We start from the raw sequence: 55,549 nt of genomic DNA, 5'->3' as shown, positions 1-55,549 counted from the left end.
CCAGGAAGCCACCATCGCCCGCGCCCCCATCGCGCGCGTCACCCTGTATGCGGGCGTGGCCTCGGTGGAGCGCACGGCGCGCATCACGGCCGCCACGCGCCAGCTGGTGTTCGAGTGCCTGCCCGGCTCCATCGACCCGCAGAGCCTGCAGGTCAGCGCCGATGCCGGCGTGCGCCTGGGCGACTACAAGCTGCAGTCGCAGCCGCGCGAACTGGCCTCCAAGGCCTGCGCCAGCCCGCTGGAGCAGCAGATCCGCACGCTGGAAGACCAGCTGGCCGCGCTGGAGGCCGACGAGTCCGCCGCCAAGCTCGTGGGCGACTACCTGCAAGGCCTGGCCAAGCCCGGCGATGACGCCAAAGCCCCCGCCCTGCCCGCCGCCAGCCAGCTGGGTGCCGCCACCGAGGCGCTGCGCAGCACCAGCCGTGGCAACACGCTGCGCGCCCACCAGATCCTGCGGCAAAAGCAGGCGCTGCAGGAGCAGCTCAGGCCGCTGCAGCTCGAACGCGACCGCACGGGCGCAGGCAACGCCCAGGTGATGAAGGTCACCGTGCAACTGGCCAGCCCGGCCGATGCCAATGTGCAGCTCACCTACCAGGTGCGCGGCCCGAGCTGGCAGCCCACCTACCGCGCCCAGCTGGACCCGGCCAAGGGCACGGTGGCCATCGAACGCCTGGCCCTGGTGGCCCAGAACAGCGGCGAGGACTGGAGCCAGGTGCAGCTGCTGCTGTCCACGGGCCAGCCTTCGCGCAGCACGCAGGCGCGCCTGCCCAATCCCTGGACGCTGGATGTGGAACGGCCCCGCCCCGTGGCCGCCATGGCCCCTCCGCCAGCGCCGGCCCCGGCGGCCCCTGCGATGATGCTGGAGCGCGCCCGCAAGCCCGGGGCGGCCGGCGAGGCCGCCGAACTGCCGGTGCTCGATGTCGCCAGCCTCAACACCGCCTACGCCACGCAGTTCTCCGTGCCCTACCGCATCAGCGTGCCCTCCAGCAGCGAGCGCGTGACCCTGGCCCTGGGCTCGCAGAACCTGCCGGCCACCTTGCTCACGCGCACGGCGCCCGCCGTGGAAGAGGCCGCCTACCTGGTGGCCCAGCTGGCCGTGCCGGCCGGCGTGTGGCCCGCAGGCCCCGTGGCCCTGTTCCGCGACGGCGCCTTCGCCGGCCAGGGCCGGCTGGACTTCGGCAACGCCACCGCGCTGGCCCAGGGCCTGTCCTTCGGCCGTGACGACAAGGTGGTCGTGCGCAACCTGCCCGTGGACTCGGCCACGGGCAGCGGCGGCCTGCTCAGCAGCAGCACCGAACGCCAGGTCACGCGGCGCTTCCAGGTGGACAACCGCCATGACCGCGCCATCGAGCTGCAGGTGGTGGACGCCGCACCCGTCTCGCGCAACGAGCAGATCCGCGTGCAGTCCCAATACAACCCGCAGCCGGCCACCACGCGCTGGAACGACCGCAACGGCATGATCGCCTGGCAGCAGCCGCTGGCCGCTGGCGCCAGCGCCAGCTTCGAGGCCCGCCACCAGATCCGCCATCCGCAGGATCTGGCGGTGGAAGAGCGTCAGTGAAGCACCAGGGCCGCGCTTATGATCTGGCCCCATGAGTGACGCGCCGCTGCGGCCGGAGGTTTCCGGCGATCCTGCTACCCCCACCTTTGCCTCTGCGGCGCGCCCACCGGAAGGCCCGCCGCAGGGCGGCATGGCTCGCCCCACGCTGGAATTCATGACGTCCCACCCGGCCCACTTCATCGCCATGGGGCTGGGCTCGGGGCTGGGGCGCATCGCGCCCGGCACCGTGGGCACGCTGTGGGCCTGGCTGTCCTTCCTGCTGCTGCAGCACTGGTTCACGCCCCAGCAGATCGGCCTGCTGATCGCGGGCAGCATTCCCCTGGGCTGGTGGGCCTGCACGGTCACGGCGCGCCACATGCGCGTGGCCGACCCGGGCAACCTGGTCTGGGACGAGATCGTCGCCTTCTGGCTGGTGCTGTGGCTGGTCATGCCCACGGGCTTCTGGGGCCAGCTCATCGCCTTTGGGCTGTTCCGCTTCTTCGATGCCGCCAAGCCCCAGCCCGTCAAATGGGCCGACCGATGCTTCAAGGGCTTCGGCTGGCGCGGCGGCTGGGGGATCATGTTCGATGACCTGGTGGCCGCCTTCTGCACGCTGCTGGTCATCGCCCTGTGGCGCCATTTCATCGGCTGAAGGAACGGGCATGAACGCATCCAACGAACTCGTCGAAACCCTGGCAGGCCTGCTGCTGCAGCGCGGCTGGATGCTGGCCACGGCCGAGAGCTGCACGGGCGGCATGATCGCTGCGGCCTGCACGGACCGCGCCGGCTCCAGCGAATGGTTCGAGCGCGGCCTTGTCAGCTACTCCAACGCGGCCAAGCACGACCTGCTGGGCGTGCCCGAGGCGCTGATCGCCGAGCACGGCGCCGTGAGCGAGCCCGTGGCGCGCGCCATGGCCGAAGGCGCCATCGCCCACTCACGCGCGCAGTGCAGCGTGGCCGTGACAGGCGTGGCCGGGCCCGGCGGCGGCAGCGCCGCCAAGCCCGTGGGCACGGTCTGGTTCGGCTGGAGCGTGTACGGCACCACGCACAGCGAATGCCTGCGCTTTGACGGCGACCGCGCCGCCGTGCGCCAGGCCACCGTGGCACACGCCTTGCAGCGCCTCAATGCGCTGATCAGCGCAAGGCTTTTATGAGCCGGTGCGCGATCTCCTGCAGCGGTGCAGGCAGGGCGCGGTAGCTTTCCAGCAGGCGCTGCTCGTCCACGGGCAGCGGCGCGTTGTCGTCTTCCAGGCCGGCCGTCAGCTCCAGCGCCGTGGTCTGCAGCGCCAGGGCCACGCGGGCCAGGGTGTCGTTCTTGAGGGTGCGGATGGCCCCCGATTCGATCTGCGACACGGCCGAGGCCGTGATGCCCGCCGCCTCGGCCAGCCGGCCCTGGGTCATGCCCAGTTCGGCGCGGCGGGCGCGTATGCGTTCACCGATATGTCTCATGGCCCGTGCATCCAAAGCCTGTGGCGCGGGCGCTCAGGCGCCGTGGCACTTCTTGAACTTCTTGCCGCTGCCGCAGGGGCAGGGGTCGTTGCGGCCCGGCTGCTCGCCCTTGACGATGGTTTCCTGGCGCGGGCCCATGCTCTTCCAGATCTGGCGCAGGTCGTACAGCGCCCAGATGGCCTCGCCGAACTGCTCCACGCGCTCCTGGCTGGTGCTGGCGGGGCCGTCCTCGTCGTACATGCAGACTTCGGGCTTGCCGGTGTCGTCCTCGGTCAGGGCCACGACGGCGTTGAGCGCCTCGTTGAGCCAGCCGGCGGCTTCCTTGTCGCGCGGGGCGGCCCATTCCTCGGCCCAGTTCTCGACCACGAACATGAAGCCCAGCGCCCAGATCTGGCCGAACGAGGGAATCTCGCCGTCATCGGGACGCTCTTCCTCGGGCAGCGACAGGATGGCGCCGCGCATGTCCATGGCCTCGGGCTGGAAGGTGCGGTCGTCTTCCAGCGTCTTCACATCGGCGTCCAGCTGGGTGCGGATCTCGTCCATGCGCAGGCCCACCAGCTCCAGAAAGCGCGCCTGCTGCGCCGCGTCCTTGAACACTTCCATCAGTGGCAGCGGCTGGCCCTCGGCCACCTCCAGCGTGCCGCCGTCGCCCAGCAGCATGGGCAGCCACTCGGCGGCCGGCACCTCGCGGCGCGTGCAGATCAGCGCCGTCAGGAAACCGTCGCAGAACTCCCACTGCGGAATCTCCTCGCCGCGCGTGCGCAGCTCGTCGAGCAGATCGTCGAGTTCCTCCAGCGCCTCGGGCGTCAGGGCAGGCTCGTCGGGCAGGGCGGTGGCTTCGTGGGCGTCGTTGGACATGGCGGAAATCTCTAGGGAAAACAGGGGGAAGGAGCCGGCCACGGCCAGCCCCTCGAATGAATGGCCCGCAGTGTAGCCGCGCCGCCATGTCCGTGGCGCCCGGTCGGAACTGGCGCCCAGGGGGCCCTATCTCCCACATGGCCCACCCGCTACCCGGCTCCCTGCCAGACCGGAAGCATGGAAAGCCCCACCCATTCCCCGACCCGGCTCATCGTCAAATTCTGCAAAGCGCCGCTGGCGCCGCCAAAGACTGCCACCAGTGCCCATGTCTGCTCGTCGAAGCCGCGGGTCGTGCAGCAGGCCATCTGGGGCAGGCACAGCGCCTCGGACTGGTCCTGGGCCAGCAGACTGACGAATTCCTGCGCGGTCACGGTCTCCGGATCCAGGCCCATGGGCCAGGACCCCTTCCAGCGCTGCGCATCCAGGGTCACGCTGTGCACGCCCCATGTCGGAGCGCCTGGCATGTCGCCCCAGGCCAGGCGTTGAAGGACCAGGCCCAGCCCCCTCTCCGCCCATGTCACCGGGTAAGGTGGGGCGTGGTCGATCTTCAGCAGCTGCGCATCGCTCAATCCCGCCTGGTGCAGAGCCAGGCGCAGGTAGTCCTGCCGGCTATGCCGTCCCAGCGTGCGCAACACGGCATCCATCAACGGGGCGATGGGCTGTGGCTTCATGGTGCTTTCCATTCAGAATTCATCAAAACGACGCATATAGGCATCGCATGCCAATTGCCACGCGTCTTCGTCGTCGGATCCGGAAGGCGGCGGTCCGATGAAGTTGTTGAGCCGGGATTTGGCACGAATCGGCTTGAGCAGGCGCGCTGCCTCGCAAAAGGCTGGCAGTGTCAGTCCCTTATCCATGTCCCCCAACCCCGGAAGATCTCCTGCCCGAATCCCCAGGCAGTTGCCCACATCCCCGGCGGAAAGGTATTGGCTGGCCTCCACCTGCTTTCGCACGGCCTCCCGCCCACCCAGTTTCTCCAGCAATGCATCGCTGACAAAACTGAGCCAATTGATGCTGTACATGGCGTTGTTGAAATCATGATCGAACAATGCAAGACTTCCTATGGCATTCAATCCTGGGAACCGCTTCAGATAGGGATATAGCACCTGCTGGCCCTTGCCAACAGGTCCGATATTGCGTTCTTCCACTGCAGGAATGACACCCCATCCGGCAATAGCCCAGAAGGGTTGCATCAACTCCACCACCTGGGTAGTGATCCGGCCCACGTTGTGCTCAGGTGGCTGGTCAAGAATCCACCATGCTGGAAATGCCATGCGAATGAAAGACATGGCAGGACCTATGCCAGGCGAGATATGGCGGTCATGTAGCCAAATACCTTCATCGTTGTTTATACGGCAGTGAAGTCGAAAGTCTTGAGCATTTTCAACCCAGTCATCTGGTGGCTTTGGATTTCCCGAAGCTAGATCAAAAATCATCGCAAACCCTTCGGGATTGTTAAGCGTACTCGGCTTGTGTTTGGCAATTCTCGCTTGTGCTTGCTTGCTGGTCAGTGACATAGGCGCCAGACCCCACCATATTGCAAGCTTGTCTGCGCCAACAACCTCACAAAACAGATCAATCACTTTCCATGCACGCTCACGCACGGCCAATGAATCCCCGTCATGGAACACCATCTCGATGGTCCAGCCTGCTCTTGCACAAATGCGCCCAAATTGGTTCTGCAATACCAGCGCCTTGAGAATATCCATCGTCGCCACGGTGGCAACATTCGCTTTATCATTGCCGCAAGGCCAGTTGAAATCATGTTCCGCAGCCATCGCTATCTTCTCCATTACTTCAAAACACCAGAAATCAGAACAAATCAAACCGGCTCATATAGGCATCGCATGCCAGCAGCCATGCATGTTCATCGTTAGAGCCGGAAGGCGGTGGGGCAACAAAACTGTTGAGCCGAAATTTGGCACGAGCCGGCTTGAGCAGGCGAGCCGCCTCGCCAAAGGCGGGCAGCGTCAGCCCCTGGTCCATATCCCCAAGCCCCGGAAAGTCTCCTGCACGAATCCCCAGGCAGTTGCCCACATCCCCGGCGGAAAGGTATTGGCTGGCCTGCACCTTCTTTCGTACGGCCTCCCGCCCACCCAGTTTCTCCAGCAATGCATCGCTGACAAAACTCAGCCAGTTGATGCTGTACATAGCGTTGTTGAAGTCATGACTCTGCAAGGCGTGGCTACCTAAAGCATTCAAGCCTGGAAATCGCTGAAGATAAGGATAGAGTATTTGCTGACCTTTTCCGTCGGGATCGATATTGCGCTCTTCCACAGCAGACATGATGCCCCAACCCGCCGTAGCCCAGAAAGGCTGCATCAATTCCACCACTTGAGAGGTGATCCAACCGACATTGCGCTCGGACGGTTGATTCAAAACCCACCATGCAGGAAATGCCATGCGGATGAAAGACATGGCAGGCCCTATTCCAGGTGATTGATAGCGATCCTTCATCCAAAGCCCTTCGTCGTTGTTGATACAACAGTAAAGGCGAAAGTCTTGTGCATTGTTTTCCCACAGTTCAGGCGGCTTTGGCTTTCCGGAAGCCATATGAAAAATCAGTGCATAACCTTTAGGATTGTCTAGGCTCTTCTGCTTCTTCGCGGTCAACTTCTTTTGTGCCATTGCGCTGGTCAGCATGGCAGGCATTCCGTCATACCAATAAACCAATTTCTCCTTCCCTACGGCCTCACAAAAAAGATCAACCACTTTCCATGCACGTTCACGCACAGCCAAGGAATCTCCCTCATGGAACACCATTTCAATGGTCCAGCCGGCTCTTGCACAGACATCACCGAACTGATTGCACAGTACCAGCGCCTTGAGAATATCCATCGTCGCCACGGTGGCTTTTTGCAGCTCTCTGGTGCTCAAAGGTTTTTTGAAATCTTTTGCCATATTCATCCTCCATATCTCACCGTACCGAAGCCATCGTTTCAGAATGACAACCCAAGGACTCTTGCCAGTGCAGTCCCTACCGCGCCTACACCTCGAAGTACCCGCCCCAGTGCGGACGCACCGGCCGCAGCCCCCACCGCAGCCGACGTATCCGCATTCACCCGCTCTGCCAAAGAGATGGCCTTTTCCCTGTTGGCCTGCCATCGCACTGCCTGGTTCAACACACTTTCGTTCGACTTTTCTCCATCGCTGTCGCAAGCGCAGCTTCCGGCGTCCAAGGCCTTCTGGAGAAACTTGTCTTCGAAAATTTCTCGGTACGCATGAAACTGACTCTTGCCGTCTGGCCCTTCAGCATTGGAAAAGCCATCCCCCGGAAACTTCATCTCATAGACCCGCTGCACGTTGTCCAGCACAGGCGGAAGGCGCGGGTTCTTCACCACGACCACATCCGGGATGCGCGAGCCCGCAGGCCGGCTGCGCGTGGGTCGTACGGGCTCCCTGCGCGACATGACGGGGGCCTTGTTCAGGTACGGCACTTCCTGCTTGTAGTAGCCCCGGTAGCCTTCAAACCCGTCGGCCTGCATGACCACGCCGGCCACGCAGCGCTGGCCCAGGCCGCCGGTCATGCAGCAGCAAAACAGCTCGCACAGCGCCCTGCGGTCCAGTTCGTTGTCGAAGTCCCGGGTACCGCATACCTTGTTGAAGCCCACAAGCACGACGGCCTTGCACAGCTCCCTGGACCGCTTCAGGCGATTGAGGGCAATGAAGGCGGGGACCAGTTGCTCGCAGCTCATGCACCCGGGCCTCCCAGGGGCGAGGAGGACTCGCCTGCCGGCGTACGCCGCCGCACCACGTCCCAGATGCCCATCGGCAGTTCAAGCATCATCAACTGGATGCGTCCGTCAGGCGGCAGGTCGGTGCGCGAGAGAAACTTGCGCACGGCGGGAAACTCGTCGAAGCGCTCGCCAAACTGGTGGCGCAAGGCCAGGAAGCCGATGACATCGTCCGGCGTCGACAGGCCCCAGCCCACCGCACGGTCAAGGCCTCGCCGGGTATGGGCCAGCAGCCTGTCATGCGGCCAATCCTGCTCACTGAGATGGCAGGTCTGCCGCACGATGGCGGCAATCCCTCCCTCGCTGGGCACCAGGTTGCGGCGCAGCGTGCGCTGCATTTCCAGGGTTGAAATTTCCATCATGGCGAAGACACCTCCCATTGCCTGTTGTCCAGGCGCGCCAGGCCTGTGACATGGTCCAGAAACTTGCGCTGCGCCATGCCGACCCAGATCCCCTCGGGATGCGGTGCCAGGCAGGCGAGGATGCTGTGGCCGCGGAACCAGTCCCCCAGATGCGCCGGGTCGAACTGCGCCAGAAGGCGAGGCAGCACGCGCGGGTCGTAAAAGCGCAGCCACAGCCGCTGGCCGCCGTCTCCACTGGCCTGCAGAAACCGCTTGAGATGGCGCTTGAGCGCAGGGGCCGGCAGCCGGCTGATCAGGAAAATGCCCCAGTGCGCCTGCCAGCCTTCATGCGGCCAGCGCTGGAACAGCGGACTGCCTGCATGCACCCGCATGAGATAGGGCGCGTAGCGCGCATAGCGGGCGGCGGGCATGCCGTCATACAGGCAGTTGATGCACGACTGCGGCGGCTCGGCCAGGAGGGCGTCATGCAGGTGCTCATCCGCCGCCGCATCCACGATGGCGTAGAGCAGGCCGTCATAGGTCGCCGCCACCTTTTCGAGCACGGCCTGGCGCGCCATCTGGAGATCGTCCGGCGTGCCGGGGCCTGGGGGGATCAAGGTGGACATGGCGATTCAGTCCTCCATGGCCGACACGAAGGCGGCCCCCGATTGCGCGGCTTCGGCCAGGCACCGGCCCGCATTCGCACCGATCCAGACGGTGGTGCAGCCCGAGACGACCACGCCGCCGTGCACGGTCCTGTCCCCCATGCGGGCCGCGGGCCTGCCACCGATCAGAACCGTGGCTTCGCCTTCGGCCAGGGCATCGGGCGGTGAACGGGGGCACAGCGCCTGGTCCGTGACCCTGGCCGCCGGCATGCCGCCGATGAGCACATTGGCCTGGCCGGAGAGAATGGCGCCGCCCCCGTGGGCGGGGCAGGCATGCATGTCTCCCACTCTTGCTGCAGGTTGTCCCATGCGAGTGTCCCGGGTTCAGCAGTTGATCTTCACCAGCGGCGACTTGATCTCGACCATGGCCGGAGAGATCTCGATGGAGCTCGCCCCCGATTGCAGCCGGATGCTTCGGGTGCCGGTGACGATGACCTGTTGCCCATCGACCGTCAGCGTGGTGCCCGCCGCCAGGGCCAGCTGTCCGCCCGCATCGACCAGGCTGTTGGCGCCCACCCGCAGCGCGTGGTCGTTGCCGACGTTAACCGCCTGGTCCTGCCCTACCTCGGTGCTGTCGTTGTTCTGGATGGTGCTGCTGCGGTTGTTGCCCACGATGAGGCCTTCATCGCTTCCAACCTGCGCGCTGCGGTTGCGCCCCACGGCCCGGCTCCAGTCCATCCCCACGCTGTCGCTTCGCAGGACACCCACGTTGCTCATCAGCACCGCGCCTACGTTGAGGTTGTAGGCACACCCCACGGTGACCATCTTGAACAGGCCCGTGCCCTGCGTGTAGCCAATGCCCACGGTTTCGGATTTCATGCGCCCCGTGGCCAAGGTCCAGTTGCGGCCGATGCTGTCGCGCCCATTGGCATCCACGGTTTTCGTGCGGTTCTTGCAGATGCGGATGCTTTCATCCAGGTCCACCGTGCGCGTGCGGTTCTGGTGGACGATGAGGGTCTCGTCCAGGTCCACCACCTCCGTGCGCCAGCCATGCACGTCGATCTTCTCGTTGCGGTCCACGGTCTCCGTGCGGTCCCGGTGGATCACGCTGGTCTCGTCCCGGTCGATGGTCTTGCGCCGGTCGTTGCCCACCCATTTGTCCTCGTCGTTCTCGACTTCGGTGAGCTGGTCCTTTTGCGCGTGCAGCCACAGCTGTTCTTGCCCGGCCTTGTCCTCGAAGCGGATGGCGTTGGCGTCACCCGGGCCGTTCTTCATGCCGGCACCCGGTGCGCCGCCCTTGCTCGACCGCGTCTTGATGCCCGATTGCGTGGCGTTGGCCGGCAGCGCCCAGGGCGGCATGTTGGCCGCGTTGTAGACGCAGCCCGTGACGATGGGGTAGTCGGGGTCGCCATTGAGGAAGTCCACGATGACTTCCATGCCGATGCGCGGGATGGAGATAACGCCAAAGCCTGTGCCCGCCCATTGGGTGGCAACACGTATCCAGCAGCCGGAGTTCTGGTCCTTCTTGCCCAGGCGGTCCCAGTGGAACTGCACCTTGATGCGGCCGTATTCGTCGGTCCATATCTCCTGCCCAGCAGGGCCCACGACGACGGCGGTCTGCGGGCCGGTGGTACGCGGCTTGGGCGTGGTGCGTGCAGGGGTGTAGGCAAGACTCGTGGGCTGGGCCTGCAACTCGTAGCGCTGGAAGGAGCCGTCTTCCTTGCCGCCGTCCCGGGCACTCGGTGCGGATGGGACGCCACGTACGCTGGTGATCGCGCTGACGCGAGGGTTTTCTTTCAGGTGGTAGCTCAGGCCGGTGATCAGGTACTGCTGGTTCTGGTCGCCGCGCGGGTAGTTGCAGAGGCTGAAGGTGTAGCCCGTGGCCAGCGCCCGGTGGCAGGACTGGCCCCGCACCCGGCTTTGGCCCGTGAGGCTTTCCTTCAGGCGCACGCGGATGTAGGCCTCTCCATCGCCGTACTCCGTGTAGCCGCCCGGCCATTCGTAGGTTTCATGGCCGTCGTGCGCATGGCCTGGTGGGTCGCGCCGCAGGTGGGTGAGGTCGGCCCGAGGTTTCTTGAAGTCGTAGTCGTCGCTGTAATGGCGGCCCGATTTGATTTCCTGCTCCAGCTGCCAGGCGTGGATGTTTTCCTGGTCGCCTGCAGCGGCTTTTTCGGGGGGATAGAAGGGAATGGATTCGCCGCCTGGCAATGCGCTGTGAGAGGCAATGATGTCGTCGCACAGCACCAGGGTGTGCTGGCCCGAGGCATGCTCGAAGAAGTAGTAAATGCCTTCGTGCTCCATCAATCGCGAGACAAAGTCGCAATCGCTTTCGTTGTATTGAACGCAGTAGTCCCAGCTGCGATAGGCGCGCGTGAGTTTCTTTTGCAGGGGATGGCCATAGACGCCCAATACCTGCTCGATGATGTCGGGCACGGTCTGGTTCTGGAAGATGCGAAAGTCGCTCTTGCGCGTGGCCAGCCACAGCCAGGGGCTCAGGCACGCCTTGTAGGCATAGTGGCGGTGGTCCTGGCCCTGCATGCCGAAGCGGGTGACGATGCCGTCGATGAAGCGCCTGCCACCGCCCTGGGTTTCTATTTCGATGGTGGCATTGCGGCCCAGCAGGGCCTTGGGATCGATGCTTTCGCTTTCGCTGAGCATTTCCACATCGAGGCTGAAGAGCTGGCTGATGTTTTCCTGGCCGCGCAATTCACGGAAATGCAATTCATCGCCCAATGGCGTATGGATGGTGACTCGGCGTGTCATTGGTGCTCACGCCCTGTCGGGGCGCCCTCCCGGTCTTTCGATACGGAAAGATCATGGAAGAATGAGCCGCCCCATGGAAATTCCAGTTTCTGCCGAAAAATAGGATTGCCAAAGGGAAGTTGCCGACTCTCCCACCCGGAACGGGCTTGGGAAAAGCCTAGGACAAGCGGCCGGAGCAAGGGCCTTCATGATGTGCTGCCGCCACACATCGCCCCGGCTGGCCGCCCCCGGATCAGGGCGCCGCACGCCCGCGCAGCCGCTCAGGGATTCACAGTGTCCTTGCAATGATCTCCTTCATGATCTCGTCGCTCCCCCCGTAGATGCGCCCTATGCGCGCATCGGTCCAGGCGCGGCCGATCTGGTATTCGGTCATGTAGCCGTAGCCGCCGTGCAGTTGCAGGAATTCGTCGAGCAGGCGGTTTTGCAGCGCCGTGGCATTGAGCTTGACCATGGCGGCGCGGTCGGGGGCGAGCGCGCGGCGCAGGTGCAGGGCGATGCAGTCGTCCACGAAGACGCGCAGCATGGTGGCCTGGGCCTTGGCCTCGGCCAGCTTGAAGCGCGTGTTCTGGAAGTCGAACACCGGCTGGCCGAAGGCCTTGCGCTCGCGCGTGTAGGCAATGGTCTTGTGCAAAAAGGCCTCGATGGAGGCGGCCGCGCGCACGGCCACCACCAGGCGTTCCTGGGCCAGTTCGTGCATGAGGTACCTGAAGCCCGCGTTCTCCTCGCCCAGCAGGTGGTCGGCCGGCACGCGCACGCTGTCGAAGAACAGCTCCGAGGTGTCCTGCGCCATGAGGCCGATCTTCTCGAGCTTGCGGCCCTTGGAGAAGCCGGGCATGCCGTCCTCGACCACGATCAGGGACACGCCCTTGGCGCCCATCTCGGGCGCGGTCTTGGCGACGACGATGACCAGTTCTGAATTGATGCCGTTGGTGATGAAGGTCTTCTGGCCGTTGAGCACGTAGTGGTCGCCCTCGCGCCGCGCCGTGGTGCGCACGGACTTGAGGTCGCTGCCCGCGCCGGGCTCGGTCATGGCGATGGCGCCGATCAGCTCGCCTGCGGCCATGCGCGGCAGCCAGCGGTCCTTCTGGGCCTTGCTGCCATAGGCATGGATGTAGGGCGCGACGATGTCCGAATGCAGCGGAAAGCCCAGCCCGCTGGCGCCCGTGCGCGCGATCTCCTCCAGCAGCACGGCCGCATGGCCGAAGTCGCCGCCGCCGCCGTAGGGCTCGGGCAGCATGGGGTTGAGCAGGCCTTCGCGCCCGGCCTTGCGCCAGACCTCCTTGGGCACGATGCCCTGGCGCTCCCATTCGGCATGGTGGGGGACGATCTCGCGCTCGAAGAAGCGGCGGGCCTGCTCGCGGAACTGTTCATGGTCTTCGCGGTAGACGGAGCGCTCGGTCAGGTCTTGCATGGGTCGGTATCCGGTGGTTGTCGGTGAGGAAAGACGGTGAAGGGCCGTTCAGGCGCTGCGCAGCTTGAAGCCCGCGTGTGGCTGCTCGCGCAGCCTGTCCTTGAGCACGCGGCGCAGCAGCTTGCCCGTGGGCAGGCGCGGCAGCTCGTCCACGAACTGCAGGCGCTGCGGGCGCTTGAGGCGCGACAGCGTGGCGCCGGCCTCGGCGACGATGGCGCGCGCCATCTCGGCGCTGGCCGCATGGCCCTGGCGCAGCACGACCACGGCCATGGGCTGCTCGCCGAAGTCGGGCTCGGGCACGCCGACCACGGCCACCTCCTGCACGGCCGGGTGCGTGGCCAGCGCGTTCTCTATCTCCTGCGGATAGAGGTTGACGCCGCCCGACAGGATGAGGTCGGCCCGCCGGTCGCTGAGAAAGAGGTAGCCCTCTTCATCCACATGGCCCAGGTCGCCGTAGGTGGCCCAGCCGCGCTCGTCGATGGCCTCGCGGGTCTTGGCGGGGTCGTTGAGGTAGGCGAAGGGCGCCACGTCCGAGAAGAACACGCGGCCGATCTGGCCCGCAGGCAGCTCCTGCCCGTCGTCGCCCACGATGCGCAGCCGCCCGTAGCTGGCGCGGCCCACGGAGCCTGGACGCCGGCGCCATTCGGCGGAGTTGATCAGGGTGATGCCGCAGCCTTCGGAGCCTGCGTAGTACTCCAGCAGGATGTCGCCCCACCAGTCCAGCAGCGCCTGCTTGACGGCCACCGGGCAGGGCGCGGCCGCATGGATGGCGCAGCGGTGGCTGGACAGGTCATAGCCGTGCCGTACCTCCTCGGGCAGTTGCAGCAGGCGGCCCAGCATGGTCGGCACCCATTGGCTGTGGGTGATGCGGTAGCGCTCGATCATGGCCAGCGCCTGCTGAGCGTCGAAGCGCGCCGTGATCACCACCGCGCCGCCGCCGTCCAGCGTGCGCAGGCAGTAGCGCAGCGGCGCTGCGTGGTACAGCGGCGCGGGCGAGAGGTAGACCGCGTCGGCATCAAAGCCCATGTTGCGCTGCCAGGCCAGGAATTCGGGGTCGGCCTGCGTGCGGTAGAGCGCCGCCGGCAGCGCCTTCTTGATGCCCTTGGGCCGGCCCGTGGTGCCAGAGGAATACAGCAGGTCGCGCCCCAGCGGACGGCTGGACAGGTCGATGGGCGCGGGCGCCTGCGCACGCCAGGCGGCCAGGGCATCGGCCAGCGACGGCAGGCCCGTGGATGCGCAGTGCCCGTCCACCGAATGCACGGTGGCGGCCAGCGCAGCCGGCAGCTGCGCCGCCGTGGCGGCCGAGGCAAAGACATGGCGCGCCCCGCTGTCGCCCAGGATGTAGGCCACCTCGGGCGCCGTCAGGTGGGTGCTGATGACCACCGCGTACAGGCCCGCCAGGCGCGCGGCCAGCACCAGCTCCAGGATCTCCACGCGGTTTTCCATCAGCACGGCCACCGTGTCGCCGGCCGCAAGGCCCTGCCCGGCCATCCACTGCGCCACCTCGCGCGAGCGCTGCGCCAGCGCGCCCGCCGTGTGCTGCTGGCCGCTGTCGCCCATGGTCAGCGCAACGCGGTCGGGCCGGGCATCGGCCCAGCTGTGAAAGTCATGCACGCCTGTCTCCTTTGCTTTTTTGAATCCGTCGTCTCGAATTCATCGGGTTTTCAGCAAGTATTTTTGTTTGTGCGCGGTTTTTCATCCGGGAAAACGCTTTGCTCAATGCAAATTTCGAGACTTATCATTCATTTCATGAACCTCCAGTCTCATTAAATCCGCATGAACACTCCTGTCATCGTCGATGCCATCCGCAGTCCCATGGCCCGGGCCAAGCCCGATGGCGCCCTGGCCCAGCTCCACCCCGTCGATCTGCTCAGCCAGGTGCTGGAGCAGCTCGTGCAGCGCAACCGCATCGACCCCGGCGCGGTGGACGATGTGATCACCGGCTGCGTGAGCCAGGCCGGCGAGCAGGCCGGCACGCCGGGCCGCCTGGCCTGGCTGGCCGCAGGCCTGCCGGCCCATGTGCCGTCCACCACCATCGACCGCAAGTGCGGCTCCAGCCAGCAGGCGGTGCACTTTGCCGTGCAGGCCATCATGTCGGGCACGCAGGACATGGTGATCGCCTGCGGCGTGGAGTCCATGAGCCGCGTGCCCATGGGCAGCTCGCGCATGGGGCAGAACACCACGGGCGCGCGCTTCGATGCGCGCTTTGCGCCGGGGCTGGTGGGCCAGGGCGTGTCGGCCGACCTCGTGGCCGCGCGCTGGGGCCTGGGCCGCGAGGAACTGGATGCCTATGCCGCGCGATCGCACCAGCGCGCCCATGCGGCCCAGTCGGCCGGGCACTTCGAGCGCGAGATCGTGGGCATCACCACGCCTGCCGGCCTCGTCAAGGCCGACGAGACCATCCGCCCGGGCACCACGGCGCAGAAGCTGGGCGCGCTCAAGGCCGTGTTCCAGAACGACGAGCTGTCGGCGCGCTTTCCGCAGATCCGCTGGCACACCACGGCGGGCAATGCCTCGCAGATGACCGACGGCGCCAGCGCCATGCTGCTGATGAGCGAGAAGCGCGCCCAGCAACTGGGCCTGCGCCCGCGTGCGCGCTTCGTGGCGCTGGACGTGGTGGGCGACGATCCGCTGTACATGCTCACGGCCCCCATTCCCGCCACGCGGCGCGTGCTGGCCAAGGCCGGCATGCGGCTGGAGCAGATGGACCACTGCGAGATCAACGAGGCCTTTGCCTCCGTGCCCCTGGCCTGGCTGAAAGAGCTGAAAGAACTGGGCGCCGACCCCGAGCGGCTGAACCCGCGCGGCGGCGCCATCGCCCTGGGGCATCCGCTGGGCGCCTCGGGCATCCGCCTGATGACCACCATGCTGCACGCGCTGGAGGACAGCGGCGCGCGCTACGGCCTGCAATCCATGTGCGAGGCCGGCGGCATGGCCAACGCCACCATCATCGAACGCCTGTGAGCCAGGCACCGGAGACACATCCATGCAACTGCAAGAGAACATGACGGCCCTGGTGACGGGCGGCGTATCGGGCCTGGGCGAGGCATCGGCCCAGGCGCTGCTGGAACGCGGCCTGAACGTGGTGGTGGTGGACCTGAACGAGGACCGCGGCGCGGCCATGGTGGACGCCGCCCGCCAGCGCCACGGCAGCCGGCTGCGCTTCGTGAAGGCCGACGTGGCCGACGCCGACCAGATGGCCGCCGCCATTGCGGCCGCCGAGGACTTTGGCGAGTTCCGCGCCCTGGTGCACTGCGCGGGTGTGGGCGGGCCGCTGCGGCTGGTGGAGAAGGACGGCAGCCCCGGCTCGCTCGACAAGTACACAGGCATCGTGCGCGTGAACCTGATCGGCACCTTCAACACGCTGCGCCTGGCCGCCGCCAGCATGGCGCGCAACGAGCCCGTGCAAGGCGAGCGCGGCGCCTGCGTGCTCACGGCCTCGGTGGCGGGCTACGAGGGGCAGATCGGCCAGATTCCCTATGCGTCGGCCAAGGCCGGCATCATCGGCATGACCATCGTCGCCGCGCGCGACCTGGCCACGCGCATGATCCGCGTGTGCACCATTGCGCCGGGCCTGTTCGACACGCCCATCCTGGCCAAGCTGCCCGACAACATCCGCCAGTCGCTGGCCGCCTCCGTGCCCAACCCCGCACGCCTGGGCCATCCGTCCGAGTACGCGCTGACCGCGCTGCACATTCTTGAAAATCCCATGCTCAATGGCGAGACGATTCGCCTGGACGGTGCCATTCGGATGAGTCCTCGCTGAGAAGCGCCCTGGCCCAGCACACGCGCGGAGAAGAAACACCATGTTCAAACGTCTCACGCTGGCGGCTGCCGCCTGGCTGTGCGCCACGGCCGCCATTGCAGCCGACGCCTGGCCCACCCGGCCCATCACCCTGGTCGTGCCGGGCGCGGCCGGGGGCTCCACCGACATTCCCGCGCGGCTGCTGGCGCTCAAGCTGGGCGAGCGGCTGGGCCAGCCCGTCATCGTGGACAACAGGCCCGGCGCGGGCGGCTCCATCGGTGCCAGCCAGGTGGCACGCGCGCAGCCGGACGGCTATACGGTGCTGGTGGGCAACACGGGCTCCAACGCCATCAACTACACGGCCTACAAGAAGCTGCCCTACAGGCCCGAGGACTTCGTGGCGCTGACGGACATGATCTCGTTCTCCAACGTGCTGGTCGTGCCGCAGGCATCGCCGGTGCGCTCGCTGGACGATCTGCTCAAGGCCGCGCGGCAGGCGCCGGGCAAGCTGTCGTTCTCCTCGGCCGGCGTGGGCCAGACCACGCACCTCATGGGCGAGCTGCTGCGCGAGCGCACGGGCGTGGACGTGGTGCATGTGCCCTACCGCGGCTCTGCACCGGCCACGGCGGCCATCGTGTCGGGAGAGACGCAGTTCATGTTCGACAACCTCACGGCATCGCTGGTGCATATCAAGGCCGGCAAGCTGCATCCCATCGCCGTGACGGGCGCGCAGCGCGAGCCCGAGCTGCCCGAGGTGCCCACCACCACCGAGCTGGGCCTGCAGGACTTCGACAAGGTCGGCTGGATGGGTTTCTTCCTGCCCGCGCAGACGCCGCCCGCCGTGGTGCGCAAGCTCACCGACGGCCTTGTCGCCGTGCTCCGGGACCCCGAGGTGGCGCGCCGCTACCGCGAGCTCGGCGGCCGCCCCGGCGGCATGCCGCAGGCGCAGTTCACCCAGCTGGTGGACAACGACCGCAAGAGCTGGGGCGCGCTGATCACCAGCCGCCAGCTGCAACTCGACTGACCCGATTTCGACGGAGACGCCATGAAGGTGCTGGACAGCGTGCGCGTGCTGGAGATTGGCGGCATCGGCCCGGGGCCGTTCTGCGCCATGCATCTGGCGGACCTGGGGGCCGATGTGGTGTCCATCGTGCGGCCCGAGGCCGGACCTGCTGCGGGCGCCTCCGCGCTGTCGCGCGGCAAGCGCTCGGTGTTCGCCGATCTCAAGTCACCCGAAGGGCGTGACCTGGTGCTCGCCCTGGTGCGCGATGCCGATGCGCTGATCGAAGGCATGCGGCCCGGCACCATGGAGCGCCTGGGCCTGGGGCCAGAGGCCTGCCAGGCCCTCAACCCGCGCCTGGTCTATGGCCGCATGACGGGCTGGGGCCAGGACGGCCCGCTGGCCCAGGCAGCTGGCCACGACAACAACTATGCCGCCGTCTCGGGCGCGCTGTGGGGATGCGCGCCGGCCGATGCCCGGCCGGTCTCGCCCTTTGCCACGCTGGGCGACATCGGCGGCGGCGCCATGTACCTGATGACGGGGCTGCTGGCAGGCATCGTGCAGGCACGCGCCACGGGACGCGGCACGGTGGTGGATGCAGCCATCGTCGATGGTGCGGCGCACATGCTCAACCTCATGCTGCACGCGCGCCAGCGCGGGCTGGTGGCCGACGAGCGCGGCAACAGCATCCACGACAGTGCGCCGTTCTACGAAACCTATGCCTGTGCCGATGGCGGCTTCATCACCGTGGGCGCCATCGAGCCGCAGTTCCACGCCCTGCTGCTGGACAGGCTGGGCCTGGCCGGTGCCGCTGCGTTCCAGGGCCCGCAGTGGGACCGCGCCGCCTGGCCGGCGCGGCGCGCGCAGCTGCAGACGCTGTTCGCCTCCCGGCCCCGCGCGCACTGGCAGCAATTGCTGGAAGGCAGCGATGCCTGCTTCGGCGCCGTGCTCAGTCCCGTGGAAGCAGCCCGCCACCCGCACCTGCAGGCGCGCGGCGTCTACCTGCAGCCCGAAGGTGGCGCCCTGCAGGCCAGCCCCGCGCCGCGCTTTGACGGCCAGGCCTATGCGCCGGGTCCTGCGAATGCCGCAGGCTCCGACACCGCCAGCGTGCTGGAGAAGGTGGGCGCAGGCCGCGCGCAGGAAGTCTGGCGCAGCGCCCGCTGATTCACGAGAGGCTGGAGGCGCCCAGCATGCCCTCGACCAGGCGCACCAGCGTGATCAGGCGCGGCCCGGCATCGCTTTCCAGCGCGCGGCTTTGCGGGCTGTAGATGGGCAGGGAGACCGAGAACACCCAGTACTCGCCGTCCTTGGCCGTGGACATGGGCACGGCAATGGACTGGATCTCGCGGTGCAGGTCGCCGTGGCTGCGGCAAAAGCCGTGCTCGGCCAGGTCGCGCCGCGCATCGTCGAGCCGCTCGCGCAGTTGCTGGGCGCGTGCGGGATCGTCGGCCTGCAGTTCCGCGATGAAGGCCTCGCGCTCGGCCTCGGGAAGGCTCAGCAGGTAGGCGCGGCCCGTGGCGGTGCGCGACAGCGAGATGTGCACCCCGATCTCGGGCAGGAAGACCTTGTTGGTCAGGCCGTTGGCCAGCTCCACCAGGCACAGCTGGCGGCCGTGGCCCACGGCCAGCTGGATCTGGCCTTCCAGATGGTTGGCCAGCTCCTGCATGTGCGGCCGCGCGAACTGGCGCATGTGCATGCGCGCCAGCACGGGCGAGGACAGGTTCAGCAGCCCCACGCCCGGCACGTACTTGGACAGGCGCTCGGAGTAGCGCATCAGGTTCAGTTCGCACAGGGTGTCGATCAGGCGGAACAGCGTGGGCTTGGGCAGGCCCGTCATGTCCATCAGTTCACGGGCGCTGAGTTCCTGGTGCTTGTTGGAAAAGCACTGGAGCACGGAGATGCCGCGCACCAGGGCGGCCACCAGCTTGCCACTGTCTTCTGTGTTCATGAATGGTTTTCGGCACTGCTAAAGATGAAACGATTGTCTCAATTTTCCGGCTGCCAAGCGGCAAATCCACCGGCCTTGCCGCAGTGCAAACCCTGGCGCCCCTGCCGGCCGGCGCAAGCGGCCAGTCCTGGCACGGCACAATTGCCGCATCCGGCTGGCGTTGCGCGCCAGCCACTCACTTTCCAGAGCCTGCCGTGTCCGAACCGTCCTCCGCCGTCCCGCCTCCCGAGCCGCCAGACTACGACGCCTTTTTGCGCGCCCATGTGCTGAGCCAGCCTCTCAGCATCCAGCGCTATGACCGGGAAGACGAAACCATCTGGGTCAAGCGCGCGGGCGCCAGCAACCCGGCATGGCGCTATCGCGCGCTGGCCCTGCTCGCCTTGTGCCTGCGCCTGCCCGTGCTGCGGCCCGTGCCCAATCCCGGCGGCCACGAAGCCATCCGCACCGAGGTACGCCGCCTGCGCCAGCTCGCGCAGCGCGGCCTGCGCGTGCCTGCCGTGCTGGCCGAGTGCGAGGACGGCTTTGCCATGCGCCACCTGGGCAGCCCCGGCGTGGAGGCGCCCTCGCTGGGCAATGCCATGGAAGCCGCCCTGCCCCGGGGCGATGGCCGCACGCTGGCGCTGTGGCTGCAGGGCCTGCAGACCCTGCAGCAAGTGCATGGCAGCGGCGACTGCCTGAGCCAGGCCTTTGCGCGCAACATGGTCTGCTGTGCCGACGGCGTGATCGGCTTCATCGACTTCGAGGACGACCCTGCCGCCCACCTGCCCCTGGCGCTGTGCCGCGTGCGCGATGCCCTGTGCTACGCCCACTCCACGGCCTGGATACTGGAGCAGGCCGGCGCCATGCCGGCCGCGCGCACGGCCTGGCGGGATTTCGTGCAGTCCATGGAGCCCGAAACCCGCGCCCTGATGGCGCGCACCGTGAAACAGCTGGCCTGGGTGCGCCGCCTGCCCGAAAGCCGCCGCCTGGGCCGCGACATGCAGCGCGTGCGCATGGCCTACACGCTGGTGACGCCGTAGCGGCAGCGGGCTGCAGGCCTCAACCGGGCCTCAGCCGGGCCTCAGCCGGGCAGATGGCCCAGCGAGGCGCTGACGCGCGCCGCTTCGGCGCGCAGGGCCCGGGCCACCGCGCCCTGCGGATCCGGGTCGAAGCCGCCGCTGGCGCCCAGCGCGCACAGCACGCCCACCACATGGCCCGTGTAGTCGTGCAGCGGCGCCGCCACGGCGCTGATGCCCGGCAGGTTGACGTCGCGCACCGAGGCGCAGCCCGCAGCGCGGATCTCGCGGCGCAGCGTGCCCAGCGGGTCCGCGCCATCGAGCAGCGCGCGCCGCGCGGCCGGCGCCTCGGCCAGCTCCCGGGCCAGCAGCGCATCCACGCGGGCATCGTCGTCCATGAAGGCGAAGAAGGCGCGCCCCGTGGCCGACCACAGCAGCGACATCACCGAGCCCACGCGCACATTGACGGTGACCGGCAGGCCCGGCTCCTCGAAGCGCACGATGGTCGGCCCCAGGTTGCCCATCACGGCCACGAAGCTGGTGACCTGCAAGGCCTCGCGCAGGTGCAATAGGGCCGGCTCGGCCAGGCGGATGGGGTCGGACTGCCGCATGGCGGCCAGGCCCACGCGCATGGCCTCGGCCGCCAGCGCGTACTGCGTGCCGCCACGGTCCTGCTCCACCAGCCCCTCGGCCATCAGGCTGGCCAGGTAGCGGTGGACCTTGGCCGGGCTTTCCTCCACCGCGCCCGCGATGGCCGTGAGGCTGGCGCGTCCGCCCAGCGTGGCCAGGGCCTTGAGCACGGCCAGGCAGGTCTCGGCGGCCTGCACGCGCTGGCGCCTTTCGCGCGGCGGCGCGGACTCGTCGATCTCGGAGGCAACAGTGGAAGTCATGGCGTCAGGGCGGGTCTGGAAAGGCCTGTTTTAAGGGCTGGCGGGGCATTGTGCCGCAGCTTGCGGGTAATCCCGGGCGGTGTTTTTACGCAATGCGTAGAAAAATTACGCAAAACAAGATTCCATGGATTCCACCCAGGCCTCACCGGAGACAAGCCCCATGCACAAGCGCCTTTTCCTCACCACACTGGCCGCAGGCCTGCTATCGGCCACCGCCCTGCCCGGCGCGCTGGCCCAGGACGGATTCCCCAGCAGGAACGTGCGCTGGATCGTTCCCTACGCGGCCGGCGGCGGCTCGGACTTCCTGGCCCGCACCATAGGCCAGGCCTGGGGCGGCCAGGTGCACCAGCCCATCGTGGTGGACAACCGCCCGGGCGGCAACACGGCCATAGGCGCCTCGGAAACCGCGCGCGCCGCCGCCGATGGCTACACCGTGCTGTCGGCCGACAACGGCACCCTGGTCTTCAATCCCGTGCTCTACAAGAGCCTCAGCTACAACCCCGCCAGGGACCTTGCGCCGGTCACGCTGATGGGCCGCTTCCCGATGATCCTGGTGGCCGGCCCCGGCATGGCAGCGGCCACGGCCAAAGACTTCCTGGCCCAGGCGCGCACCAGCAAGGACGGCGTGAACTACGCCTCCGCCGGCGCCGGCAGCCCGCACCACCTGGCCATGGAACTGCTCAGGGTGGAGGCCGGCCTGAAGCTGGTGCACGCCCCCTACAAGGGCGCGGCACCGGCCTTGGGCGACGTGGCTGGCGGCCAGGTGCCCGTGATGATGGTGGACCTGGCCGCGGGCGCAGGCTTCATCAAGGGCGGCAAGGTCCGCCCGCTGGCCGTGGCCAACGCCACGCGCCTGCCCCAGTTGCCCGACGTGCCCACCTTCGCCGAGCTGGGCCTGCCCAAGGTGCAGGCCGCCGCCCTGGTGGGACTGGTGGCGCCCGCCAGGACCCCGGCCCCGGTCATCGCGGCCCTGCACAGGCAGGTCGTGGCCGCGATCAACGAGCCCGCCGTGCGCCAGAAGCTCGTGGATTTCGGCGTGGAGCCCGTGGGCAACACGCCCGAGCAGTTCGCCGCGCTGCTGGCCAGCGAAAGCACGCGCTGGCACCAGCTGATCCGCGACCAGAACATCACTTTGGATTGACCCTCCGCGCCTCCTGTCTGCCTGCGAACCTGCCATGACTGCCTCCGCCGCCTCTGACACCGCCCCGTCCGCCTCTGCGCCAGCATTTGCGCCAGCCTCCGCGCGCTGCCCCTTCGACCACCGCCAGCCCAGCGGCCAGACCGGCCCCACGGGCTGCCCCGTCAGCGCGGGTGCCGCGGCCTTCGACCCGTTCAGCGACGGCTACCAGCAGGACCCGCCCGAATATGTGCGCTGGGCGCGCGAGCAGGAGCCGGTGTTCTACAGCCCGCAACTGGGCTACTGGGTGGTCACGCGCTTCGACGACATCAAGGCGGTGTTCCGCGACAACATCGCCTTCAGTCCCTCGATCGCGCTGGAGAAGATCACGCCCACGGGCGAGGAGGCCAATGCCGTGCTGGCCTCCTACGGCTTCGCGCTGAACCGCACCCTGGTCAACGAGGACGAGCCCGCCCACATGCCGCGCCGCCGCGCGCTGATGGACCCGTTCACGCCCGAGGAGCTGCGCCACCACGAGCCCATGGTGCGCGAGCTGGCGCGCGCCTATGTGGACCGCTTCATCGACGACGGCCGCGCCGACCTTGTGGACCAGATGCTGTGGGAGGTGCCGCTGACCGTGGCCCTGCACTTTCTCGGCGTGCCCGAGGAGGACATGGACAGGCTGCGCGAGTACTCCATCGCCCACACCGTCAACACCTGGGGCCGGCCCCGACCCGAGCAGCAGGTGGCCGTGGCCCATGCGGTGGGCAACTTCTGGCAGCTGGCCGGCAAGGTGCTGGCCAAGATGCGCGAGAACCCCGATGCGCCGGGCTGGATGCAATACGGCATACGCAAGCAAAAGGAGCTTCCCGAGGTCGTCACCGACTCCTACCTGCACTCCATGATGATGGCCGGCATCGTGGCCGCGCACGAGACCACGGCCAATGCCACGGCCAACGCCGTCAAGCTGCTGCTGCAGCATCCCGGCGCCTGGAAGCAGATCTGCGAGAACCCTGCGCTGATCCCCAATGCCGTGGAGGAATGCCTGCGCCACAACGGCTCGGTGGCCGCCTGGCGGCGCCTGGCCACGCGCGACGTGGTGATCGGCGGCGTGGCCGTGCCGGCGGGCTCGAAGCTGCTCATCGTGACCTCGTCGGCCAACCACGACGAGCGGCATTTCGCCGATGCCGACTTCTTCGACATCCACCGCGACAACGCCGGCGACCACCTGACCTTCGGCTATGGCTCGCACCAGTGCATGGGCAAGAACCTGGCGCGCATGGAGATGCAGATCTTCCTGGAGGAGTTCACACGCCGCCTTCCCCACATGCGGCTGGCCGAGCAGCGGTTCACCTACGTGCCCAACACCTCGTTCCGGGGCCCCGAGCACCTGTGGGTGGAGTGGGACCCGGCCCTCAACCCCGAGCGCGCCCGTCCCGCCCTGCTGCAGGCGCGCCAGCCCGTGCGCATTGGCGAAGCCCTGCAGGGCGGCGCCAGCCGGCCCATGGTCGTGGCCGAGGCCGAGGCCGCCGCCGAAGGCGTGCTGCGCCTGCGCCTGAAGGCCGCCGATGGACACGCCCTGCCGCGCTGGACGCCGGGCTCGCACATCGACCTGCAATGCGGCGATACGGGCCTGTCACGCCAGTACTCGCTGTGCGGCGACCCGCAGGACACCGGCAGCTACGAGATTGCCGTGCTGCGCGAGGCCAACGGCCGTGGCGGCTCGGCCTGGGTGCATGAGCATCTGCACCGCGGCGCCACCGTACAGGTGCGGGGCCCGCGCAACCATTTCCCGCTGGACGAAGGCGCCAGCCACCTGATCCTGGTGGCCGGCGGCATCGGCATCACGCCCATCTCGGCCATGGCACGGCGCGCCAGGGCGCTGGGCCTGTCCTATGAGATCCACTACAGCGGCCGGCGCCGCGCGGGCATGGCGCTGCTGGCGCCGCTGCTGGCCGAGCATGGCGCCAGGCTGCATCTGTACGTGGCGGAGGAAGGCCGGCGCGCCGACTACGCCGCCTTGCTGGCCACGCCGCGCGCCGGAGCCCGCATCCATGCCTGCGGACCGGCGCGCCTGCTGGACGGCCTGGAGGCCTCCAGCCGCCACTGGCCCGAGGACAGCCTGCGCGTGGAGCATTTCGTCTCCACCGTGGGGGCGCTGGACCCTGCCAGGGAGCAGGGCTTCGAAGTGGAACTGCGCGCCTCGGGCCTTGTGCTGCAGGTGCGCAACGACCAGACGCTGCTGGACGCCCTGCGCAGCGCGAAGATCGAAGTGCAAAGCGACTGCCGGGAAGGGCTGTGCGGGTCCTGCGAAGTGCCCGTGCTCGAAGGCGAGGTGGACCACCGCGACATGGTGCTCACGCGCGGCGAGCGCGCGGCCTGCACCAAGATGATGAGCTGCTGCTCGCGCGCCAGGAGCGGCAGGCTGGTGCTGGGCCTGTAGCCAGGGCTGCAGGGCAGCCCGGCGCCCGCAAGCCCGGCGCCCAGAAACACAAAAGCCCCAAGGCCATCATCGGCAATGGGGCGATCGCATCGGTGGGCGCGCTTCGGGGCGCACCTGCCTCCAACCGGATTACTGGTTGGCGATTTCGAGCTCGGCGTTGCGGGCTTGCTGGATGAAATCGATCAGGGAATAGATTGCTTGGCGCATGGTGAACTTCCTTACTGAGACGCTCAACAATCACTGGCGGCATGCATCTCAAGTGCCGCGAATGCCGGGAAAACCCTCTAAGCGTTTACCCTAGGTCTAAGTATAAACCACTAGATCCGCCCATGCAAAGGCACAGTTGTAAGCGCACGTCAAGATTCCGCAGAGGAGCCCAACTGCGTCCCAATGTCAGGCATGGGATGATTCAGGCTTATGACCGCGCCTTCCGTTTCTCTCGCACCCTGGCACATAGAGCCGCTGAACCCGGCCGAAGCGCCGTGGCCGCTGCTGCTGTCGGCGGATCCGTCGCGGGAAAAGGTGCGCGGCTATCTGGCGGGCTCCACCTGTTTTGCCGCGCGCGAGTCCTTCCAGCGCGAAGGCCAGCCGCCGCGTCCCGGCGGGCGCGGCGAGGTATTGGGCATGTGCGTGCTGGTGCCGCTGCGCGCCAGCGGCGACGAGGCCTCAGGCCCACCCGCCTGGGAGCTGATGAACATCGCGGTTGCGGAATCGCTGCACCACCGGGGCCTGGGCAGCGCCCTGCTGCGGCGTGCCATCGAATGGGCGCGCTCCCAGCGAGCGCCGCGCATCGAGGTCGGCACGGGCAGCTTCGGCGACCAGCTGGTCTTCTACCAGCGCGCGGGTTTTCGCGTGACGGGCATAGACCGGGATTTCTTCCTCAGGCACTACACCACCCAGCTGTGGGAGCGCGGCGTGCAGCACCGCGACATGCTGCGCCTGACGCTGGAGCTGGGCACGGGCCGCTGAGGGCCTCGCGGACGAGGTGAATCACGGGGAGTGAGGGCATGGCGCGATAATTGAGACGCATTCCCATCCCATCACCTGTCCCGCCGCATGCCCGCCCATCCCCTGCCGCCACCTCCCGTCGCCGTGCTCTACGCAGACCACCATGGCTGGCTGCAAGGCTGGCTGCGCCGCAAGCTGGGCGACACCGCACAGGCGCAGGACCTGACGCACGACACCTTCGTGCAACTGCTCACCACCCGCCACCTTCCACCGCTGGACAACCCGCGCGCCTACCTGACCACCATGGCCAAGCGCACGCTGTTCTCCTTCTGGCGCAGGCGCGACCTGGAGCAGGCCTACCTGGAGGCGCTGGCGGCCCAGCCCGCCGTCCACCAGCCCTCGGAAGAGGAGCGCTATGCCCTCGTGCAGGCGCTGCAGGCCGTGGACCGCGTGCTGCAGTCGCTGCCACCCACCACGCGCCGCGTGCTGCTGCTCAACCAATTGCACGACATGCCCTACCGGGAGATCGCGCTGCGCCTGGGCATTGCCGAGATCACCGTGCGGCGCCACATGGGGCGCGCCATAGCCGCCTGCTGCGCACTGGACTGCGCAACGGCGCTGCCGCAATGAGTGCCACCTCGGCCGCCGCCCTGCGCCAGCAGGCCATCGCCTGGCTGGTGGAGTCGCGCTCGGGAGCCATGACCGAGCACCAGCGCAAGGCCCTGGACCGTTGGCGACAGGCCGACCCGGCCCACGAAGCCGCGTGGTCCCAGGTGAGCGGCTCGCTGGAGCGCGTGCTCCAACCGCTGGCGCCCCACACCTCCAGCCATGCGTCAGCCGATGCAGCGCTGAGCGCACTGCTGCAGCCCGACCGCCGCCGCAGGCGCATTGCGGGCGGCGCACTGGCCTTTGCGGGCGCGGCCCTGGGAGGCCTGGTGGCCCACCGATTCACGCCGCTGCCCGGCCTGCTGGCCGATGCCCATACCGCCACGGCCGAGCGGCGCAGCCTGGAGTTGGCCGACGGCAGCCGGCTGCTGCTGGACGCGCGCAGCGCCATCGATATCGACCTGGGCGCCGACCGCCGCCGCGTGCATCTGCGCCAGGGCGCGCTGATCGCGCAGGTGCCGGCCGGCAGCCCCTTCACCGTGCAGACCCGGCATGGCCAGGCCCAGGTGCCGGCAGCGCAAGGCGCGCGCTTCATGGTGCGCCTGCAGGAAGAGCGCACGCAGGTGGCCGCGCTCGCGCAGGACGTGGACCTGCACACGCGGCTGGGCGCACAGTCCCCGCTGCGGGCCGGCGCCAGCGCCTGGATGGACGGGTCCACCATTTCCGAGGCCCTGGCGCGCGCCGAGGCGGCAGCGGCCTGGCAAAGCGGCATGCTGGCCGTGGACGATTGGCCGCTGGACTCGGTGGTCGACGCCCTGCGGCCTTACCGGACCGGCCTGTTGCGCGTCGCCCCTGCCGCCTCCCGGCTTCGCGTGCTGGGCACCTTCCCGCTGGACGATACCGACCGTGCGCTGCAGGCGCTGGCCAGCAGCCTGCCCATCCGCGTGACGCGTTACCGGGGCGGCTGGCTGACGCTGATCGATGCGGCCTGAGGCCCGGTCAACGCGGGGCTCCAAAAAAAACTGCGCCAGGGGTGATCACATCCGACCCGCTCGCGTGACATGTCCTGTGTCATCCCCCATTCTCCGGAGTCCACAAGCATGTCCCGCTCTCTTTTCGCATGGCGCCCCGTGGCCCATGCCGCAGCCCTGGCCGCCCTCATCGCCACCCTGCCCGCCCAGGCCCAGACCGCCCAGGAGGCCGCGGTAACCTCCGGCGCCGAAGCCGCCCAGCGCCAACGCTATGACCTGCCAGCCGGGCCGCTGGCCCGGACGCTGCTGGCCATTGGCCAGCACAGCGGCCGCACGCTGTCCCTGGACCCCGCCCTGGCCTCGGGCAAGCAGGCGCCGGCGATCCAGGGCAGCTACACGGCGGAGCAGGCGCTGCAGGCCGCGCTGGCCGGCAGCGGCCTGGTGCTCACGCGCGATGCCCAGGGCGTGCTCGGCGTGCGGACAGCGCCCCAGGCCAGCGCCCTGCCTGCGTCGGCAGCACCTTTGCCGGAGCAAGACGTCAGCCTGGCCACGGTGACCGTGTCCGGCAAGGCCCCGGGCTCGACCACGGAGGGCACGGACTCCTACACCACGGCATCGTCCAGCAGCTCCACGCGCCTGAACCTGGCTCCCCAGGAGACGCCCCAGGCGCTGACCGTGATGACGCGCCAGCGGCTGGAGGATCTGGGCACCACGCGGCTCAGCGACATGCTGGAGGCCGCGCCCGGCATCATCGTCACGCGCGACGGCCTGGGTGCCGAAAGCGACGGCTACTGGTCGCGGGGTTTCGAGATCCAGAACTATGAGATCGATGGCGTGCCCACGGCCGCCGGCCTGAACCAGTACACCCAGCACATGGCCATGTACGACCGCGTGGAGATCGTGCGCGGCGCCACGGGCCTCATCAGCGGCATGGGCAACCCCTCGGCCACCATCAACCTGATCCGCAAGCGCCCCACGGCCAGACCCCAGACGCAACTCAATGTCGATGCCGGCAGCTGGGGACGCCGAGGCGCGGGCCTGGACATCTCCCGCCCGCTGAACCAGGACGGCTCGGCCCGCGCGCGCCTGGTTGCGGACTACCAATCGGGCGATGCCTGGCTGGAGCGCTACCACCAGGACTCGCGCCTGCTGTACGGCATCGCCGAGGTCGATCTCGACGACCGGACCCTGTGGACCGTGGGCTTCAGCTACCTGCGCAACGATGTGGATGCGCCGATGCGCTCGGGCCTGCCGTCGCGGTTTCCGGACGGCAGTGCCACCCGGCTGCCACGCGCCCTGAACGGATCGCCGAACTGGTCGTACAACAACCATGAGCAAAGCGGCTTCTTCACCTCCATCGAGCGCGAGCTGAGCGGCGGCTGGACCGGCAAGGTCGAGTACGCCTACGGCCAGGACCGCTACGACTCGGTCTACACCTACCTCAACGGCACGCTGCAGGCCGATGGCAGCGGCACCAGCCTGCTGCCCGTGCGCTTTCAGGGCCAACCGCGCCAGCACAACCTCGACATGTACCTGACCGGCCCGCTCAAGCTGTTCGGCCGCGAGCACGAGTTGATCGCCGGCCTGACGCTGTCGCGCTTCGAGGACAAGGGACCCACCTCCGGCAGCTGGCTCTACGACTACTCCGGCTCGGCCGCAGGCCGCATAGACAACCTGTTCACCTATGACGGCAGCAATCCCGTGCCCGACTTCGCGACCAGCGGCCGCTTCTCCACCAAGGAGCACCAGTACGCAGGCTATCTGACCGGACGTTTCCGCATCTCCGAGCCGCTGCGCCTGATCCTGGGCAGCCGCCAGATCTACTGGGGGCGCGATACCGCCAGCACGCCCGACACCGGAGAGGCCACCACCACCCGCGCCCGGGAAAACGGCGCCTTCATCCCCTACGTGGGCGCCGTCTACGACATGACGCCCCAGTGGGCGCTGTACGCCAGCTACACCAAGATCTTCAACCCCCAGGCCTCCTGGGTGCGCGACGAGAACAATGCCACGCTGGCGCCCATGGAAGGGCGAGGACTGGAGGTCGGCATCAAGGGCAGGCACCTGGACGGCAAGCTCAACTCCAGCCTGGCCCTGTTCAACCTCAAGCAGGACAACCTGGCGGTGTGGCAGGCGCAGTTCCCGGGCAGCAATGTCTACAAGGCCGAGCAGAACACCACCTCCCAGGGGCTGGAGATGGAACTGAGCGGCGAGCTGGCGCCGGGCTGGCAGGTCTCTGCTGGCTATGCCAACACCCTGACCACGAATGCAGAGGGCCAGCGCATCAACACCATGCTGCCGCGCAACAGCGTCAAGCTCTTCAGCAGCTACCGCCTGGGCGGCGCACTACAGGGGCTGACACTGGGCGGCGGCGTGAACTGGCAAAGCGAGGTGGGCGACGCCACGGTGCGGCAGGCCAGCTATGCCGTGGTGAACCTGATGGCACGCTATGACATCGACCGGCACTGGAGTGCTTCGGTGCACCTGAACAATGCCCTGGACCGCAAGTACTTCAGCTACGCAGGCTACTACAGCCACTACGGCACGCCGCGCAATCTGATGGTGGGCGTCAAATACCGCTTCTGAGCCAGGTTCTGAGCCCGGTCCCCGACCTCCTGCCGGCCTGGCCGGCAGGGGGCGGCCCCGCTCAGTCCGAGGACATCTTCATCAGCACCAGGCCCGAGACGATGAGCACGGCCGCGCCGATGCGCATGGCGCTGACCTGCTCGCCCAGGACCGTGATGCCGACCAGGAAGGCGCCCACGGCGCCGATGCCGGTCCAGATCGTGTAGGCCGTGCCTAGCGGCAGGCTGCGCATGGCCACGGCCAGCAGGCCGAAGCTGGCGATCATGGTGACGATGGTGATGGCGCTGGGCACCAGCCGCGTGAAGCCGTGCGATTGCTTCATCGAGAACGCCCAGACCACTTCGAGCAGCCCCGCCACCAACAGATAGACCCATGCCATGGAAAACTCCTTGTGGAGCCGGGTCGTCCCGGCGCATGCATGTCCCGATGTGGGGGAGGCCGTCCTCCTGGCAGAAGGGCTTGCGCCTGCTGCATGGCCGCCAGTTTAGGAGAAAGCCTTCAAGCTGGCCGCACCCAGGCTGTTGCCCCGTTGCCGCCTGGGTGGTTGCTGCACAACAGCGGCCAGGGCGTCAGGCGGCCAGCGCCTCTTCCTGCTCGGCCAGCAGGATGTTGCCCACGGTGGCGCCCAGGCCGGCCACGCGCTTGCGCAGCTTGAGCACGGCCTTGTCCTTGCTGATCAGCAGCGCCTGGTGCTGGCTGGCCAGGTCCAGGAAATGCTGGTCGTCGGGGTCGGTGCAGGCAAAGCGGATGCGCGGCGCATCGGCCACGTATTCGACCGCTCCGTCAAAAGCCGAGAGCACGCCCTCGACCGTCTTGCCGTAGAAAGCCACGCGCGGCGCGATCTGGCTGTAGTGCAGCACGCGTTCGAGCTCGAGGCGCTGGGCCTGGTCGGCAATCCAGCGCATCTGTCCCTGCTCCACCAGTTCGCGGATGGGGGGGACATGCGGATCGTCGAAGATCAGCATGTCAAGGACCACATTGGTATCAAGCACTACGGGCCGGGGCAGGGGACCTTCGTAGCCGTCGTTGCACTGCGGCCAGCGCAGCACGATCTTCATGGCGCGGCGCCCTCTGCCGGGCCTTCGGCGGCCTTTCTGGGCTTGACTGCGCCACGGATCATGTCGAAGCGGAACAGCCGGCATTCGATGGGGCCGTTCCACATGGGCGTGCGACGCGCCTCCTTCAGGCGCATCTTGCCGGGCAGCTTGAGGTCGGGCGTGAGCATCCAGGCGCTCCAGCCGCTGTAGTTCTTCTTCCAGTGGGTGGCCAGCTGGCTGAAGAATTCCACGCCGTCCTCGGTCTGGGCCGTCTCGCGGCCCGCGCGCTCGACCACTTCCATGCGTTCGCCGGCGCTGCGGCCGGCCGAGCCGGCTGCGGCAATGCGCTCGCCATAGGGCGGGTTCAGCAGCATCAGGCCGGGCTGCTCGCAGGGCGGCATGCGCTGCAGCGCGTCGCCACCGCGCAGTTGCACGGTCTGGCCCACGCCCGCGCGCTCGGCGTTGCGCTGGGCAAAGTCCACCATGCGGTGGGACACGTCGGAGCCATAGATGGCCACGGGGCTGTCGGGCAGGATGGCGGCCTCGGCCTCGTCCAGCATGGCTTCCCACACATGCCTCTGGAAGGGCACCAGCTTCTCGAACGCGAAGCGCCGCAGGATGCCGGCCGGAATGCGGCGTGCAATCTGCGCGGCCTCGATCAGCACCGTGCCGCTGCCGCAGCAGGGGTCGTACAGCGGCTGGGGATCGTCGCCGTGCGGGTCCCAGCCCGTGGCGGCGATCATGGCCGCGGCCAGGGTTTCCTTGAGCGGTGCATCGCCCTTGTCCTCGCGCCAGCCGCGCTTGAACAGCGCCTCGCCCGAGGTGTCGATGTAGATGGTGGCCTCGTCGGTCGTCAGGTGCAGGTGCACGCGCACGTCAGGGTGGCGCGTTTCCACGTCGGGGCGCACGCCCTTCCTGTCGCGGAAGCGGTCGGCAATGGCGTCCTTGACGCGCAGCGCCGCGAAGTTGAGGCTGGTCAGCGGGCTGTGCTGGGCCGTGACCTCGATCTTGAAGCTCTCGCGCGGGGAGAACCAGATCTCCCAGGCCACTTCGCTGGCGGCGCGGTACAGGTCGTTCTCGTTGCGATACAGGGTCTGCGACAGCTGCACCAGCACGCGCTGGGCCAGCCGGCTGTGCAGGTTCAGCAGCAGGGCGTCGCGCCACAGGCCGCGCACCATCACGCCGCCACGGCCCACCATGAGGTCGTGGCCGCTCAGGCCGGTGATCGCGTGGACCTCGTCGGCCAGAAATCCCTCGACGCCGGCGGCGCAGGGCAAAAACAGATGCAGTTGGTTCATAGCTTGGGTGCCGAGCATACGCGCACCGCGATTCCCCGCGCAGGCGCCAGCCGAAACCCGCTTGCCTGCGCTTCGGCCCGGGCCTACAGTGGAAGCAACCGCGAGGGAGAGCACCATGAAGCCTCGAACCACGCCCGTCCACACGGATTTCCTCGGCGCCACGCAGGCCGCACGCCTGGTGGCGCAGGTCGGCGTTGCCGCCTGCCTGGCCGGCCTGGCCGATACCATCGAGGAAGACTTCGCGCGCTGGCCCGATTTCGAGAAATCGGCCCGCATCGCCCACCATTCGCCCGGCGGCGTGATCGAGCTCATGCCCGTGTCCGATGCGCTCGACTACGCCTTCAAGTACGTCAACGGCCACCCGGACAACGCCGATCGGGACCTGCCCACGGTGATGGCCTTCGGCGCCCTGGCCGACGTGGCCACGGGCCTGCCGGTCTTCCTGTCCGACCTGACGCTGGCCACGGCGCTGCGCACTGCCGCCACTTCGGCGCTGGCCGCGCGCCGGCTGGCACGGCCGGGCTGCCGCAGCATGGCGCTGATCGGCGCAGGATCGCAGTCCGAATTCCAGGCCCTGGCCTTCACCCACCTGCTGGGCGTGGAACGGCTGCGCATCTTCGACATTGATGTCCAGGCCATGCGCAAGCTCGTGGACAACCTGGGCCATGCGGGCATCGCGGCCCAGCGCATCACCTGCTGCGCCAGCAGCGCCGAGGCCCTGGAGGGCGCCGACATCGTGACCACGGTGACGGCCGCCAAGCACCGCGCCTGCGTGATCGCCGATGCCGACGTGCGCCCGGGCACCCACATCAACGCCGTCGGCGGCGATTGCCCCGGCAAGACCGAGCTGCCCCTGGCACTGCTGCGGCGTGCGCGCATCTTCGTGGAGTTCACACCCCAGACGCGCGTGGAAGGCGAGCTGCAGCAATTGCCCGCCGACGCGCCCGTGACCGAGCTGTGGCAGGTCATCAACGGCCAGGCGCCGGGCCGCGGGCATGACACGGAGATCACGCTGTTCGACTCCGTGGGCTTTGCGCTGGAGGACTATTCGGCCCTGCGCTGGTTGCGCGCGCTGGCCCACGACACCGGACTGATGCAGTCGATCGACCTGGTGCCTGCGCTGGCCGACCCCCACGACCTGTACCGGCTGGTGCGCGAGGCCGGGCAGGCAGAACGCGGCTTTGGCTGACACGGGGACTGCATACCATGGGTCCCATGAGCATGAACACCCATACGACCCCGCAGACCGCACGCGCCCTGAGACTCATAGGCGTGCCCACCGACATCGGTGCCAGCCGCCTGGGCAGCGCCATGGGGCCCGACGCACTGCGCGTGGCCGGCCTGGGCCCGGCGCTGCGCCAACTGGGCTGCCAGGTGAGCGACATCGGCAATCTGGCAGGCCCGCCCAATCCGCAGACACCGCCCGAGCAGGGGTTGCGCCACCTCGCACCGGCCCGCGCCTGGATGGACGCCGTGCACCAGGCCGTGGGCCAGGCGCTGGACGACGGCGAGCTGCCGCTGATGCTGGGCGGCGACCACAGCCTGGCCATGGGCTCGATCAGTGCCGTGGCCGCCCACTGCCGCCGACGGGGCCGCGCGCTGCGCGTGATCTGGCTGGACGCCCACGCCGACTGCAACACGCCCGATATCTCGCCCAGCGGCAACCTGCACGGCATGCCCGTGGCCAGCCTGTGCGGCCTGGGGCCCGCGGCGCTCACCGCGCTGTCCCAGGGCGGCGATCCGGCGCTGGCAGCCGCCTCGCTGTGCCAGATCGGCCTGCGCAGCGTGGATGACCAGGAAAAGCGCCTGCTGCATTCGCTGGGCGTGGAGGTCTATGACATGCGCGCCATCGACGAGCTGGGCATGCGCGAGGTCATGCGCCGCGCGCTGGAAGACCTGGAAGGCAGCGACACCCATTTGCACCTGAGCTTCGACGTGGACTACCTCGATCCCGACATCGCGCCCGGCACCGGCACCCCCGTGCGCGGCGGCCCCAGCTACCGCGAGGCCCAGCTGTGCATGGAGATGCTGGCCGACACCGGACGTCTGGGCTCGATGGATCTGGTGGAGCTCAATCCCGCGCTGGATGTGCGCAACCAGACGGCCGAACTGGTGGTGGACCTGCTGGAGAGCCTGTTCGGCAAGAGCACGCTGGTGCGGGCCGATCGCTGAGGCCGCTCAGGCTGGCGAGAGCGAAACACGCCAGCCGTCGCCCGCTGCATCTGTGGCGAAGCGCACAGGCACAAAGCGCTCGATCACCTCGAAATTGCTGCGCGCATGCGGCGTCAGTTCCGTGCAGGTGTAGCTGGCCCCGCCCCCGCTGCGCCAGACGGCCAGCGCCAGCGGCAGGGCCCATTGGTCGGCCAGGTACGGGCCCAGGGCGGCCTGGCTGCCCTGGTGGCGGCGCACCTCGCGCGCCAGGTCATGCGCCACCTTTTCGGCGCTGACGCCCTTCATGCCGAACTGCGTGAACACTTCGCTCAGGTGCTCATAGGCCAGCGTGGCCAGCAGCGCGTTGCCCGGCCCCTCGTTCTGGCGCACGGCAGCCACCTGCAGCTGCTCGCCAGACCAGCCCAGGGCCTGGCCCAGATGGTCCAGTTCGCGCTGGGCCACCGCACGTGGCAGCGCGGGCGCAAAGCATTCGGCATGGCTGACCACGGGGGCACCGCGTTCGGTGATATCGAAAGGCACAAGCCCATTGGTTGCCGGTGTAATCGTCACGTCCATCTCGCCGCCACCGGCCGGATAAAAGCCCAGCCGGCGCAGCCGCAGTTCGCAGCGCGCGCCCAGCCTGTGCAGCAGCGGCGCATAGCTGCGCTCCAGGAAGTGGAAGGGCGGTGCGGCCGGGTTGTGGGTGCCGCCGCCCAGGGTCAGGCGGCTTTCGCCGTTAGCCAGCATCAGCGCGGGCCACAGCGTCTGCAGCAGCAGGGTGCAACTGCCCGCCGAGGCGATCACGAAGCGGTACTCGCCCGCACGCACCGGCCCCGGCGCAAATTGCAGCGCCTGCGAATTCATCTCGGCGCCCTGCATCTGCGCGCCGCAGATTTCGGCGGCGGCATTGACGCAGGCCAGGTGCTGGCGCATAAGGCCCGGCTTGGCGCGCCCGGCACGGATGCGCTGCATGGCAAAGGGCTGACCCGTGCACATGGACAGCGCCAGCGCGCTGCGCAGCATCTGGCCTCCGCCCTCCCCGGCGGAGCCGTCGATCTCGATCACTTTCATTTTTCTCTTTCATTCATTGCCGCCAATTGCCGCCAAAGCGCGCCACGGCATCCCGCAGATAGCGGTCCAGCGGCGCGGCATCGGCCTGCTCCCCCGGATCGGGCGCATGGGCCATGGCATGGGCCAGCTCGCGCTCCAGGAAATCATGGACCCGCACCCGGCGCGGCCCCTTGGCGGCCTCGCCCAGGCGCATCTTGAGCTCCAGCAGCTCGTTGAGCTCGGCCAGCAGGCCTGCATCCTCCAGCGTGCCCGCCGCCAGCTGTGCAAAGCGCATGGGCGGCGCACCGCGCCCCTCGCGTATCCAGCGCGCGGCCAGCAAGGGGCGCAGCACGTAGAAGTATTTCTTGTAGCGCACGACATCGCTCTGCAGGTGGGCGCGCAGGTTCTTGCGCGCCATGGCCACGTAGTGGTGGTAGCCGCGCACCGGCGAAAAGCCCTGCTCGGCCAGCAGATGCAGGCGCTCTGCCCAGGGCTGCTCCTGCCGGTAGACCACGGGCGAGCGCAGCCATTCGAGCAGCGTGGGGTTGGAGGCGCGCAGCAGCCCCAGCGCCTTGCGCAGCTCCCAGCCGCTGACATCGAGCTCGCCGCTGAGCGGCTGCTCTATGACATCGCGGCCCGGCGCCACGGTCAGATACCAGGGCAGGCGGTGGACATAGATGAAGCGCACGTCATAGTCGCTGTCGGGCGAGGCAAAGCCCCAGCCGCGGCTGCCCGACTCGCAGGCAAACAGCACCGTGACCTCGTGCCTGCGCTCCACCTCGACCAGGTTGGCCAGCACCGTGGCGCGCATGGCGTCGGAGACCGGATGCGCGCTCAATACCTTCTCTTCCCTCATGCTCTCATCCTGCTTTCTGTTCTGGAGGATGAGAGCCTGGGGCCCTCATCCACTCACCCTTTCACGCACACCACTTGCTTCAGGGTGTGCACCACCTCGACCAGATCCTGCTGCGCGGCCATGACCGCATCGATGTCCTTGTAGGCCATGGGAATCTCGTCCACCACATTCGCATCCTTGCGGCATTCCACGCCCTCGGTGGCCTTGATGTGGTCCTCCACGCTGAACATCTTCTTGGCCTTGGTCCGGCTCATCACGCGGCCCGCACCGTGGCTGCAGCTCTCGAAGCTCTCCGGGTTGCCCAGGCCGCGCACGATATAGCTGCGCGCGCCCATGCTGCCCGGGATGATGCCCAGCTCGCCGCGCCGCGCGCTCACCGCGCCCTTGCGGGTGATGAACACGTCCTGGCCGAAATGGCGCTCCTGCTGCACGTAGTTGTGGTGGCAGTTCACCGCCTCCACATGCGACTCGAAGGGCTTGGCGATCACCTTGCGCACCGTGGCGATGAGGTTGGCCATCATCACCTCGCGGTTGCGCATGGCGAACTTCTGCGCCCAGGACACGCCGCGCACATAGTCGCCAAAGTAGCGGGCCCCTTCCTCGAAATAGGCCAGGTCCTTGTCGGGCAGGTTGCGCTGATGGAGTTCTGCGTCCTTCTTGGCCAGCTCGATGAAATGGGTGCCGATGGCATTGCCCACGCCGCGCGAGCCCGAGTGCAGCATGAACCACACGAAGCCCGCCTCGTCCAGGCAGATCTCGATGAAGTGATTGCCACTGCCCAGCGTTCCCAGGTGCTTGCGGTTGTTGGTGTTGGCCAGGCGTGGATGCAGCTCGCACAGCAGGTCGAACTCATCGGCCAGCGTGGCCCAGACCTGGTCCACCGACACGGGCGGGTTCTCCCAGCTGCCGGGATCACGGCCCCGGTGGCGCGGCACCGAGCCATGCGGCACGGCCTGCTCTATCGCCGAGCGCAGCGGGCCCAGGTTGTCGGGCAGGTCCTCGGCGCGCAGCGTGGTCTTGGCGGCCATCATTCCGCAGCCGATGTCCACGCCCACGGCCGCCGGGATGATGGCCTTGATGGTCGGGATCACCGAGCCCACGGTGGCACCTATGCCCAGGTGCACGTCGGGCATGGCCGCGACATGCTTGAACACCACGGGCAGGCGCGCGGCGTTCTCCAGCTGCTTGCGCGCCTCGTCCTCCACGGGCACGCCCTTGGTCCACATCTTGATGGGGACGCCGCCCTCGACATCATGCTGTTGGTAGTTGTTCATGGTGCTGTTCTCTTTCATGTCTTTGTTCTTGGTTGAATCGTGTTTCCGCCTCAAGTGGCCATGGCGTCGAATACCGCGCCTATGCGCTCATCCAGCGGGTAGCACTGGTGGTCGCGCTTGCCTGAAGGCAGCCAGGTGCTGGCCGGGCCACGCTCGGCCAGTTGCAGCAGCTTTTCTGCCCAATGCTTCTTGGTGCCTGTCTGCGAGAGCCACTGCTCCATCGTTGCACGGTAGCCATTGCGATCGGATGCGAAGGCATTGCTGATGCAGTGTCCACCCCAGATGAATTCGTAGAAGCATGCATCGACAAAATGCAGCGTGGCGCTCTCGCTGTCACAGGTCAGCCAGTGGTCCAGCAGGGGCTGGAGCGGCACACCGGCGTAGTCCCACATGAGCAAAAAGGAGAAGGCCTCTTCGCCCTGGAAAACGCTGGTGTCCGGCTCAGCCCACTGCTCCAGCCCCAAGGCAAAGAAGGCACGAGCAAAGGCTTGCAACGCCGCGCTTTCCTGCGATGAAAAGGAGCCGGGCTCGCAGCGACCAAGGCGGTCCAGATACAACTCGGTGGAGTGGTGCAGCCTTGCGCCCTGCGCCAGCAGTTCCAACATTCTTGGCGCCAGGTACTTGATCTCATCCGCAGGCTGGACCACGCTTTTAGCAGCGTCGTTGTATTGGTAAAAATGGTGCTCGGTCAGGCTGCGCAGGGGCAGTCGACGCATCTCGCGCTCCAGGTCTGCATCCATGCAGCATGTGACGCAAGCGTCCAGCGCTACCGACGGCGACCTGTATCCCGCAAAGCTCTGGTAGAGCGCCTGTGATGCAGCAACCAGGGCGTCTGTACGCTCCTGCATTTGCGCTGCAGGCGATTGCATCCTTTTCGATGTCATCTTCTTGTCCATGGTGTCTCTCCTTCAAGGGCAGGCATGAAGCAACCGGCACCGCCGGCGACTCCACGCCCGCCTCATCGCGTTATCAACGCATCTTCACCAGCCCGTTGAGCACCTGATCCAGCCCGCCGAACACGGAGATCTTGTCGATGCGCTCGGCCACGCGTTCCAGCGTCTCCAGCTCCTTCATGCGCAGGGCCACGGGGTTGTCCTCCATGACCTTGGCGGTGTTGAGCAGCGAGCGCGTGGCCGCCGTTTCCTCGCGGCGGCGGATCACGTTGGCCTGGGCCTGCTTTTCGGCCTGCACCACCTGGGTCAGGATGGCCTTCATCTCGCCGGGCAGCACGATGTCCTTCACGCCCACGCTCTCCACCACCATGCCGAAGGGCTGCAGCTTGGCCGCCATGTGCGCGGTCACCACGTCATCGATCACCGTCTTGTTCTCCAGCAGCTCATCAAGCGTGCGGGTGCCCACGGCGGCGCGCAGTGCGAACTGCAGCTCCCGGTACAGGTGCTCGGCGGGCTTTTGCAGCTGGGCAAAGGCGCGCAGAACGTCGGTGTGGCGATAGGTGGCGCTCAGGTTCAGGCGCAGGCTGACCTTGTCGCGGGTCATGATGTCCTGGCCCGAGACCTCGACGGCCTGCAGGCGCAGATCCACCAGCTCCACGGCAATGCTGCGGCCGAACTTCCAGAACGCATGGCTGCCGGCCTGCAGCAGGCGGTCCACCTTGCCGTCGATGATCAGCAGCGCGCACTGGCCTGCGGGCACCTGCACCTGCAGCACGCCGTTGAGGCCGGACACGCTGCGCTGGCGCAGCTGCGTCTGGGTCAGGCGCGCCGCCAGGGCGGCGGGCAGCTCGGCGCCGGCCTGCAGGTCGACCACCTGCACGCCCACGTCCACCAGTCCCTTCCAGTACAGGCGGCGCGTGCCGGGCGGCAGGATCTCGACCAGCACGCCGTTTTCGCTGCGCAGGCCCGCCTCGGTTTCGGACAGTTCCACGCGCAGGAATTCGGCGGCCACCACGGCGGGCTCCTGCGCCATCAGGTAGTCGGCCAGGCCGTGCGTGAAGGCGGGCTGCTCCAGGGCAAAGGTTTCCACGCGCAGCTGGTCGGTGCCGGCAAACAGCCAGTGCCGGCCGCTGTGCAGCACGCGCTCGAAATCGCCATTGCGCAGCAGCAGGGCGCGTTCGTTCTTCTTGACGGTGATGCGTTGGATCTTCAGCATTTCTTCTTCTCCTCGTTCGGCGTCTTCGCCGCAATCAACAGGGGTGCCGTTACAGCAGCGGCGGGGTTCCAGGGGGCACGGCCCGGGCCTTGCAGTGCGCCGTGGCGGCAACCCTGGAAACAGGTTGCAGCGTGGCTGGCTGCGGGCGCGGACCGTGCCGGGACCTGGCACAGCCGCCGCCGCTGACGGGTGGCGGCCTTGGGGCTGCATCGCAACCCGGTGGCCACCTCCCGCGTTCGGCGGGTGGTCTTTCGACCGTTTCAATAGCCCGGCCTTGCGGCCGGAAGAGTGGACAGGAATCGAACCTGCGACAGTCCTCTTGCGAGGGTGCTCTACCAGACTGAGCTACCAGTGGCTGGCAAGCCTGGAGTCGAACCAGGCGTCCCTTGCGGGACGGTTTCCACAACCTTGCCGTTACCCAGCGCTTGCGGCGTGCGGCATGCGGGAAATCGACAAGCCCCTGGGGGCCCGGACTTCCGGCACCGGCGGGGCGGGCCTTTGCCCCAACCCCGGCCTGTGAGCGGTCACCGCTTGCACTGGATGCCTTGGTTATTGCGAGATGCGTGCCAGCCTGGCATCCAGCGCCAAACAATTCTTCAACCCATTGATTTATTTGGATAAATCTCAAATCACACTTTTCTTGATTTCTTCTTCAATCCAAAGAAACTAGAATTTCAGCTATTCAACTAGACAAAACATGGAAAAGAAAAAGGTCGTCATCGGCTTTCTGGGTACGCAGCTGGACTCCGGCAGGGGCGCGGGGCGCTGGGAAAAATGGCGGCCGACCCTCTCCCTCATGCAGCACGAGGATCTGGTGGTGGAGCGGCTGGAGCTGCTCTACACGCCGCCCCATCTGGCCCTGGCGCAGCTGCTGCAGGGCGACATCGCCACGGCATCGCCCGAGACCCAGGTGAACCTCGTGCCCATGGACATTGCCGATCCCTGGGATTTCGGCGAGGTCTATGCGCGGCTGTTCGACTGGACGCAGGCCTACCGCTTCGATCCCGAGCGCGAGGAGTACTGGACGCACATCACCACGGGCACGCACGTGGCACAGATCTGCCTGTTCCTGCTGGTGGAGTCGCGCCGCATTCCCGGCGTGCTGGCCCAGACCTCGCCACCCCGGCGCCAGCGCATGGGCGACCCGGGCAGCTATGCGCTGATCGACCTGGACCTGTCGCGCTACGACGTGATCGCCCAGCGCTTCGGCGCCGAGCAGAGCGAGGCCGTGCAATTTCTCAAGAGCGGCATCGCCACGCGCAATGCCGGGTTCAATGCGCTGATCGACGAGATCGAGCGCGTGGCCGTGCGCTCACGCGCGCCCATCCTGCTCACGGGTCCCACGGGTGCGGGCAAGTCGCATCTGGCGCGGCGCATGTACGAGTTGAAGAAGGCCAGGCACCAGGTGCAGGGCGACTTCGTGGAGGTCAATTGCGCCACGCTGCGCGGTGATGGTGCAGCCTCGGTGCTGTTCGGCCACAAGAAGGGCGCGTTCACGGGCGCTGCGGCCGACCGCGCCGGCCTGCTGCGCAGCGCGCACCAGGGCGTGCTGTTCCTGGACGAAATCGGCGAGCTGGGCCTGGACGAACAGGCCATGCTGCTCAAGGCGGTGGAGGAAAAGCGCTTCTATCCCATGGGCAGCGACCGCGAGGTCAGCAGCGACTTCCAGCTGGTCGCCGGCACGCACCGCGACCTGCGCATCGACGTGGCGCAGGGGCGCTTTCGCGAGGATCTGTTCGCGCGCATCAATCTGTGGTCCTACGCGCTGCCGGGCCTGGCCGGGCGCCCCGAGGACATCGAACCCAACATGGACCACCTGCTCGCGCGCTCGGCCGACGAGACCGGCCAGATGGTGCGCTTCAATGTGGAGGCCCGCGAGCGCTATCTGCGCTTTGCGCGCTCGCCCGAGGCGCTGTGGAGCGGCAACTTCCGCGACCTGTCGGCCAGCATGACGCGCCTGGCCACGCTGGCCGACGGGGGGCGCATCTCCACGGCCCTGGTCGATGCCGAGATCCAGCGCCTGAAGTGGCTGTGGCAACGAGGCGATGCCGTGCAACCGGCCGGCGCCAGCCTGCAAAGCCTGCTGTCTGCCGAAGTGCTGGAGCCGCTGGATCTGTTCGACCGCATGCAGCTCGAAGCGGTGCTGCGCGTGTGCCGGGAGTCGCCTTCGCTGTCCGATGCGGGGCGCCGCCTGTTCGACCAGTCACGCAGCCAGCGCAGCGTGGTCAACGATGCCGACCGCCTGCGCAAGTATCTGCTGAAATTCGGCTTGAAGTGGGATGCCGTGGCCGGTCGAACGCCATAGACACCACGGTGGCGCGATGGCGAGTTTGCGCGCCTGGGCTACAGCGCCTTGCGCAGCGTGGTCGGCGGGATCTTGAGCAGCTCGCGGTACTTGGCCACCGTGCGCCGCGCGCATTCGATGCCCTGCTCCTTGAGCATGTCGGCCAGCTGGTTGTCCGACAGCGGCTTCTTGGGATCTTCGGCCGCGACGAACTGCCTGATCAGCGCGCGCACGGCCGTGCTGGAGGCATTGCCACCGGCCTCGGTGCCCAGGCCCGAGCCGAAGAAGTACTTGAGTTCGTAGGTGCCCTGCGGCGTGGCCATGTACTTGGCCGTGGTCACGCGGCTGATGGTGGATTCATGCAGGCCCAGCGCATCGGCAATGTCGCGCAGCACCAGCGGGCGCATGGCCAGCTCGCCATGCACGAAGAAATTCTTCTGCCGCTCCACGATGGCCTGCGACACGCGCAGGATGGTGTCGAAGCGCTGCTGGATGTTCTTGATGAACCAGCGCGCCTCCTGCAGCCGCTGCTGCAGCGCTGCATGGCCTTCGCTGCCCCTGTGGCTGCGCAGCGCGCTGGCATAGATGTCGTGCACGCGCAGCTTGGGCATGACGTCGGGGTTGAGCTGCACGCTGAAGTCCATGCGGCCCGCGCCGCTGCGCACGGGGCGCACGATGACGTCGGGCACGACGATCTGGCGCTGCACGTCGGCAAAGCGCCGGCCCGGGCGTGGCTCCAGCCGGGTGATCAGCACCAGCGCCTCGCGCAGCCGCTCCTCGCGCGCACCGCACAGGCTGGCGAGCTTGCGCAGGTCGCGCCGCGCCAGCAGGTCCATGGGCTGGGCGCAGATGTCCAGCGCGGAGCGCAGCACGGCCTGCCGGTCTTCGTCCTCGGCACTGCCGTTGCCTTCGCGCTCGGCATCGGCCAGCTGGTCGCGCAGTTGCAGCGTCAGGCATTCGGCCAGGTCGCGCGCGCCCACGCCCACGGGCTCCAGGCTTTGCAGCAGGCGCAGCGCCACGGTGAAGCGGTGCACCAGTTCCTCGCACTCCTCCAGATCGTCGCCCGCCAGGCCCTGTGCCAGCTCGTCGAGCGGATCTTCCAGGTAGCCGTCGTCGTTGAGGTTCTCGATCAGAAAGCGCAGTGCGGCGCGGTCCACCTCGCCCAGGCGCAGGCTCAGGGCCTGGCGGTGCAGGTGGTCGGTCAGGCTTTCGGCGCTGCGAGCCAGTTCGGTGGCATCGGCCTCGTCTTCCTCGCCCTGCCCGCGCGTGCGGCTGGAGGGCGCATCGCTGCCCCAGTCGCGGTCATCGTTGCCCGAGGTGGTCTGGCCGTCGCCTTCCCAGCTCAGGGACTCGGCCGTGCCGGAAGTCTCCACGGCATCGCCGGAGGATGCGTCCGACGAGGGCTCCCACTCCACCGCCGCCGAAGGCTGGTCTGCGCGGCTTTCCTGGAAGGACTCCGTGGCCTCGGCGCCGGGCGCGGCAGGCTCGCGGGTGCCGGCAGCCGCATCGTGATCGCCCTCCTCGTTCGCCAGCTCCAGGAAGGGGTTGTCGCCCAGCATCTGCTCCACTTCCTGCGCCAGCTCCAACGTGGACAGCTGCAGCAGCTGTATCGACTGCTGCAGCTGGGGAGTGAGCGAAAGATGCTGGGAGACGCGCAGCGACAGACCGGGCTTCAAGCGGCAGCTCCTTCGCGCAGACAGTCTCGCAGACGGGCCAGGCAGGGCATGGCGCTACATCCGGAAGTGTTCGCCGAGGTAGACACGCCGCACTTCGGCGTTGTCCACGATCTCCTCGGGTGTGCCCTGGGCGAGCACGTGGCCGTCGCTGATGATGAAGGCATGGTCGCAGATGCCCAGCGTCTCGCGCACGTTGTGGTCGGTGATCAGCACGCCGATGCCGCGCGCCTTGAGAAAGCCGATGATGCGCTGGATCTCGATCACGGCGATGGGGTCGATGCCGGCAAAGGGCTCGTCCAGCAGGATGAAGCGCGGCTGCGTGGCCAGGGCGCGCGCGATCTCGACGCGGCGGCGTTCGCCGCCCGACAGCGCCAGCGCAGGCGATGCGCGCAGATGGTCCACGCGCAATTCCTGCAGCAGCGCCGTCAGGCGCTCCTCGATGACGCTGCGCGCCAGCGGCCGGCCCTGCTCGTCCCTTTGCAGCTCCAGCACGGCGCGCACGTTGTCCTCGACGCTGAGCTTGCGGAAGATCGATGCCTCTTGCGGCAGGTAGGACAGGCCCAGGCGCGAGCGCTGGTGGATGGGCATGTTGCCCACGGCCTGACCGTCGATGAAGATGTCGCCGCCGTCGCTGCGCACCAGGCCCACGATCATGTAGAACGAGGTGGTCTTGCCCGCGCCGTTGGGTCCCAGCAGACCCACGACCTCGCCCTTTTTCACGGAAAGCGACACGTCCTTGACCACCTTGCGGCTGCCGTAGGACTTGGCCAGATGGCGTGCCTGCAGGCTGCTGCCCTGGTCGGCGCGTGCAGTGGCAGCCGGGGCTGCGGCTTGCCCGCTCATCGCTTGGTACCGCCGAGGCTGTCCAGGCTGTTGCTGGGCTGCAGGGACGTGCCCGGCGTGCCCGCTGCGGGGGCGCGCGGCTGCGAGCCCGGCGTGCCTTCCTTGGGCGCCAGCACGGCGCGCACGCGTCCGCCCTGGCCGGCCGTGGAGCTGGGCTGGCCACCGCTGGTCTTTTGCCCGTCAACGGTGAACACGTCGGTGAGGTTGTTGTAGACGATGATGGAGCCGGTGATCTCGTCGCTGAGCTGGCCGCCGCGATAGCGGCGCAGTTCGCCGCGGCGGATGAACTTCACGAGGTCGGCCTTGCCGTCGTATTCGATGACCTCGCCCTCGCCTTCCACGAATTCCTCGGGCTGGCCGGGAACGGTGTCGCGCTTTTGGCGGAAGAAGGCACGCTTGCCCGCCTCGGCCGTCACCACGCCGTACTGAAAGCCTTCAGGGTCTTGCCGCACATCGAGCTGGGCGCCGCGCAGCACGATGGTGCCCTTGGTCATCACCACGTTGCCAGTGAAGACGCTGGTCTGCTTGAGTTCGTCATGGCGCAGCGCATCAGCCTCGATGTTCATGGGCTTGGTGCTGTCGGCCTTTTCGGCCTGGGCCATACCGGCGAAAGCCGCCAGGGCGGCGGCGAGCAGGAGGGAGGAAAGTCGTTGTTTCATGGAGGGCACGCTTCTTGCATCCATTGTAGGGGGTGTCGCGCGCAACCGTTCCTGGCGTCTTTCAACGCGCACGGAAAGCGCTGACACAAAGGCACAAAAAGAGGTTTCCAAAAGCGACAGGCCCGCACAATGGCGGGCCTGTCGCGGCTTGGCTGGGCCGAGGCCCGGGCCTCAACCCTTGCGGCTGGTGGCGATCAGCTGATCGACCACGCGCAGCACATTGGTCATGTTGCCGGCCTTGGTGCCGTCGGTGTAGTACCGGCCCGCCACGCCCATGGCCGGCACGCCTTCCACGTCATAGTCCTGCTGCAGCTGGGTGGCCTTGCGAACCTGGTTGGAGACGCTGAAGGAGTTGTAGACCTCCTTGAACTTGGCCACGTCCACGCCCTGCTTGCCCACCCAAGCGAAGATGTCCTCGTCCTTGGCCAGGCGGTTGCGTTCCACATGGATGGCGTGGAAGGCGCGCGCATGCATGGTGTCCAGCAGGTTCATGCCTTCGAAGGCGTAGTAGAGCTTTTGCTGGGGCACGAAGCTGGCGTTGAAGGCCACGGGCACGCGGTGCACGACCACGTCGGCCGGGGCCTGGTTCTTCCAGGCGGCAAAGGTGGGCTCGAACGCATTGCAGTGCGGGCAGCTGTACCAGAAGAACTCGACCACCTCGACCTTGCCGGCGCCGGCGCTGGTGGGTGCGGGCTTGGCCAGCTTGATGTAGTCCTTGCCCTCCTTGGGCGCTGCGGCCTGGGCCTGGGCGGCGGAAGTGCCCAGCGTCAGTGCGCTGGCAGCGGCTGCCGAGGCAGCCAGGGAAAAGTCGCGGCGATTCATCAAAACAAACTCCTCGTTCAATGCTGCAGGTTAGGAGGCAGGGGCCCGCCAAAAGTTCAGCGCTCTTGTCGCAACGCGCTTTCAGCGTGCGGCGCGCACCAGCGTGGACTCGACCCCGGCGCCATCGAGCTTTTGCTTGAGCTGCTCGGCATCGTCGCGCTTGGTGAACGGGCCCACACGCACGCGGAAGATGGTGATGCCGTTTTGCTCGCGCTCGCTCACGCGCGCCTCCCACCCCAGCATGGCCAGCTTGGCGCGCTGCGCATCGGCATCGCCCTGGCTGCGGAAGGCGCCGGCCTGCACGAAGTAGTTGAAGGCGGCGTCGGCCTTTTCTGCCTTTTCCGCCTTCTCGGCGGCGGCGGAGCGCGACTTGACCAGGTCACCCAGCGGATCGGCCGAGCTCTTGCCATCGGCCTTGTTTTCGGGCTTGGCGGGCGGCTTGGCCGGGTCCACGGGCGCGGGTGGCGGAGTCACGCCTCCTGCCACGGCGGGCGGGGTGGGGGCGGTTGGTGCGGTGCTGCCAGGGAGGCTGGGCGTGACGGCGGCCGGTGGTGGCGGCGCCGGGTTCTTGCCCTGCAGCGGTGCGTTGGGGTCCCAGTTCTTGTTGCGCTGGGCCTCGGCCGCGTCCTGGTCGGCCGTCTTGCCGCCCTTGGAGAGAAAGGGCACGGGCACCTTGGTCACATAGACGGCGACGGCCAGGGCTGCTGCCAGCCCGACGATCATGCCGATGATGAGACCGATGACGGTGCCCCCACGTTGCTGTGTCTTCATAGATCGCTTGTCGCTCGAAGTTACATGCGTTGCGGGGCCGAGACGCCCAGCACTGCCAGGCCATTGTGCAATACCTGGCGCGTGGCCGAGATCAGCGCCAGGCGGGCGAGCTTGACCTTTTCGTCGTCCACCAGGATGCGTTCCGCGTCGTAGTAGCTGTGGTACAGCGAGGCCAGTTCGCGCAGGTAGAACGTCACGTCGTGCGGCGCATTGCCTTCTGCGGCCGAGGTCAGCATGGCCGGGTACTTGGCCAGTTGCAGCATCAGCGCCTGGGCCTGCGGGCCTTCCAGCGCCGACAGGTCCACGTCCTTGAGCGTGGCCGCGTCACCCCCCCAGGCGGCCAGCACCGAGCAGATGCGCGCATGGGCGTACTGCACGTAGTAAACGGGGTTGTCGTTGTTCTGGGCCACGGCCAGGTCCACGTCGAAGGTGTACTCGGTGTCGGGCTTGCGGGACAGCAGGAAGAAACGCACCGCGTCCTTGCTGGTCCACTCGATCAGGTCGCGCAGCGTGACGTAGGAGCCGGCGCGCTTGCTGATCTTGACTTCCTCGCCGCCGCGCACCACGCGCACCATGGTGTGCAGCACATAGTCGGGATAGCCGGCAGGGATGCCAACGTCGGCGGCCTGCAGGCCGGCGCGCACCCGCGCGATGGTGCCGTGGTGGTCCGTGCCCTGGATGTTGACGACCTTGGAGTAGCCGCGCTTGAATTTCTGGATGTGATAGGCGACATCGGGCACGAAGTACGTGTAGTTGCCGTCCTGCTTGCGCATCACGCGGTCCTTGTCGTCACCGTAGTCGGTGGACTTGAGCCAGAGCGCGCCGTCGAGTTCGTAGGTATGTCCGCCCGCGATCAGGCGCTGCACCGCGTCCTCGACATAGCCGTTGGTGTAGAGGCTGGATTCGAGGTAGTACTCGTCAAAGTGCAGGTTGAAGGCCTGCAGGTCCTTGTCCTGCTCGTTGCGCAGATAGGCGACGGCGAACTGGCGGATGTTGTCGTAGTCCTCGACATCGCCGTTGGCCGTGAATTCGCGGTCATCGGCCTTGACGGTCTTGCGGGCCAGGAAGTCGTCGGCGATGTCCTGGATGTAGGAGCCGTTGTAGAAGGCCTTGCTTGCCGGATTCTCGGGATCGATGGGCCAGCATTCGTCACCGGGCTTGAAGCCCTTGGCACGCAGCTGCGTGCTCTTGGTCAGCGTGTCGATCTGCACGCCCGCGTCGTTGTAGTAGAACTCGCGGTGCACGCCCCAGCCCTGCGTGGCATAGAGGTTGCAGATGGCATCGCCCAGCGCGGCCTGGCGGCCATGGCCCACATGCAGCGGGCCGGTGGGGTTGGCGGAGACGAACTCGACCAGCATCTTTGCGCCACGGTCGGCCAGCCAGCCGAACTTCTCGGCCTGCTCCAGCACTTCGCGGATGATTTGCTGCTTGGCGGCGGGCTTGAGGCGGATGTTCAGAAAGCCGGGGCCGGCGATCTCGATGGCATCGACCCAACGCTGGAAGGACGGCGTGGCCTCCAGCGCAGCCTTGAGCTGCTCGCCCAGCGAACGCGGGTTGAGCTTGAGCGGCTTGGCCAGCTGCATGGCGGCCGTGCAGGCGAAATCGCCATGGGCAGCCACCTTGGGGGATTCAAAAGCGGCACGGGCACCGGCGCCGGGCGACAAAGTTTCAAGCTCGCCGGCCAGAGCCGCGAGCAGTTCCTGTTTGACGGAGAGCATCGGCGGATTCTACGTGGCAGGCCCACCCCATGCCGCCGGACAGGAAAACGGAGCCTACATGCCCCGCGCCCAGAACACCGCGACGACGGCGATCACGGGCACCACATGGGCCTGCCACATCACCCAGCGGCGCGTGCTGGCGACCTCGGCCGGCTGAGGCAGGCCCTGGCCGGCATCCAGCGCGCGGCGCCAGCGCCGGAAGGCCAGCGTGGGCTTGATCGACAGCAGCGCGCCGACGACAAACAAAGTCATCTTCAGATGAAACAGTGGCTGCGAGACGTACCAGGACATGCCCTTGACGCCCCACACCAGACGGGCGATGCCGGTCAGCACCAGGAAGACCACGGCAAGGCCATAGATCATGTCCAGCCGCGCCAGGCGCTGCACCACGGCGGCGCTCATCCACTCGCTGCGGCACAGCGCCGCCTGGCTGGACAGGAACACCACGAAGGTGAGGATGGCCAGCAGGTGGAGGCTGGCCAGGATGGCTTCTATCGTCATGGGGAATCCGTATAGAAATTGGGCCTCTTGGGCCAAGCGTCCATTACGCCAGAAACGGGGACTGCCATCGTGATGTCCGAGGCAATCGGTAGACCACTGCGGTCCCGTCAGCGCCCCAGCTCCGCGCGCACCCAGTCGTCCAGCAGCGTCTTTTCGTAGCGCAGGGGATCGTTGGGATACAGGTCCGGGCGCATCATGAAGCTGGCGTCGCGCAGCTGGCGGCTGCCTTCTCGCAGCAGCTTTCCATCGGCTCCCAGCAGCTTGAAGCGCAGGTCGATGCGCGGTGGGTAGATGTCGCGCACGATGCGCACATCGGCAGCCTGGGGCCCGCGCCAGGGCTCGAAGCCGCCTGCGCGCTGCACATCGGTGAGGTGAACTTCAAGCCGCTGGCCCTGGGGCAGCCTGGGCGCGGCACGCTCGGCCAGGAACTGGGCCAGCGCATCGACCCAGGCGCGGCGCGCCTTCTCGGATTCCTGGGGTCCGTTGCGCCCGGCGTCGAACCGCGAGGGATCGTCAAAGGTCACGCTCACGATGCCGGCAGGCACCGCGCCCTGCCGCATCCCGTCCGGCCGGCCCTGCCCCGGCCCCTGGACGGCGCAGCCCGCCACCATGCCCAGGCAGGCGGCTCCCAGCGCCATGCGCATCCAGCGCCGCCGTCCTGGGGCCACGCCCGGCGTTGCGGATACCGCTTTCGTCGCTATCGACACTGCCATGCTCATTCCTCCTTGCTGGGCGGCCCGCTCAGGCCGCGTGGGTACGCCGCCAGAAATCCGGCTGCTCGTAGTGGTGCTTGAGATAGTCGATCCACAGCCGCACACGCAGCGGCATGTGCTTGCGCTGGGGAAAGACGACAAAAATGCCATTGGGCGGCGCCGCGAATGTTTCGAGCACAGCCACCAGGCGGCCCGAGGTGATCTCGGCCTCGACCTCCCAGGTGCTGCGCCAGGCGATGCCCCAGCCGCCCAGGCACCAGTCGTGCAGTACCTGGCCGTCGGAGCAGTCCAGCGGGCCGCCCGGCTTGAAGTGCACGACCTCGCTGGTGCCGCTGTCGGGATGGGGGATGCGAAAGGCCCAGCCACGCGTCTGCGAAGCGTCGCTGGACAGCGTCAGGCAGTCGTGCTGGGTCAACTCACTCGGGTGGCGCGGCGTGCCCCGGCGCTCCAGATAGGCCGGCGTGGCCACGCACTGGCGCCGGTTGTCGGCAATGCGCACGCTGACCAGGGCCGAGTCGGGCAGATCGCCCACGCGCACCGCGCAGTCAAAGCCTTCGCCGGCCAGGTCGACCACGCGGTCGCTGAGGTTCAGGGAAATCGTCACATCCGGGTGCAGATCCCGAAAGAGCGGCACCAGGGGCGCCACGTGCCGCCTGCCAAAGCCCGCCGGCGCCGTGATGCGCAGGTGGCCCGTGGCCTTGACCCCGCCCGCGCTGACACTGGCCTCGGCGTTGGACACATCGGACAGCAGGCGCTGGCAATCCTCGAGAAAGGCGCTGCCCTCGTGCGTGAGGGAGATGCGCCGCGTGGTGCGCACCATGAGCTTGACGCCCAGGTGCTCTTCCAGGGCATCGAGGCGCCGCCCCATGATGGCCGGCGCCACACCTTCCGCCTTGGCCGCTGCCGTGAGGCTGCCGCGCGTTGCCACCGATACGAATGACTCGAATGCCTTGAGCTTGTCCATGACCGCTGTCCGTTTCTTTTCCGTGTTCTTGTGGGGCATGCGACCGCACACCCGTCTCCTGTGACTCGCCTTTTTGCATAGTGGGCACTGGCTGTCCTCCATGTGCACCATGCATAGGGCTGCGCGCCAAAGCCGGCCGGTTTTGGCGCGCGCATAACCTTCCCACATTTTTGCGTAAAAGTCACGAGTTTTAAGATTTATGGTCTATTTATGTACGCAAATAAATCTAATAAAGTATTCCTTATAGTCAGGCCCGAAAAGGGTCTGCCAAGCCTTTCCATCCATCCAACCCGGGGTTCCCACCATGACCGATCGCACCCAAGCCCACAGCCTGCAGGTCGCTACAGAGCTGCACCGTTTCATCAATGAACAAGTGCTCCCGGGCACCGGTGTCGCTCCCGAGGCGTTCTGGAAAGGCTTCGACGCGATCGTCAACGATCTGGCTCCTCGCAATGCCGCCCTGCTGGCCGAGCGTGACCGCCTGCAGACCGAGCTGGACACCTGGCACAAGGCCCATCCCGGCCCCATCACCGACATGGCCGGCTACCAGCAATTCCTGACGCAGATCGGCTATCTGGTCGAGCAGCCCAAGGATGCCAAGGCCACCACCACCAACGTGGATGCGGAACTGGCCATCCAGGCCGGCCCCCAGCTGGTCGTGCCCATTCTCAACGCCCGCTATGCGCTGAACGCCGCCAACGCGCGCTGGGGTTCGCTGTATGACGCGCTGTACGGCACGGACGCCATCGGCGAAGACGGCGGCGCGGAAAAGGGCAAGGGCTACAACCCCGTGCGCGGCGCCAAGGTGATCGCCTTCGCACGTGATTTCCTGGACCAGGCAGCCCCGCTGGCCTCGGGCTCGCACAAGGATGCCGCCGGCTATCGCGTGGAAACTGGCCAGTTGGTCGTCGCGCTCAAGAGCGGCGGCACCACGGGCCTGAAGAACACCGCCCAGTTCGTCGGCTACCAGGGTGAAGCCGCGGCGCCCTCTTCCGTGCTGCTGCTCAACAACGGCCTGCACATCGACATCCGCATCGACAAGACCACGGCCATCGGCCAGACCGATGCCGCCGGCGTGGCCGACGTGGTGGTCGAAGCCGCCCTGTCCACCATCCTGGACCTGGAAGACTCCGTGGCCGCCGTGGATGCCGAGGACAAGGTGGTCGGCTATGCCAACTGGCTGGGCATCCTCAAGGGCACGCTGACCGAAACCTTCGACAAGGGCGGCAAGAGCATGACGCGCGGCCTGAACGCCGACCGCGAGTACACGGGTGCCGATGGCAAGCCCGTCAAGCTGCATGGCCGTTCGCTGATGTTCGTGCGCAATGTCGGCCACCTGATGACCAACCCGGCCATCCTCTGGGGCAACGGCAAGGAAATCCCCGAGGGCATCCTGGACGCCATGGTCACCACGGCCATCGCCGTCCACGACATCAAGGGTCTGGGCGCCAACGGCATCCGCAACTCGCGCACGGGCAGCGTCTACATCGTCAAGCCCAAGATGCACGGCCCCGCGGAAGCCGCCTTCGCCAGCGAGCTGTTCGGCCGCGTGGAAAAGGTCCTGGGCCTGCCCGAGAACACCGTCAAGCTGGGCATCATGGACGAGGAGCGCCGCACCAGCGTCAACCTCAAGGCCTGCATTGCCGCTGCCGCATCGCGCGTGGCCTTCATCAACACCGGCTTCCTGGACCGCACGGGCGACGAAATGCACACCGCCATGTATGCCGGCCCCATGGTCCGCAAGGCCGACATGAAGGGCAGCGCCTGGCTGGCCGCCTATGAGCGCAGCAACGTGCTCGTGGGCCTGGGCCTGGGCCTGCGCGGCAAGGCGCAGATCGGCAAGGGCATGTGGGCCATGCCCGACCTGATGAAGGCCATGCTGGAGCAAAAGATCGGCCACCCCAAGGCCGGCGCCAATACCGCCTGGGTGCCCTCGCCCACGGCCGCCACGCTGCACGCCCTGCACTACCACCAGGTCAACGTGGCCGAAGTGCAAAAGCAGCTGGAGCAGACCAATGCCGACGCCGAGCGCGCCACCATCCTGGCCGACCTGCTGCAGGTGCCCGTGGTCAAGGAAGACAAGTGGAGCGCCGCCGAGAAGCAGCAGGAGCTGGACAACAACGTCCAGGGCATCCTCGGCTACGTGGTGCGCTGGGTGGACCAGGGCGTGGGCTGCTCCAAGGTGCCCGACATCCACAACGTGGGCCTGATGGAAGACCGCGCCACGCTGCGCATCTCCAGCCAGCACATCGCCAACTGGCTGCAGCACGGCATCGTGACCGAGGCCCAGGTGCGCGAGACCTTCGAGCGCATGGCCGCCGTGGTTGACCAGCAGAACGCGGGCGATGCGCTGTACAAGCCCATGGCCGGCCACTTCGACACCTCGATGGCCTACCAGGCCGCCTGTGACCTGGTCTTCAAGGGCAAGGAGCAACCCAGTGGCTACACCGAGCCCCTGCTGCACGCCTGGCGCCTGAAGGTCAAGGCAGCCGCCTGACACCTGGCGGCGCCCAAGGCTGCAAAAGCACCCAGGCTTGCCTGAGGTGCTTTTTTCATGGGCCTACACTCAGCACCACGATGAGTGCCCCTCCCCCCGATGCCAGCCTGTGTCCGCTGTGCGGCCGCAGCAATCAATGCGCCATTCTTGCGGGCGTTGATCCGCTGAACTGCTGGTGCATGGACACGCCAGTGGCACCCGATGCACTGGCCCGCATTCCGGAGCCACTGCGCAACAAGGCCTGCCTGTGCCCCGCCTGCGCGCTTGGCACCGACAAGCCTCGACCGCCCGCGTCGGCCGATATGATGTCGCCGACCCAACCCCCCTAGAACTTGATCCCTGAGGAGATTGACATGCCCACATACCACGTCGAAATGATGGAAGGCCGCACCGTTGAACAAAAGCGCAAGCTGGTCGAAGAGATCACGCGCGTCTCGGTCGAAGTCCTCGGTGGCTCGCCCGAATCGGTGGACATCCTGATCACCGACATCAAGCGCGAAAACTGGGCCACGGGCGGCAAGCTCTGGTCCGAACGCAGCTGAGGATCTTTCGCTCAATGCATGCAAAAGGCAGCTTTGGCTGCCTTTTTTCATGAAACTTGGTCTTTAATCCCGTATTTCCATGAGTGCCTGCAGTGCACTCCCAGCCACCGTCCAGGGCACAGGCATGGAGGCATCTGGCTTCCAGTGTCTGGCAACACCATCCATGGACACCTGGGTCAGGGCTACCTGGGTAGCACCGGCAGCATGGGCCTGAACAGCCGCATCGGCCATGCACGCCACATAGCCGGCGACATCACCACTGCGAAAAAGAGCCCAGGCCCCTTCAACACATTGCAGCTGCATGCGTTGATCTGCGTTGCCTTGCTGCAGTTCTCCCATGAACAGATTGCGCGTGGCTTCGTACGTTGTGGGAGCGGCGCACAGAAGTGCAATGCGCGATTCGGGGTCACTTTGCAAGGCAGCGGCCACCTTGCGCGCCAGCATGCCATCGGCACGCCAGACCTTGCCACTGCGGCAATCCGCCACGGCCGGGCCCAGGGTCGAGCAGGTCAGCAGCACGGCATCGATATCGGCAGGGTCCGCCAGCGCATCGAGCTGCCCTGCCGTTTTCTGCCGAAGCGACGCATTCATGCCACCTGCAGCCTCCGCCTCCAACAGCAGTTCCTCATGCACCTGATGAACGATTGAGTGGGCCGGCCAGCCCAGTTCGGCAGCAGCCTGCTCGAAGATCACGGCGTTGCTGTGCGCCGTATGCAGACAGAGGATGGGCATGGGTATGTTCCGTTTTTTTGCCGTTGCCCCGCATTGTGCTTGCAGCTGCCGCGCCAGGCGTTAGGCTATGGCTTGAACTACGCAAACAACGATACCGCCATGTGCCAGCTGCTTGGAATGAACTGCAACACGCCCACCGACGTGCGCTTCAGCTTTTCGGGGTTCACCCAGCGGGCGGGCAATACCGGCGACCATACGGACGGCTGGGGCATCGCCTTCTTCGAGGACAAGGGCCTGCGCCACTTCGTCGGCTACGAGCGCGCCATCGACTCGCCCATCGCCAAGCTGATACGCGAGTACCCGATCAAGAGCCGCAACGTCATCGCCCACATCCGCAAGGCCACGCAGGGCGCGGTAAGCCTGCAGAACTGCCACCCCTTCGTGCGTGAACTGTGGGGCCGCAACTGGGTCTTTGCCCATAACGGAGATCTCAAGGGCTTCGCTCCCAAACTCCATGCCCACTTCCATCCGGTAGGCAACACCGACAGCGAGCAGGCCTTCTGCTGGATTCTTCAGGAGCTCTGGAAGTCCCATGCCGGCCTGCCGAGCGTGCAGGAACTCACGCATACGCTGCGCGAACTGGCCAGGCGCATCTCGCCACACGGCACCTTCAACTTCCTGCTGTCCAACGGCGAAGCGCTGTGGGCCCATGCCACCACACACCTGTGCTACATCGAGCGTCGCCACCCCTTTGCCCAGGCCCATCTGTCGGATGAGGACCTGACCGTGGACTTCGCCCGAGAGACCACACCACAGGACCGTGTGGCCATCATCGTCACAGCACCGTTGACCAAGAATGAAACCTGGACCTCGATCCAGTCGGGCGAACTCAAGGTCTTTGTACAGGGCGAATGCCTGCCGCTCTGAACCATTGCGCATTCAGAATGAAAAAAGAGAGCGCGTTAGCGCTCTCTTTTTTTGGGATGTCCGTTTTGGCTGTTCAGCCTGTTTCCATTTCCTGCAGCCCAATGCAAGAAACCCCGTAGCTTTGGGCTACGGGGTTTCTTGGGCTGTAAGAGCCTGACGATGACCTACTTTCACACGGGAACCCGCACTATCATCGGCGCAAAGTCGTTTCACTGTCCTGTTCGGGATGGGAAGG

General features: G+C 67.2%; 53 protein-coding genes (1 of these 53 cut by a window edge). 21 read left to right on the top strand and 32 right to left on the bottom strand.

What is annotated here, in order from left to right; all coding sequences use genetic code 11:
* The 3 genes from IB269_RS28815 to IB269_RS28805 all read left to right on the top strand — a co-directional run.
* Positions 1-1,561, top strand: partial view of a DUF4139 domain-containing protein gene (locus IB269_RS28815; protein ID WP_192368943.1) — the 3' portion only. Its footprint begins 92 nt before the window's first position; the window shows 1,561 of its 1,653 coding nt (coding positions 93-1,653); the start codon falls outside the window, past its left edge; it ends in the stop codon at positions 1,559-1,561.
* A 130-nt stretch (positions 1,562-1,691) separates the two neighbouring features.
* Positions 1,692-2,192: a phosphatidylglycerophosphatase A gene (locus IB269_RS28810; protein WP_192368942.1), complete on the top strand. Its 501-nt coding sequence runs from the start codon at positions 1,692-1,694 to the stop codon at positions 2,190-2,192.
* A gap of 10 nt (positions 2,193-2,202) precedes the next feature.
* A complete protein-coding gene (locus IB269_RS28805; RefSeq protein ID WP_071954022.1) occupies positions 2,203-2,694 on the top strand; it encodes a CinA family protein in 492 nt (163 codons plus the stop codon).
* Here IB269_RS28805 and IB269_RS28800 read toward each other — a convergent pair.
* The 12 genes from IB269_RS28800 to IB269_RS28745 all read right to left on the bottom strand — a co-directional run bounded on the left by IB269_RS28800 (position 2,675) and on the right by IB269_RS28745 (position 14,315).
* Positions 2,675-2,989 (bottom strand): helix-turn-helix domain-containing protein, encoded by a 315-nt coding sequence (locus tag IB269_RS28800; protein ID WP_012202639.1) that lies wholly within the window; start codon positions 2,987-2,989, stop codon positions 2,675-2,677. The two genes, IB269_RS28805 and IB269_RS28800, sit on opposite strands and share 20 nt — an antisense overlap.
* Positions 2,990-3,022: 33 nt before the next feature.
* The gene (locus tag IB269_RS28795; protein WP_013804727.1) at positions 3,023-3,847 is read right to left on the bottom strand and encodes a UPF0149 family protein; all 825 of its coding nucleotides are present in this window, start codon (positions 3,845-3,847) and stop codon (positions 3,023-3,025) included.
* 149 nt (positions 3,848-3,996) lie between these two features.
* Positions 3,997-4,530 (bottom strand): hypothetical protein, encoded by a 534-nt coding sequence (locus IB269_RS28790; protein WP_192368941.1) that lies wholly within the window; start codon positions 4,528-4,530, stop codon positions 3,997-3,999.
* Positions 4,531-5,673 (bottom strand): type VI immunity family protein, encoded by a 1,143-nt coding sequence (locus tag IB269_RS28785; protein WP_225614336.1) that lies wholly within the window; start codon positions 5,671-5,673, stop codon positions 4,531-4,533.
* Positions 5,660-6,748: a type VI immunity family protein gene (locus IB269_RS28780; RefSeq protein ID WP_192368940.1), complete on the bottom strand. Its 1,089-nt coding sequence runs from the start codon at positions 6,746-6,748 to the stop codon at positions 5,660-5,662. The genes IB269_RS28785 and IB269_RS28780 overlap by 14 nt, the downstream gene beginning before the upstream one ends.
* Before the next feature lie 38 nt (positions 6,749-6,786).
* A complete protein-coding gene (locus tag IB269_RS28775) occupies positions 6,787-7,542 on the bottom strand; it encodes a hypothetical protein (protein ID WP_192368939.1) in 756 nt (251 codons plus the stop codon).
* Positions 7,539-7,943: a hypothetical protein gene (locus IB269_RS28770; RefSeq protein WP_141831029.1), complete on the bottom strand. Its 405-nt coding sequence runs from the start codon at positions 7,941-7,943 to the stop codon at positions 7,539-7,541. The genes IB269_RS28775 and IB269_RS28770 overlap by 4 nt, the downstream gene beginning before the upstream one ends.
* On the bottom strand, positions 7,940-8,548 hold the full coding sequence (locus IB269_RS28765) for a DUF4123 domain-containing protein (RefSeq protein ID WP_192368938.1): 609 nt from the start codon (positions 8,546-8,548) through the stop codon (positions 7,940-7,942). The genes IB269_RS28770 and IB269_RS28765 overlap by 4 nt, the downstream gene beginning before the upstream one ends.
* A gap of 6 nt (positions 8,549-8,554) precedes the next feature.
* Positions 8,555-8,866 carry a PAAR domain-containing protein gene (locus tag IB269_RS28760; RefSeq protein ID WP_225614335.1) on the bottom strand — a complete coding sequence of 104 codons (312 nt, stop codon included), beginning with the start codon at positions 8,864-8,866 and terminating at the stop codon, positions 8,555-8,557.
* 45 nt (positions 8,867-8,911) lie between these two features.
* Entirely contained in the window at positions 8,912-11,290 is a 2,379-nt protein-coding gene (locus IB269_RS28755; protein ID WP_192368936.1) for a type VI secretion system Vgr family protein, read from the bottom strand.
* A gap of 268 nt (positions 11,291-11,558) precedes the next feature.
* A complete protein-coding gene (locus tag IB269_RS28750) occupies positions 11,559-12,701 on the bottom strand; it encodes an acyl-CoA dehydrogenase family protein (RefSeq protein WP_192368935.1) in 1,143 nt (380 codons plus the stop codon).
* Between the two features lie 48 nt (positions 12,702-12,749).
* Entirely contained in the window at positions 12,750-14,315 is a 1,566-nt protein-coding gene (locus tag IB269_RS28745; protein ID WP_192368934.1) for an AMP-binding protein, read from the bottom strand.
* A 162-nt stretch (positions 14,316-14,477) separates the two neighbouring features.
* Between IB269_RS28745 and IB269_RS28740 the strand changes: the two genes are divergently transcribed.
* Genes IB269_RS28740 through IB269_RS28725 form a run of 4 tightly spaced genes read left to right on the top strand, consistent with a single transcriptional unit; the run spans position 14,478 to position 18,610 of the window.
* A complete protein-coding gene (locus IB269_RS28740; protein WP_016450521.1) occupies positions 14,478-15,665 on the top strand; it encodes a thiolase family protein in 1,188 nt (395 codons plus the stop codon).
* Positions 15,666-15,687: 22 nt separating this feature from the next.
* Positions 15,688-16,467, top strand: a complete 780-nt coding sequence (locus IB269_RS28735) for an SDR family NAD(P)-dependent oxidoreductase (RefSeq protein ID WP_046988290.1) — start codon at positions 15,688-15,690, stop codon at positions 16,465-16,467.
* Positions 16,468-16,507: 40 nt separating this feature from the next.
* Positions 16,508-17,470 (top strand): Bug family tripartite tricarboxylate transporter substrate binding protein, encoded by a 963-nt coding sequence (locus IB269_RS28730; RefSeq protein WP_192368933.1) that lies wholly within the window; start codon positions 16,508-16,510, stop codon positions 17,468-17,470.
* A 21-nt stretch (positions 17,471-17,491) separates the two neighbouring features.
* On the top strand, positions 17,492-18,610 hold the full coding sequence (locus IB269_RS28725; protein WP_192368932.1) for a CaiB/BaiF CoA transferase family protein: 1,119 nt from the start codon (positions 17,492-17,494) through the stop codon (positions 18,608-18,610).
* Position 18,611: 1 nt separating this feature from the next.
* Here IB269_RS28725 and IB269_RS28720 read toward each other — a convergent pair whose 3' ends face one another.
* On the bottom strand, positions 18,612-19,394 hold the full coding sequence (locus tag IB269_RS28720) for an IclR family transcriptional regulator (protein ID WP_012202623.1): 783 nt from the start codon (positions 19,392-19,394) through the stop codon (positions 18,612-18,614).
* Positions 19,395-19,588: 194 nt separating this feature from the next.
* On the opposite strand from IB269_RS28720, the gene IB269_RS28715 reads away from it, so the two are divergent.
* Positions 19,589-20,413 carry a hypothetical protein gene (locus IB269_RS28715; RefSeq protein WP_192368931.1) on the top strand — a complete coding sequence of 275 codons (825 nt, stop codon included), beginning with the start codon at positions 19,589-19,591 and terminating at the stop codon, positions 20,411-20,413.
* Positions 20,414-20,454: 41 nt separating this feature from the next.
* Here the strand turns inward: IB269_RS28715 and IB269_RS28710 are convergent, their stop codons facing one another.
* Positions 20,455-21,279, bottom strand: coding sequence for an IclR family transcriptional regulator (locus tag IB269_RS28710; protein ID WP_192368930.1), 825 nt, complete (start codon positions 21,277-21,279; stop codon positions 20,455-20,457).
* A 160-nt stretch (positions 21,280-21,439) separates the two neighbouring features.
* On the opposite strand from IB269_RS28710, the gene IB269_RS28705 reads away from it, so the two are divergent.
* The 6 genes from IB269_RS28705 to IB269_RS28680 all read left to right on the top strand — a co-directional run bounded on the left by IB269_RS28705 (position 21,440) and on the right by IB269_RS28680 (position 29,950).
* Positions 21,440-22,420 carry a Bug family tripartite tricarboxylate transporter substrate binding protein gene (locus tag IB269_RS28705; RefSeq protein ID WP_034389537.1) on the top strand — a complete coding sequence of 327 codons (981 nt, stop codon included), beginning with the start codon at positions 21,440-21,442 and terminating at the stop codon, positions 22,418-22,420.
* A gap of 34 nt (positions 22,421-22,454) precedes the next feature.
* Positions 22,455-24,839, top strand: a complete 2,385-nt coding sequence (locus IB269_RS28700; RefSeq protein ID WP_192368929.1) for a cytochrome P450/oxidoreductase — start codon at positions 22,455-22,457, stop codon at positions 24,837-24,839.
* Between the two features lie 417 nt (positions 24,840-25,256).
* Positions 25,257-25,808 (top strand): GNAT family N-acetyltransferase, encoded by a 552-nt coding sequence (locus IB269_RS28695; protein ID WP_034389533.1) that lies wholly within the window; start codon positions 25,257-25,259, stop codon positions 25,806-25,808.
* Positions 25,809-25,895: 87 nt separating this feature from the next.
* Positions 25,896-26,417 (top strand): sigma-70 family RNA polymerase sigma factor, encoded by a 522-nt coding sequence (locus IB269_RS28690; RefSeq protein ID WP_096914556.1) that lies wholly within the window; start codon positions 25,896-25,898, stop codon positions 26,415-26,417.
* Positions 26,414-27,385 carry a FecR domain-containing protein gene (locus IB269_RS28685; protein WP_063327614.1) on the top strand — a complete coding sequence of 324 codons (972 nt, stop codon included), beginning with the start codon at positions 26,414-26,416 and terminating at the stop codon, positions 27,383-27,385. Before IB269_RS28690 ends, IB269_RS28685 begins: the two co-directional genes overlap by 4 nt.
* Positions 27,386-27,493: 108 nt before the next feature.
* Positions 27,494-29,950: a TonB-dependent siderophore receptor gene (locus tag IB269_RS28680; protein WP_192368928.1), complete on the top strand. Its 2,457-nt coding sequence runs from the start codon at positions 27,494-27,496 to the stop codon at positions 29,948-29,950.
* Between the two features lie 61 nt (positions 29,951-30,011).
* On the opposite strand, the gene sugE is transcribed toward IB269_RS28680, so the two are convergent.
* The 3 genes from sugE to IB269_RS28665 all read right to left on the bottom strand — a co-directional run bounded on the left by sugE (position 30,012) and on the right by IB269_RS28665 (position 32,285).
* Complete coding sequence (sugE, locus tag IB269_RS28675) at positions 30,012-30,329, bottom strand: quaternary ammonium compound efflux SMR transporter SugE (protein WP_013804742.1); 318 nt, start codon at positions 30,327-30,329, stop codon at positions 30,012-30,014.
* A gap of 190 nt (positions 30,330-30,519) precedes the next feature.
* Positions 30,520-31,008 (bottom strand): putative toxin-antitoxin system toxin component, PIN family, encoded by a 489-nt coding sequence (locus IB269_RS28670; RefSeq protein ID WP_012202616.1) that lies wholly within the window; start codon positions 31,006-31,008, stop codon positions 30,520-30,522.
* Complete coding sequence (locus IB269_RS28665; RefSeq protein WP_012202615.1) at positions 31,005-32,285, bottom strand: THUMP domain-containing class I SAM-dependent RNA methyltransferase; 1,281 nt, start codon at positions 32,283-32,285, stop codon at positions 31,005-31,007. Before IB269_RS28665 ends, IB269_RS28670 begins: the two co-directional genes overlap by 4 nt.
* A 115-nt stretch (positions 32,286-32,400) precedes the next feature.
* Here IB269_RS28665 and IB269_RS28660 point away from each other — a divergent pair, with 115 nt between their 5' ends.
* Together IB269_RS28660 and rocF are read left to right on the top strand one after the other, a co-directional pair.
* Positions 32,401-33,474 (top strand): ornithine cyclodeaminase, encoded by a 1,074-nt coding sequence (locus IB269_RS28660; RefSeq protein WP_192368927.1) that lies wholly within the window; start codon positions 32,401-32,403, stop codon positions 33,472-33,474.
* 17 nt (positions 33,475-33,491) lie between these two features.
* Entirely contained in the window at positions 33,492-34,457 is a 966-nt protein-coding gene (gene rocF, locus IB269_RS28655) for an arginase (protein ID WP_012202613.1), read from the top strand.
* A 6-nt stretch (positions 34,458-34,463) separates the two neighbouring features.
* Here rocF and rtcA read toward each other — a convergent pair whose 3' ends face one another.
* The 5 genes from rtcA to IB269_RS28630 form a co-directional block, all read right to left on the bottom strand.
* Positions 34,464-35,507 (bottom strand): RNA 3'-terminal phosphate cyclase, encoded by a 1,044-nt coding sequence (gene rtcA, locus IB269_RS28650; protein WP_192368926.1) that lies wholly within the window; start codon positions 35,505-35,507, stop codon positions 34,464-34,466.
* Positions 35,508-35,520: 13 nt separating this feature from the next.
* Positions 35,521-36,342, bottom strand: a complete 822-nt coding sequence (locus IB269_RS28645) for a nucleotidyltransferase domain-containing protein (RefSeq protein WP_192368925.1) — start codon at positions 36,340-36,342, stop codon at positions 35,521-35,523.
* A gap of 53 nt (positions 36,343-36,395) precedes the next feature.
* Positions 36,396-37,634, bottom strand: coding sequence for an RtcB family protein (locus IB269_RS28640; RefSeq protein ID WP_012202610.1), 1,239 nt, complete (start codon positions 37,632-37,634; stop codon positions 36,396-36,398).
* A 32-nt stretch (positions 37,635-37,666) separates the two neighbouring features.
* The gene (locus IB269_RS28635; RefSeq protein WP_192368924.1) at positions 37,667-38,512 is read right to left on the bottom strand and encodes a hypothetical protein; all 846 of its coding nucleotides are present in this window, start codon (positions 38,510-38,512) and stop codon (positions 37,667-37,669) included.
* A gap of 73 nt (positions 38,513-38,585) precedes the next feature.
* A complete protein-coding gene (locus tag IB269_RS28630; protein ID WP_192368923.1) occupies positions 38,586-39,725 on the bottom strand; it encodes a slipin family protein in 1,140 nt (379 codons plus the stop codon).
* A gap of 697 nt (positions 39,726-40,422) precedes the next feature.
* Here IB269_RS28630 and rtcR point away from each other — a divergent pair.
* Complete coding sequence (rtcR, locus tag IB269_RS28625) at positions 40,423-42,030, top strand: RNA repair transcriptional activator RtcR (protein WP_192368922.1); 1,608 nt, start codon at positions 40,423-40,425, stop codon at positions 42,028-42,030.
* Between the two features lie 38 nt (positions 42,031-42,068).
* Here the strand turns inward: rtcR and IB269_RS28620 are convergent, their stop codons facing one another.
* The 9 genes from IB269_RS28620 to IB269_RS28580 form a co-directional block, all read right to left on the bottom strand.
* Positions 42,069-43,685, bottom strand: coding sequence for an RNA polymerase factor sigma-54 (locus tag IB269_RS28620; RefSeq protein WP_192368921.1), 1,617 nt, complete (start codon positions 43,683-43,685; stop codon positions 42,069-42,071).
* Between the two features lie 54 nt (positions 43,686-43,739).
* A complete protein-coding gene (lptB, locus tag IB269_RS28615; protein ID WP_012202605.1) occupies positions 43,740-44,528 on the bottom strand; it encodes an LPS export ABC transporter ATP-binding protein in 789 nt (262 codons plus the stop codon).
* Positions 44,525-45,187 (bottom strand): lipopolysaccharide transport periplasmic protein LptA, encoded by a 663-nt coding sequence (gene lptA / locus IB269_RS28610; RefSeq protein ID WP_013804753.1) that lies wholly within the window; start codon positions 45,185-45,187, stop codon positions 44,525-44,527. The genes lptB and lptA overlap by 4 nt, the downstream gene beginning before the upstream one ends.
* A 171-nt stretch (positions 45,188-45,358) precedes the next feature.
* Positions 45,359-46,009 (bottom strand): thiol:disulfide interchange protein DsbA/DsbL, encoded by a 651-nt coding sequence (locus tag IB269_RS28605; protein ID WP_065347443.1) that lies wholly within the window; start codon positions 46,007-46,009, stop codon positions 45,359-45,361.
* Positions 46,010-46,090: 81 nt separating this feature from the next.
* A complete protein-coding gene (locus IB269_RS28600; protein WP_192368920.1) occupies positions 46,091-46,780 on the bottom strand; it encodes an SPOR domain-containing protein in 690 nt (229 codons plus the stop codon).
* 20 nt (positions 46,781-46,800) lie between these two features.
* Positions 46,801-48,498: an arginine--tRNA ligase gene (argS, locus tag IB269_RS28595; protein ID WP_043825927.1), complete on the bottom strand. Its 1,698-nt coding sequence runs from the start codon at positions 48,496-48,498 to the stop codon at positions 46,801-46,803.
* 54 nt (positions 48,499-48,552) lie between these two features.
* Entirely contained in the window at positions 48,553-48,999 is a 447-nt protein-coding gene (locus tag IB269_RS28590) for a DUF2214 family protein (RefSeq protein WP_034389505.1), read from the bottom strand.
* A gap of 107 nt (positions 49,000-49,106) precedes the next feature.
* Complete coding sequence (locus IB269_RS28585) at positions 49,107-49,712, bottom strand: DUF3016 domain-containing protein (protein ID WP_192368919.1); 606 nt, start codon at positions 49,710-49,712, stop codon at positions 49,107-49,109.
* A gap of 28 nt (positions 49,713-49,740) precedes the next feature.
* Entirely contained in the window at positions 49,741-50,676 is a 936-nt protein-coding gene (locus IB269_RS28580; protein ID WP_013804758.1) for a LysR family transcriptional regulator, read from the bottom strand.
* 304 nt (positions 50,677-50,980) lie between these two features.
* Here IB269_RS28580 and IB269_RS28575 point away from each other — a divergent pair, with 304 nt between their 5' ends.
* From IB269_RS28575 to IB269_RS28565, 3 genes are all read left to right on the top strand, one after another.
* Entirely contained in the window at positions 50,981-53,173 is a 2,193-nt protein-coding gene (locus tag IB269_RS28575) for a malate synthase G (RefSeq protein WP_192368918.1), read from the top strand.
* Positions 53,174-53,253: 80 nt separating this feature from the next.
* The gene (locus tag IB269_RS28570) at positions 53,254-53,502 is read left to right on the top strand and encodes a cysteine-rich CWC family protein (protein ID WP_123694684.1); all 249 of its coding nucleotides are present in this window, start codon (positions 53,254-53,256) and stop codon (positions 53,500-53,502) included.
* Between the two features lie 24 nt (positions 53,503-53,526).
* Positions 53,527-53,715: a 4-oxalocrotonate tautomerase gene (locus IB269_RS28565; RefSeq protein ID WP_012202595.1), complete on the top strand. Its 189-nt coding sequence runs from the start codon at positions 53,527-53,529 to the stop codon at positions 53,713-53,715.
* Positions 53,716-53,778: 63 nt separating this feature from the next.
* Here IB269_RS28565 and IB269_RS28560 read toward each other — a convergent pair whose 3' ends face one another.
* Positions 53,779-54,408: a hypothetical protein gene (locus IB269_RS28560; protein ID WP_260263924.1), complete on the bottom strand. Its 630-nt coding sequence runs from the start codon at positions 54,406-54,408 to the stop codon at positions 53,779-53,781.
* A gap of 138 nt (positions 54,409-54,546) precedes the next feature.
* Here IB269_RS28560 and IB269_RS28555 point away from each other — a divergent pair, with 138 nt between their 5' ends.
* Positions 54,547-55,314 (top strand): class II glutamine amidotransferase, encoded by a 768-nt coding sequence (locus tag IB269_RS28555; RefSeq protein ID WP_012202593.1) that lies wholly within the window; start codon positions 54,547-54,549, stop codon positions 55,312-55,314.
* Positions 55,315-55,549 lie beyond the last annotated feature (235 nt).

The sequence above is a fragment of the Delftia sp. DLF01 genome, from assembly GCF_014852125.1.
Taxonomy (GTDB): Bacteria; Pseudomonadota; Gammaproteobacteria; order Burkholderiales; family Burkholderiaceae_C; genus Comamonas; species Comamonas acidovorans.
The sequence above is the reverse complement of the archived record's forward strand: the minus strand, read 5'-3'. Positions and strand labels throughout refer to the sequence as shown.

What these genes read in the sequence shown, in the direction of transcription:
- IB269_RS28810 (WP_192368942.1), top strand. Translation starts at nt 1,692, where the DNA reads ATGGCTCGCCCCACGCTGGAATTCATGACGTCCCACCCGGCCCACTTC.
- IB269_RS28805 (WP_071954022.1), top strand. Translation starts at nt 2,203, where the DNA reads ATGAACGCATCCAACGAACTCGTCGAAACCCTGGCAGGCCTGCTGCTG.
- IB269_RS28800 (WP_012202639.1), bottom strand. Translation starts at nt 2,989, where the DNA reads ATGAGACATATCGGTGAACGCATACGCGCCCGCCGCGCCGAACTGGGC.
- IB269_RS28795 (WP_013804727.1), bottom strand. Translation starts at nt 3,847, where the DNA reads ATGTCCAACGACGCCCACGAAGCCACCGCCCTGCCCGACGAGCCTGCC.
- IB269_RS28790 (WP_192368941.1), bottom strand. Translation starts at nt 4,530, where the DNA reads ATGGAAAGCACCATGAAGCCACAGCCCATCGCCCCGTTGATGGATGCC.
- IB269_RS28780 (WP_192368940.1), bottom strand. Translation starts at nt 6,748, where the DNA reads ATGGCAAAAGATTTCAAAAAACCTTTGAGCACCAGAGAGCTGCAAAAA.
- IB269_RS28775 (WP_192368939.1), bottom strand. Translation starts at nt 7,542, where the DNA reads ATGAGCTGCGAGCAACTGGTCCCCGCCTTCATTGCCCTCAATCGCCTG.
- IB269_RS28770 (WP_141831029.1), bottom strand. Translation starts at nt 7,943, where the DNA reads ATGATGGAAATTTCAACCCTGGAAATGCAGCGCACGCTGCGCCGCAAC.
- IB269_RS28765 (WP_192368938.1), bottom strand. Translation starts at nt 8,548, where the DNA reads ATGTCCACCTTGATCCCCCCAGGCCCCGGCACGCCGGACGATCTCCAG.
- IB269_RS28760 (WP_225614335.1), bottom strand. Translation starts at nt 8,866, where the DNA reads ATGCATGCCTGCCCCGCCCACGGGGGCGGCGCCATTCTCTCCGGCCAG.
- IB269_RS28755 (WP_192368936.1), bottom strand. Translation starts at nt 11,290, where the DNA reads ATGACACGCCGAGTCACCATCCATACGCCATTGGGCGATGAATTGCAT.
- IB269_RS28750 (WP_192368935.1), bottom strand. Translation starts at nt 12,701, where the DNA reads ATGCAAGACCTGACCGAGCGCTCCGTCTACCGCGAAGACCATGAACAG.
- IB269_RS28740 (WP_016450521.1), top strand. Translation starts at nt 14,478, where the DNA reads ATGAACACTCCTGTCATCGTCGATGCCATCCGCAGTCCCATGGCCCGG.
- IB269_RS28735 (WP_046988290.1), top strand. Translation starts at nt 15,688, where the DNA reads ATGCAACTGCAAGAGAACATGACGGCCCTGGTGACGGGCGGCGTATCG.
- IB269_RS28730 (WP_192368933.1), top strand. Translation starts at nt 16,508, where the DNA reads ATGTTCAAACGTCTCACGCTGGCGGCTGCCGCCTGGCTGTGCGCCACG.
- IB269_RS28725 (WP_192368932.1), top strand. Translation starts at nt 17,492, where the DNA reads ATGAAGGTGCTGGACAGCGTGCGCGTGCTGGAGATTGGCGGCATCGGC.
- IB269_RS28720 (WP_012202623.1), bottom strand. Translation starts at nt 19,394, where the DNA reads ATGAACACAGAAGACAGTGGCAAGCTGGTGGCCGCCCTGGTGCGCGGC.
- IB269_RS28710 (WP_192368930.1), bottom strand. Translation starts at nt 21,279, where the DNA reads ATGACTTCCACTGTTGCCTCCGAGATCGACGAGTCCGCGCCGCCGCGC.
- IB269_RS28705 (WP_034389537.1), top strand. Translation starts at nt 21,440, where the DNA reads ATGCACAAGCGCCTTTTCCTCACCACACTGGCCGCAGGCCTGCTATCG.
- IB269_RS28700 (WP_192368929.1), top strand. Translation starts at nt 22,455, where the DNA reads ATGACTGCCTCCGCCGCCTCTGACACCGCCCCGTCCGCCTCTGCGCCA.
- IB269_RS28695 (WP_034389533.1), top strand. Translation starts at nt 25,257, where the DNA reads ATGACCGCGCCTTCCGTTTCTCTCGCACCCTGGCACATAGAGCCGCTG.
- IB269_RS28690 (WP_096914556.1), top strand. Translation starts at nt 25,896, where the DNA reads ATGCCCGCCCATCCCCTGCCGCCACCTCCCGTCGCCGTGCTCTACGCA.
- IB269_RS28685 (WP_063327614.1), top strand. Translation starts at nt 26,414, where the DNA reads ATGAGTGCCACCTCGGCCGCCGCCCTGCGCCAGCAGGCCATCGCCTGG.
- IB269_RS28680 (WP_192368928.1), top strand. Translation starts at nt 27,494, where the DNA reads ATGTCCCGCTCTCTTTTCGCATGGCGCCCCGTGGCCCATGCCGCAGCC.
- sugE (WP_013804742.1), bottom strand. Translation starts at nt 30,329, where the DNA reads ATGGCATGGGTCTATCTGTTGGTGGCGGGGCTGCTCGAAGTGGTCTGG.
- IB269_RS28670 (WP_012202616.1), bottom strand. Translation starts at nt 31,008, where the DNA reads ATGAAGATCGTGCTGCGCTGGCCGCAGTGCAACGACGGCTACGAAGGT.
- IB269_RS28665 (WP_012202615.1), bottom strand. Translation starts at nt 32,285, where the DNA reads ATGAACCAACTGCATCTGTTTTTGCCCTGCGCCGCCGGCGTCGAGGGA.
- IB269_RS28660 (WP_192368927.1), top strand. Translation starts at nt 32,401, where the DNA reads ATGAAGCCTCGAACCACGCCCGTCCACACGGATTTCCTCGGCGCCACG.
- rocF (WP_012202613.1), top strand. Translation starts at nt 33,492, where the DNA reads ATGGGTCCCATGAGCATGAACACCCATACGACCCCGCAGACCGCACGC.
- rtcA (WP_192368926.1), bottom strand. Translation starts at nt 35,507, where the DNA reads ATGAAAGTGATCGAGATCGACGGCTCCGCCGGGGAGGGCGGAGGCCAG.
- IB269_RS28645 (WP_192368925.1), bottom strand. Translation starts at nt 36,342, where the DNA reads ATGAGGGAAGAGAAGGTATTGAGCGCGCATCCGGTCTCCGACGCCATG.
- IB269_RS28640 (WP_012202610.1), bottom strand. Translation starts at nt 37,634, where the DNA reads ATGAAAGAGAACAGCACCATGAACAACTACCAACAGCATGATGTCGAG.
- IB269_RS28635 (WP_192368924.1), bottom strand. Translation starts at nt 38,512, where the DNA reads ATGGACAAGAAGATGACATCGAAAAGGATGCAATCGCCTGCAGCGCAA.
- IB269_RS28630 (WP_192368923.1), bottom strand. Translation starts at nt 39,725, where the DNA reads ATGCTGAAGATCCAACGCATCACCGTCAAGAAGAACGAACGCGCCCTG.
- rtcR (WP_192368922.1), top strand. Translation starts at nt 40,423, where the DNA reads ATGGAAAAGAAAAAGGTCGTCATCGGCTTTCTGGGTACGCAGCTGGAC.
- lptB (WP_012202605.1), bottom strand. Translation starts at nt 44,528, where the DNA reads ATGAGCGGGCAAGCCGCAGCCCCGGCTGCCACTGCACGCGCCGACCAG.
- lptA (WP_013804753.1), bottom strand. Translation starts at nt 45,187, where the DNA reads ATGAAACAACGACTTTCCTCCCTCCTGCTCGCCGCCGCCCTGGCGGCT.
- IB269_RS28605 (WP_065347443.1), bottom strand. Translation starts at nt 46,009, where the DNA reads ATGAATCGCCGCGACTTTTCCCTGGCTGCCTCGGCAGCCGCTGCCAGC.
- IB269_RS28600 (WP_192368920.1), bottom strand. Translation starts at nt 46,780, where the DNA reads ATGAAGACACAGCAACGTGGGGGCACCGTCATCGGTCTCATCATCGGC.
- argS (WP_043825927.1), bottom strand. Translation starts at nt 48,498, where the DNA reads ATGCTCTCCGTCAAACAGGAACTGCTCGCGGCTCTGGCCGGCGAGCTT.
- IB269_RS28590 (WP_034389505.1), bottom strand. Translation starts at nt 48,999, where the DNA reads ATGACGATAGAAGCCATCCTGGCCAGCCTCCACCTGCTGGCCATCCTC.
- IB269_RS28585 (WP_192368919.1), bottom strand. Translation starts at nt 49,712, where the DNA reads ATGGCAGTGTCGATAGCGACGAAAGCGGTATCCGCAACGCCGGGCGTG.
- IB269_RS28580 (WP_013804758.1), bottom strand. Translation starts at nt 50,676, where the DNA reads ATGGACAAGCTCAAGGCATTCGAGTCATTCGTATCGGTGGCAACGCGC.
- IB269_RS28575 (WP_192368918.1), top strand. Translation starts at nt 50,981, where the DNA reads ATGACCGATCGCACCCAAGCCCACAGCCTGCAGGTCGCTACAGAGCTG.
- IB269_RS28570 (WP_123694684.1), top strand. Translation starts at nt 53,254, where the DNA reads ATGAGTGCCCCTCCCCCCGATGCCAGCCTGTGTCCGCTGTGCGGCCGC.
- IB269_RS28565 (WP_012202595.1), top strand. Translation starts at nt 53,527, where the DNA reads ATGCCCACATACCACGTCGAAATGATGGAAGGCCGCACCGTTGAACAA.
- IB269_RS28555 (WP_012202593.1), top strand. Translation starts at nt 54,547, where the DNA reads ATGTGCCAGCTGCTTGGAATGAACTGCAACACGCCCACCGACGTGCGC.